Origin of the sequence: Mesorhizobium sp. B1-1-7 (genome assembly GCF_006442705.1) — a bacterium.
Taxonomy (GTDB): Bacteria; Pseudomonadota; Alphaproteobacteria; order Rhizobiales; family Rhizobiaceae; genus Mesorhizobium; species Mesorhizobium opportunistum.
In genome coordinates this window covers 55,376-110,560 of record NZ_VFWQ01000016.1, presented here as the reverse complement: position 1 = coordinate 110,560, position 55,185 = coordinate 55,376, and the positions used below count along the sequence as shown (strand labels likewise).

Here is a 55,185-nt window from a genome sequence, read left to right as displayed (position 1 = left end):
GCTCTTCAACGCGTTGACCAGAACGGCGGCGGCGCAGGCCGCCAACTATCCCTTCTGCACCATCGAACCGAACACCGGCGAGGTCGCGGTGCCCGATCCGCGGCTGGGCAAGATCGCCGCGATCGGCAAGTCGAAGGAGATCATCCCGACCCGCATCTCCTTCGTCGACATCGCTGGCCTGGTGCGCGGCGCCTCGAAGGGCGAAGGGCTGGGCAACCAGTTCCTCGCCAACATCCGCGAGGTCGACGCCATCGTGCACGTGCTGCGCTGCTTCGAGGATGACGACATCACCCATGTCGAGGGCCGCATCGACCCCGTCGCCGATGCCGAGACGGTCGAGACCGAGCTGATGCTCGCCGACCTCGACAGCCTCGAGCGCCGCATCGTGCAATTCCGCAAGCGCGCTTCGACCAAGGACAAGGAAGCGACGACCGTGCTGCCGATGATGGAGGCAGCGCTCGAACTGCTGCAGGCCGGCAAGCCGACCCGCATCCTGCTCAAGGGCATTTCGGCCGAGGACCTGCGCATCCTGCAGGGACTGAACCTGTTGACCTCGCATCCCGTGCTCTATGTCTGCAACGTCGCCGAGGCCGATGCCGCCACCGGCAACGAACACACCAAGGCCGTGGAAAAGATGGCGACCGCCCAGGGCGCCGGCACCGTGGTGATCTCGGCCGCGATCGAGGCCGAAGTCGCCCAGCTCTCGGACGAAGAGGAGATGGAATTCCTGTCCTCGCTCGGCCTCGACGAGCCCGGCCTCAACAAGGTGATCCGCGCCGGCTACGAGCTGCTGCACCTCATCACCTATTTCACCGTCGGGCCCAAGGAGACGCGGGCCTGGACCATCCACAAGGGCGACAAGGCCCCGCAGGCCGCCGGCGTCATCCACACCGATTTCGAACGCGGCTTCATCCGCGCCCAGACCATCGCCTACAACGACTTCGTCACGCTGGGCGGCGAAGTAGCGGCCAAGGAAGCCGGCAAGGCACGCGACGAAGGCAAGGAATACGTCGTCCAGGACGGCGACATCATGCTGTTCAAGTTCAACACTTGATGCTGGCACGCTAGGCATCCCAAGCATTGTCACCATCCGGCGGCGATGCATTGTCGGCATATGTTCCGAGCCCTGTGCCATCCCGTCCAATGGCCACTTGTCTTGATTTTGTCATGGCACGGGTCTAAGCGGCAGGCACACGCTCGGCGCATGCGACGAAGAGCCGTGCAATCCGACATCAATCCAAACGCCCTTTAATCCAACAGGGGAGATCCGGCGATGATCAAGGCCTTCGTCGTCGACAATGATCGCCTGCGCCTCACCGACGACCTCCAGGCCAATGGCGACAAGGTGGTCTGGGCCGATCTCGTCAATCCGACCAAGGAGGAAGAGGCCACCATCGAAAGCTGGCTCGGCATCGCCATCCCGACCCGCGAGGAGATGGAGGAGATCGAGATTTCCAGCCGCCTCTACATCGAGGACGGCGCCTACTTCATGACCGCCACTCTGCCCGCCCAGACCGAGGTCGACGATCCCCTGATGTCGCCGGTCACGTTCGCGCTTGCCGGCAACAGGCTGATCACCGTTCGCTACCACGAACCGAAGGCGTTCAAGACCTTTCCGCTGCGCGCGGAGAAGGCGGCGACCGGATGCACCAGCGGCGACACCATCCTGATCGGCCTGCTGGAAGCGATCGTCGATCGCCTTGCCGACATTCTCGAGCGCGCCGGCCGTGACGTGGAAGTGATCTCGCGTGACATCTTCCAGGCGACCTCGACCAAGGCGTCGAAGCGCAACCGCGACTTCCAGGAGCTGCTGAAAGCCATCGGCCGCAAGGAGGACATCGCCTCTTCCGTGCGCGACAGCCTGATCTCGCTGCAGCGCCTCGCCGGCTTCCTCGCCCATGTCGCCACCCAGACCAGGATGAGCAAGGATATCCGCGCCCGCATCAAGACCTTGTCGCGCGACGTGCTGTCGCTTGCCGACCACGCCACCTTCCTGTCGCAGAAGATCTCCTTCCTGCTCGACGCCACGCTCGGCATGATCTCGATCGAGCAGAACGCCATCATCAAGATCTTCTCGGTCGCCGCCGTCATCTTCCTGCCGCCAACGCTGGTCGCCTCCATCTACGGCATGAATTTCGACGTCATTCCCGAGCTGAAATGGCAGCTTGGCTATCCCTTCGCCATCGGCCTGATGATCCTGTCGGCGATCCTGCCCTTCTGGTATTTCCGCCGCCGCGGCTGGCTTTGATCGGTTCGCCACGGGCGGACTGCCTGTTGCTGGCGCACCAGAAATAACTTGACCAAACCGCGCCCGGCCTGCATCCGGGATGCCCGATCCTTGGGGATCGCGGATTCCTGAGCCGGATTTCAGACCATGACTGCAAAAACCTGGGCCTATGAGGACTTCGTCGAGGGCACCTCGCTCGACCTCGGCACCAAGCTGGTAAGTGCCGCCGAGATCATCGAATTCGCGCGGGAGTTCGACGCCCAGCCGATGCATCTCGACGAGGAGGCCGGCAAGGCCAGCATCCTTGGCGGGCTGGCGGCCTCGGGCTGGCATACCTGCGCCATGTTCATGCGCATGCTGTGCGATGCCTTCCTGCTGGACTCCACCTGCCAGGGCGCGCCCGGCGTCGACCAGGTCAAATGGAAGAAGCCGGTCCTGGCCGGCGACCAGCTCACCGGCAGCCTCGTGGTCGTCGCCAGGCGCCTGTCGAAATCGAAGCCGCAACTGGGCTTCGTCACCATGCGCAGCGAACTGTTCAACCAGCGCGGCGAAAGCGTTTTCGAGCTTGAGAATTCCGTCATGTTCCTCACGCGTGAGGCCGCGGGGAGCCTGGCATGACCCTGGACGAATTCTTCCGCATCGGCACCACCGTGACGCTGGGCTCGCACACATTCGAGCCCGAGGCGATCAAGGCCTTCGCCCGCAAATACGACCCGCAGATCTTCCATGTCGACGAGGAAGCCGCCAGGAAGAGCGTGCTCGGCGGCCTCTGCGCGTCCGGCTGGCATACCGCCGCCACCTGGATGAAACTCAATCTCGAAGCCGGCATGGACACCGGGGGCGCTGCCTGGAAAGGCCCCGGCCTGGTCCCCGAATTCGGCCCCTCGCCCGGCTTCAAGAACCTTAAATGGCTGAAGCCGGTCTACGCCGGCGAGACCGTCACCTTCACGCGCACCGCCCTTTCCCACCGCCCGATCGCCTCGCGCCCCGGCTGGCGCCTGCTGACGCTGCGCTGCGAGGCCTTCGCCTCGGCCGGCGACAAGGTGCTGGAGTTCGAGAGCGCCGTGCTGGTGAAGGTGGAGTAGCGGCGCTGGGCGCTCTTCCTTCTCCCCTTGCGGGAGAAGGGAAGAACTGCTCCCTCAATGGCCCTCGAACCCGATCAGCGTCCGCACCGGGACGCCGAGCGCTTCCAGCTTGGCGCGCCCGCCGAGGTCCGGCAGGTCGATGACGAAGCAGGCGGCGAGGATATCGGCGCCGATCTGGCGCAAGAGCTTGACCGCCGCCTCCGCCGTGCCGCCGGTGGCGATCAGGTCGTCGACGAGGATCACCTTCTCCCCAGGGGCAACGCCGTCCTTGTGCATCTCCATCTCGTCGAGCCCGTATTCCAGGCTGTAGGCGACGCGCACGGTCTCGTAGGGCAGCTTGCCCTTCTTGCGGATCGGCACGAAGCCGGCCGAGAGCTGGTGGGCGACGGCGCCGCCAAGGATGAAGCCGCGCGCCTCGATACCGGCGATCTTGTCGATCTTCTGGCCGGCATAGGGATGCACCAGCTCGTCGATGGCGCGGCGGAAGGCGCGCGCATTGCCAAGCAGCGTGGTGATGTCGCGAAACAGGATGCCGGGCTTGGGATAGTCCGGAATGGTGCGGATCGACGCCAGCAGCGTGTCTTCGAGCGAAGGTTTCATGAGACGGCTCTCCGGATGATCCAACTGACAGGCGTGAAAGGCGGCAGGGTCCGATCGTAACCCGGCGCGACCGACAACGGCTAGCGCGATGTGGCGGCCGAGACAAGCCGCATCAGGCAAGGGATCGATCTCGCCGGCGCAGCCATCTTCCGCATCCGCATGATCCGCGGTGGCCCGCCCGACTCCGACTATCTGAAACGGAGATTGGAGCGCGACAATTGTCCGATCGAACTGCAGCCCATCAGCTTCATGCCGCGTTCGACCTCGACCCGCATCTGCTCGAGCGCCCTTTCGACACCCGGTTGGCCGGCCGCCGCCAGAGGAAACATATAGTAACGGCCAATGCCGACGGCCTTGGCCCCGAGCGACAGTGCCTTCAGCACATGAGTGCCGCGCTGCACACCACCATCCATGATGACGTCGATCTTGTCGCCGACGGCATCGACGACCTCGGCAAGCTGGTCGAATGCCGCCCGCGAGCCATCCAACTGCCGCCCGCCATGGTTGGACAGTACGATGCCGCTGCAGCCGATATCGACGGCGCGTCTGGCATCCTCCACCGACATGATACCCTTGAGGCAGAACGGACCCGACCACTGCCTGACCATCTCGGCGACATCGTTCCAGGTCATCGACGGATCGAGCATCTCGGTGAAGTAGCGGCTGATCGACATCGTGCCGCCGCCCATGTCGACATGTTCGTCGAGCTGCGGCAACTTGAAGCCCTCATGGGTGAAATAGTTGATTGTCCAAGCCGGCTTCAGCGCGAACTGCGCCATGCCGGCAAGGTTGAGTTTGAAGGGAATGGCAAAGCCAGTGCGTTTGTCGCGTTCGCGATTGCCCCCGGTGATGCTGTCGACGGTCAGCATCATCACTTCTACGCCAACCTGCCTTGCCCGCTGCATCATCGCCCGGTTGAGGCCGCGATCTCGGTGGAAGTAGAACTGGTAGATCTGCGGGCTGCCGCTGATCCTGCGCACCTCCTCGAGGCTGACGGTGCCGAGCGTGGAAACACCGAACATCGTGCCGTATTTCGCCGCGGCTTTGGCGACCGCCCTCTCGCCCTGATGGTGGAAAAGCCGCTGCAGGGCAGTCGGCGAGCAATAGAACGGCATAGCCAATTTCTGGCCCATGACGGTCACCGACATGTCGATCTCGCTCACCCCGCGCAGGACGTTGGGGACCAGGTCACAGCTTTCGAAACTTGCGGTGTTGCGGCGATAAGTGACCTCGTCATCGGCCGCGCCATCGATGTAATTGAAGATCGGCCCCGGCAGCCTTTGCTGTGCCATCCGCCGGAAATCGGAAAAATTGTGACAGTCGCTGAGCCGCATCATCGATTTCCAAGGCCATGGCGGACGAAGCCTTTGCCACTGTTGAAATATCAACCAGATGCGGCCATGCCAACGGACTAATTGTTGAACTCTCGTAGAGCACGGCCGTGAACACGAAAAGGGGCGCCTGAAGCGCCCCTCTCTGCCGAGATTGCCGGCGAAGCCTTACATGCCGAGGTCGGAACGCAGCTCGGCCCTGGCCACCTCATATTCGGCCTTGAAATCGTCCCGGTTGAGCAGGACCGCGGCAATGACGCTGCCGGAAATCTTGCCCATCTCGACATCGGACGGATAATGGATGCCGCCGACAACGCGGTTGTGGGCGTATTCGGCCGCGCGCGCCATGATCTCGGCGCGCCTCTCCGGAACCATGTCGGCAAGGATGATGCCGATCATGGTGCCGACAGTGGCGTGGCCGGATGGCCAGGAGCCCGAGCTCGACAGCTTGACCGCCGGCTTGACGAGATCGCTGAGCTGGTGCGGGCGCGGACGCTTCCAGATATCCTTGGCCGGGTCGACGACAGCACCTTCGGTGGCCACGACGCGATCGAAGAAGGCGCTGAATTTCGGCAGCTTTTCCGCACTGAAATTCGGCCCCATCACATCGGCGAAGCGCCAGACATTCTCTTCGGCATCGGCGACGGCGCGGGCTTCCATTTCGGGCGTACGCGTCACCTGCAGCGTCAGCACCTCGCCGAGTTCGGCCTTGGTCTCGGCCGAATCGTTCGCCGGTGGAGGCGGCAGGATCATCGTCAGGTCGACGTCCTTGTTGGTGACGAAGGGTTTTGCGTCTTCCGCCTGCGCGGCCGAGCCGATGACCAGCAGCAGCAGACCAGCCGCGAGCGATGCGTATTTCTTCATGGAGCGATCCTTTGTTCGAGAATGCCGCAGGATCGCCAGATGCGGTGACGGCCATGTGACATGATCGTCACCGGACGCAAAAAGGGCGCCTCTCGGCGCCCCCTGCATTTCGCTATGTCCGCCCCACTCAGTGGGCGATGGCTTCCCACACCTTGCGCTTGGTCAGATAGACCAGCGCGCCGAACAGCAGTAGGAACACCAGCACGCGGAAACCCATCTTCTTGCGGTCTTCCATGTGCGGCTCGGCGGCCCATGTCAGGAAGGCGGCCACGTCGCGGGAATACTGGTCGACGGTCTGCGGCGAGCCGTCATCATAGGTCACCTGGCCGTCGGAGAGCGGCTTGGGCATCTTCAGCGACACGCCCGACATGAAATACGGGTTGTAGTGCGTACCCTCCGGGATGACCATTCCGGCCGGCGGCGTTTGATCGTAGCCGGTCAGCAGCGAATGGATATAGTCGGGGCCGCCCGCGTCATACTGGGTGAAGATGTCGAAGACGAACTGCGGAAAGCCGCGCTCGACGCCGCGCGCCTTGGCCAGCAGCGACATGTCCGGCGGCGCAGCGCCACCGTTGGAGGCAGCGGCAGCTTCTTCGTTGGCGAACGGCGCCGGGAAATGGTCTGACGGCTTGCCGGGACGGTCGAACATGTCGCCGGCATCGTTGGGGCCGTCATGGATGGTGTATTCGGCGGACAGCGTCTTGATCTGCGCGTCACTGTAGCCGAGGTCCGAAAGCGTGCGGAACGCCACCAAATTCATCGAGTGGCAGGCCGAGCAGACTTCCTTGTAGACCTTCAGGCCGCGTTGCAGCTGCGCCTTGTCATAGGTGCCGAACGGGCCGGTGAAGCTCCAGCTCATTTCCTTCGGCTCGTTGATCGGAAAATGCGTCGGTGCGGCCGCATTGTGCGCCTCTTCGGCGGCGAATGCCGAAGTGCCCGCAGCTCCAACGCCGGCGGCCACAAGGCCGATCAGCGCCAGCGAGGTGAGAATCTTTTTCATGCCAAATCCCCTTAGATTCTCTACCGCTCTGTCTTCCTGTTTGAGCATGATCTCTGGACAAACGGTTCCGTTTGTCCGGGAAAACCGGTTCCCACTTTTCGGGATCATGCTCTAGCCCTTGGTCTCTGGTGCGGCCGTGGCGCCCGCCGGATGCCCGCTGCCGCCCTTGTTCTTCTCGAGCACCGCCTCGGTGATCGAGTTCGGCACCCTGCGTGGCGTCTCGATCAGGCCCAGCACCGGCAGCGCGATCAGGAAGAAGGCGAAGTAGAACAGCGTCGCCATCTGCGCCATGAACACATAGCTGCCTTCCGCCGGCTGCGAGCCCAGCCAGCCGAGCAGGATGGCATCGGCCACGAACAGCCAGAAGAACAGCTTGTACCAGGGCCGGTAGACCGCCGAGCGCACCTTGGAGGTGTCGAGCCACGGCACCAGGAACAGCATGACGATGGCGCCGAACATGCACAGCACGCCGCCGAGCTTGGAGTTGATCGGCCCGATGTTGAAGGTGATGGCGCGCAGGATCGCGTAGAACGGCAGGAAGTACCATTCCGGCACGATATGGGCGGGGGTCTTCAGCGGGTTGGCGACCGTGTAATTGTCGGGATGGCCGAGATAGTTCGGCAGGTAGAAGACGAAATAGGCGAAGAAGAACAGGAACACGATCATGCCGAACGCGTCCTTGATGGTCGCGTAAGGGGTGAAGGCGACGGTGTCGGTCTTCGATTTGACCTCGATGCCGGTCGGGTTCGACTGGCCCACGACATGCAGCGCCCAGACGTGCAGCACGACGACACCGGCGATCATGAAGGGCAGCAGGTAATGCAGCGCGAAGAAGCGGTTGAGCGTCGGGTTGTCGACGGCGAAGCCGCCCAGCAGCAACTGCTGGATCCAGTCGCCGACCAGCGGAATGGCGCTGAAGAACCCGGTGATGACGGTGGCGCCCCAGAAGCTCATCTGTCCCCATGGCAGCACGTAGCCCATGAAGCCGGTCGCCATCATCAGGAGGTAGATGATGCAGCCGAGGATCCAGAGCAGTTCGCGCGGCGCCTTGTAGGAGCCGTAATAGAGGCCACGGAAGATGTGGATATAGACGGCGACGAAGAAGAACGAGGCGCCGTTGGCATGCATGTAGCGCAGCAGCCAGCCGGAATTGACATCGCGCATGATCTTCTCGACCGAGCCGAAGGCGAGATTGGTGTCGGCCGTGTAGTGCATGGCCAGCACGATGCCGGTCAGGATCTGCGCCACCAGCATGATCGACAGGATGCCGCCGAAGGTCCACGCATAGTTGAGGTTGCGCGGCACCGGATAGGCGACGAAGCTGTCATAGACCAGCCGCGGCAGCGGCATGCGGGCGTCGAACCAGCGTTCGATACCGGTCTTGGGCGTGTAGGTCGAGTGTCCCTCGCTCATCGAAATATCCCCTGCCTCAACCGATAAGGATCTTGGTATCGGAAATGAACTTGAATACCGGTACAGCCATGTTCTCGGGCGCCGGGCCTTTGCGGATGCGGCCGGCGGTATCGTATTGCGAGCCGTGGCACGGGCAGAACCAGCCGCCGAAATCGCCTTCCTGGCCGAGCGGAATGCAGCCCAGATGGGTGCAGACCTGAACCATCACCATCCAGGCTTCCTTGCCGGGCGTGGTGCGGTTGGCGTCGGTCGCCGGCGCGTCGGCCGGAAGGTTGGCATTGCGGGCGATCGGATCCTTGAGATCGGAGAGCTTGACGGCCTCGCCGTCCTTCATTTCCTGTTCGGTGCGGTTGCGCACCACGACCGGCTTGCCGCGCCACTTGACGATCAAGGACATGCCCGGTGTCAGCGAGGCAACATCGACCTCGACCGAGGCAAGCGCCAGCGTCGAGGCATCGGGGCGCATCTGGTCGATGAAGGGCCAGGCAACGGCGCCGGCGCCGACCACGGCTGCCATGCCGGTGGCGACGTAGAGAAAATCTCGACGGTTGGGATCGTGGGTATCGGTTGCGCTCACGGGTGCCTGATCCTTTCGCCTCTTCCGCGCCGGTGGCCGAGCCTGTTCCCCGCTCAATCACGCCAACCCGACAGCGCATGGCGAACAGGCTAGCGAATTCCTCCGGCATTTGGACTTCGGTTTATGCGTGAAGCCCGTTTTTGTCCAGACGGGTGAAGGCACAAGGGCAGATTGTCGCGGGGACAAAATCCGCCACTGCGCGGCAAGGCGGCGAATGGTCGCAAAAGGCGGCTAAACAACCGGGAAACAACCGCAAATCCAATGCCCCGGTTCGCCTCGACACGGGATGCCGGTGTGATCTATCCTTCCTTGCATGGCACACGTCATCGATCGCGAGGAATGGGCTGTTCGCCCCGACCGCTGGAAGGGTGAACTGCAGTGCGGCGCCTATGGCTCCAACTCCTGCCTGATCTTCAATCACCTGCCCGATGTCGGCGGCGGACCGCGGCTGCACTCCCATCCCTACGCGGAGATCTTCATCATCCGCCAGGGCACCGGCCTGTTCACGGTCGGCGACCAGGAAATCGAGGCCACCGCCGGCCAGATCCTGATCGTGCCGCCTCACACGCCGCATAAATTCACCAATCTCGGCCCGGGTCCGCTGGAAACGACGGACATCCACGAGAACGGTACGTTCATCACCGAATGGCTGGAGTGAATCCGGCATAGCCCTGTCGAGTTCCCGATTGCCGCCTAGATCTATGGCATGGGCGGCGGGCCAGGACGTGCAGGACATGCGAACCTCAAACATCGAAATCGAAGGGCTGAGCATCGCGATCCGCGAGGCAGGCCCGGCCGATGCGCCTGCCTTCCTCCTGCTGCATGGATGGCCGCAAAGCTCATATGCGTTCGAACCGGCGATCGGCCGGCTGGCTGCCGATTACCGGGTCGTCGCACCCGACCTGCCTTGCATCGGCGGCTCGCAAGGCATGCCCAAGGCAGGCGACAAGAAAACCCTGGCGAGGCTGATGAGGGGCGTTGCCGAGGCTTGCGGGCTGCGCCAACTCGTGGCCGCCGGCCATGATGTCGGCGGCCAGATCGTGTTCGCTCTGTTGCGTGACCATCCCGACAGGCTTTCTGGCGCGGCGATCATGGATGTCGTCGTTCCGGGTGTCGCGCCGTGGGAGGAGGTCATTCGCAATCCGATGATCTGGCATTTTGCATTCCATGCCGTCCCGGCATTGCCGGAAACGCTGGTGAGCGGCCATCAGAGCACCTATTTCGACTTCTTCTTCAATGCGCTTTCGAAGGATCGGGCATCGATCCCCGCGCAGGCCAGGGAAATCTATGCAAGAGCCTATTCCCGGCCGGAAAGCCTTCAGGCCGGCTTCGACTGGTACCGCGCCTTCCCCGAAGACGCCAAGGCCAACGCGCTTCCGCCCACCCAGCCGATCGCGATCCCGGTGCTGTATCTGAGGGGGTCGGCCGAGGCCGGCGACATCGACGACTATGTCGACGGGCTGCGGGCGGCCGGGCTGTCGAACGTCGAGGGCGACATCATCGCCGACAGCGGACACTTCGTCGCCGACGAGAACCCCGAAGCGCTCGCCGTCCGCCTGGCGAGATTTCACAGGGAAATCCGCGCTGCAGGCTCCGGCCCTACATGGCGCCAAGCCTGACCAGCACGGCCTTCGGGATGTTGTATTCGCGGATGACGGCATCATGCCTGCGCAGCCCGCACAGTTCGCGCTGGATGAAGTAGGCGTGCACTGCCTTGGCGGCATCCTTCAGGAGCATCGAGCGTATCTGTTCGTCGGCATTGTCACGCAGCCTTGCCAGCGTTTCCTCGACCTTCTGCCCGGCGCGGCCGAGCGCGGCCGCCTTCTCGGCTAGGATCTCGTGGCCAAGCGCATCGAAAGCGGCTTCGGCAGCGGCAGCGCTCGTCGAACCAGAAGGGGGGCGTAGAGACATCAGCGGGCCTCCAAGTCCTTAGCTTCGGGAAAAGATAAAATAGGGCCGAAATCATATCTCCAAAAATCGACCGCGGAAATAACGTGTCCATCCGAGAACGCGGACACTAAGACGCCCATACCGTCGACATCCGTGTAGGCAAAATCGGAGATCAGTCGCGCCTTAGTTGTCAAGGAATGGCCAACAGCTACAGCTTCGAAGCTTCCCATGTCCCCATCGTCCATTTTTGTAAAGGAGACTGCTGCCGGCACGGAAAGTCCAGAATGGTCGGAGAGGAACTTAAGCAATTCCAACCGGAGCTCATTGAGCACTTCAGTCTCTAGCGGCAAGACAATAGCCATCAAACCTACTCCGCCGGCCGTGTCTCTTCCAGCACGCTTTCCTCGTGATAGAGGAAGCCGCCGGACTGCCGTTTCCACAGCCGCGCATAAAGACCGTCGAGCGCCACCAGTTCGTCATGCGTGCCTTGCTCGACGATGCGGCCGCCATCGAGCACCACCAGGCGATCGAGGGCGGCGATCGTCGACAGCCGGTGGGCGATGGCGATCACGGTCTTGTCCTGCATCAGCCGCGTCAAATTTTCCTGGATCGCCGCCTCGATGTCGGAATCGAGCGCCGAGGTCGCCTCGTCGAGGATCAGGATTGGCGCATCCTTGAGGAAGACACGTGCGATTGCGACGCGCTGGCGCTGGCCTCCCGAAAGCTTGACGCCGCGCTCGCCGACAAAGGCCTCGTAGCCGGCCCGGTCCCTGTTGTCGCGCAGGCCAAGGATGAACTCGTGCGCCTCGGCCTTCTTCGCCGCCGCGATCACCTCCGCATCGGTCGCATCGGGCATGCCGAGCTTGATGTTGTCGCGCAACGAGCGATGGAACAGCGCCGTGTCCTGGCTGACGACGCCGATATTGGCGCGCAGTGAATTCTGCGTAACGTCCGAAACGTCCTGGCCGTCGATGGTGATCGAGCCGCTCTCCAAATCGTAGAGCCGCAGGATCAGATTGGCGAGCGTCGTCTTGCCGGCACCCGACGGTCCGACCAGCCCGACCTTCTCGCCCGGCTTGACGACAAGGTCGATGCCGTTCAGCACACCGAAGCCCTTGCCGTAGTGGAACTCGACGTTTTTCACGTCGATGCGGCCGCCGGCCACGACAAGCTCTTTCGCATCGGGCGCGTCGATGAGCCCGAGCGGCTGCGAGATCAGCGCCTTGGAGTTCTCCAGCACGCCGAGGTTCCGCAAGATGCTGTTGAGCTGCATCATCAGCCGGCCGAGCAGCATGTTGAGCCGCAGCACCAGCGACAGCGTGAAGGCGACCGCGCCGACGGTGATCGAGCCCTCGACCCAGAGATAGACGGCAAAACAGCCGATCGCCGTGATCATGATGCCCGACAGCGTCGTCAGCGCCATGCGCACGCCGGTCAGCCGGCGCGTGAAAGGGCGCAGCGCGTCGAGATAGATGTCGAAGCCGTTCCTGATGTAGCGGTCGTCGCCGTCGGCCGAAAACAGCTTCAGCGTCTGCACGTTGGAATAGGAATCGACGATGCGTCCGGTGATCATCGAGCCGGCCTCGGCGGTCGCCTCGGCATGCTTGCGGATCGCCGGCAGATAGAGTTTTGCCAGCCAGCCGAACGCGGTGATCCAGATCACCACCAGGACAGCGAGCCTGAGATCGAGCCCGGCGACCAGCGCCAGCGTCGTCACCGTGTAGACGACCATGAACCAGACGACCTCGATGAAGCTCTCCATCAGGTCGCCGGTCGCTTGCCCCGCCTGCCACACCTTGGTCGCGATGCGGCCGGCGAAATCATTCTGGAAGAAGGCGTAGGATTGGCGCGAAACGTGCCTGTGCGCCTGCCAGCGCACCAGATTGTAGAAGCCCGGCGTGATCGTCTGTTCGTCGACCAGCGCCGACAGGCCGACGACGATGGTGCGGACGACCAGCACCACCACGATCATGAACACCAGCTCCGGGCCGGCGGCGGTCCACAGCGCATGCCAGCTGCGCTCGGCGGGAAGCTGGTCGAGAATATCGACCAGCCGCCCGACGAAGTAGAACAGGCCCGCCTCGACCAGCGGTGCGATGCCGCCGATGACCAGCATGGCGAAGAAGGCGAACTTCGCCTGCCCGACATAGTGCCAGAGAAAGCCGGTGACGCTTGAAGGTGGCCGAAGGCTCGACGGCTCCCTGAACGGATAGACCCAGTTCTCGAACCAGCGATAGACGGCTGTCATCATGCGGCGGTCATCATTCTGCGGCTTGCCCCTTGGCACCGATGTCGTTGGCAACGAGGTCGTTGGCGGCGTCGACGGAGCTTTCCTCGAGCAGGAAGCCGCCCGACTGGCGTTGCCAGAGCTGCGCATAGAGCCCGCCCTTGGCGACCAGTTCGTCGTGCGAACCCTCCTCGATGACGCGGCCCTGGTCCATCACCACCAGCCTGTCCATCGCCGCGATGGTCGACAGCCGGTGCGCGATGGCGATGACGGTCTTGCCTTGCATGAGCTTGTAGAGATTCTCCTGGATGGCCGCTTCCGCCTCGGAATCCAGCGCCGATGTCGCCTCGTCAAGGATAAGTATAGGCGCATCCTTCAACATAACGCGAGCAATGGCGATGCGTTGCCGCTGGCCTCCGGACAATTTGACCCCACGATCGCCGACATGGGCGTCGAACCCTTTGCGGCCATTGTGGTCCGAAAGCCCGCCGATGAAATCCAGCGCCTCGGCCCGCCGCGCCGCCTCGACAAGCATCTCGTCCGACGCATCGGGCCGGCCATAGAGGATGTTGTCGCGCACCGAACGATGCAGCAGCGAGGTGTCCTGCGTGACCATGCCGATCTGGGCACGCAGCGAATCCTGCTTCACACCGGCGATCTCCTGGCCATCGATCAGGATCCGGCCGCTCTCCAGGTCGTAGAAGCGCAGGAGCAGATTGACCAGCGTCGACTTGCCGGCACCCGAGCGGCCGACGATGCCGACCTTCTCGCCCGGCTTCACCGCCAGCGACAGGCTCTCGATGACCCCCTTCTGCTTGCCGTAATGGAAACGGATGACCTCGAAGCGGATTTCACCACGGGAAACGGCGATCTCCTTCGCACCGGGCTTGTCCTCGACCAGGCGCGGCAGCGAGATCGAGGCAATGCCGTCCTGCACCGTGCCGATGTTCTCGAACAGGCCCGACATTTCCCACATAATCCACTGCGACATGCCCCACATCCTGAGCACCAGGCCGATGACCACGGCCACCGCGCCGATCGTCACCGCTTGCCCCATCCACAGCCACAGCGAGATGGCGGTGACCGAGAACAGCAGCAAAGCGTTCAGTATGTAGAGCGAACCGAAAAGCACCGTCACCAGCCGCATCGACCGGTAGACCGTGTCGAGGAAGCCCATCATGCCTTCCCTGGCGAAGGAGGCCTCGCGGCGCGAATGGCTGAACAGCTTGACCGTCTGGATGTTGGTGTAGCTGTCGACGACGCGGCCCGTCATGGTCGAGCGCGCATTGGCCTGCTCCTCGCCGACCTTGCCGAGGCGCGGGATGAAAAAGCGCAGCAACAGGATGTAACCGACCAGCCAGACGCCCAGCGGCGCCGCCAGCCGCCAGTCGGCCGAGCCGACGATGAACAGCATGCCGAGGAAATAGACGATGACGTAATTCAGCACGTCGATCACCTTGATGACGCATTCGCGCACGGCGAGTGCCGTCTGCATCAGCTTGGTGGCGATGCGGCCGGCGAACTCGTCCTGGTAGAAGCTCATCGATTGCTTGAGCAGGTAACGGTGCACCTGCCAGCGGATGCGCATCGGATAATTGCCCATCAGCGTCTGCTGGTTGAGCAGCGAATGCAGCCAGACGGTGCCCGGCAGCGCGAACAGCACGATGAAGGCCATGCCGGCGAGCTTCCACCCTTCCGTCTGCAGGAAGGTTTCGCGGTTCTGCCCCGACAGCCAGTCGACGATGCGGCCAAGGAAACCGAACATCCACACTTCCGCGATAGCGATGGCCGTCACCAGCACCGCATCGGTCAGGATATAGGGCCATGCCCCGCGCGTATAATGCAGGCAGAAGGCCACCAGCGTCTTGGGCGGCTCGACCGGTTCCGCTGCGGGGAATGGATCGAGCCTTCTTTCAAACCAGCTAAACAACAACATAGGTCATGCTCGTGAAATCTGTTTCCCGCTTACGCGGCGTGGCGACGTACGAAGTCCCCGGGCCGTGTGGCGCCGAGGGCCGACGGTCCGGAATCATCCGGACCGCCGGCCCTGCTTCGCGCTATATAGGGGCTCGCGGGCTTTTCGCCGACAGGCTCGTTTGTCGATCCTGACGGTGCGGTGTCGACGAGCCGGATTTTCGCGCCCGGCCGGATCAGCCGGATAATCCGGCGCACCAGCGAGGGCCGGCCCGGGTCGGGAACCGCACGCGAAAAATCGACATCCGGCAGCATGCCGCGATGCGGCCGGCGGCGGACTTCGGCGTGGACTGCCGACGAATAGGTTTCGCCGATCAGCAGAGCCCAGGTCGCCATCTTGCGCTCGTGCAGGCTTCTTGAACCGGGTATTCTGTAGGGATCGAACATTGGTCCGTCCTCCATGTGAAGATGTGATAAAAAAGGCGAAGCAAGTTCGACCACCGGCATTCGGCCGGAGGTGCGCATTGCCTCGGTCAGGGCATGACTGAACGAATCGGTCTGGACACGACTGAAGGAGTCGGTCCGGACAAGACAAGTGTCGGTCCGGACATGCTCAGCTTGGGCGTTCAGCCCTTTTGACTTTTTGAAAAACATCGCAGGATTCCTTCGAGTGCCGAAAAATCGTTTCGGCGGGAATCGGTGCGATCAAGTCTTAGAGAGTCAGGAGAATCGTCGTACCGAAACCGCCGTGGGGCGTACTGGCCCACAGGAGAGGCGCTGGATGTGCATGGTCATCATGAGTTACCCCTCCATCGGTTCGGGTTGACAATGCCGGCCGTATACCCGACTTCGCAGAAAATGGCCACCCGCAGGTCCAGGAATTTCCAAAACCGCGAGGTCGCTGTGGCCGATCTGCCACTTATTAGAAAGACGCGGAAATGAACTGTCGTCTCCGCATCGCGCTCTACCAGCCTGACATCGCCGGCAATACCGGGACAATCCTGCGCTTCGCCGCTTGCCTCGGCCTTGGCGTCGACATCATCGAACCGGCCGGCTTCCCGCTCTCCGACAAAGCGCTCAGACGCGCCGGCATGGACTACCTCGAAATGGCTGCCCTGACCCGGCATGTCGACTGGGACGCCTTCGAGGACTGGCGCAAGGTGCATGCGAAACGGCTGGTGCTTCTGTCGACCAAGGCCACGGCCCCTTACACCGAATTCGCCTTCGCCCGTGGCGACATCCTCCTGTTCGGCCGCGAATCCGCAGGCGTGCCGGATCCGATCCATCAGGCCGCGGACGCGCGGCTGACCATCCCCATGCAGGGTGGCGCGCGCAGCATCAACGTCGCGCTTTCCGTCGCCATGGTGGCTGGCGAAGCCGTCCGGCAGCTCGGATAGCGGTTCGCCGGCAACGCCGTTTCCAGTCATTTTCACCCAGACGCACATCGCCTTCTCCTGTCATTTGCTCCATCGGCCTTTCTTCGCTACAAGCTCAACTTAACTTGAGGTCAAGCGGAAAATGGGAAATGGCTCCAGCAGCGGAACTGACGGTCGGCCAGGTGGCCATGCGCAGCGGCGTGGCTGTATCGGCATTGCACTTCTACGAGGCGCGCGGGCTGATCCGCAGCCACCGCACATCAGGCAACCAGCGCCGCTACGGCCGCGACGTGCTGCGGCGGGTGGCGATCATCAAGGTCGCGCAGGAGGTCGGCATCTCGCTGGCCGAGATTGGCGAAGCACTTGAATCATTACCTGAAGGCCGCACGCCGACGCGCGAGGATTGGAATCTGCTTTCAACGGCTTGGCGCGATAGCCTCGACCAGAAGATCAGCCAGCTAAAGAAGCTGCGCGACGGCCTGACCGACTGTATCGGCTGCGGCTGCATGTCGATCGACAAATGTCCGCTCAGGAACAAGGGCGACAAGCTGGCAAGGGAAGGAACGGGCGCGAGGCGGCTGGTTCTTCCTTCTCCCCGTTCACGGGGAGAAGGTGCCTGAAAGGCGGATGAGGGGCAGCGCGAACATTGAAAGGTTCGCGCTGCCCCTCATCTGCCTGCCGGCCCTCTCCTCGTAAACGGGGCGGGGGAATCCTAATCAGCCGCCGGCAACCGCCTGATGGTGAATTCGATCAAATCCCCCGGCCGTTCGAACCAGCTTTCGATCTCGGTCCAGTAGGCCTGCTTGGGAAAACGCTCGAACCATTCCTTGGCCTTGAGCCGCGCATCGGAGCGCGGCAGCACGAAGGTCTCGCGCAGGAAACCGTCGCGCGGCATGCGCTCGCGTTCGGCTCGGCTTTGGTCGAGCCTTTTCTTCAGGCCATCCAGCGGCGGTCTTGCCGGGGTGCGCACGAAACCACTCCTTGCACCTGGCGCATGACCCCGAAAGCGGGTTCGGAAAGGATCATGCGCAAAACCAAAGTGACTTGACCCTGTCCCTTAAGAGATTAGGGATCGCGCCCGGAAAAGACGAGTCTTTTGTCGACTCGGCCGACCCGCAACCGGAGACAGCACTTGGAACGACCTGAAATGCCACTTGGCCTGCCCGCCGACATCGAAGAGAAGAAGATGAAGGCACGGCTGTGGTTCGAGGCCTTGCGCGAACGCATCTGCGGCGCCTTCGAGCAGATCGAGCAGGATCTCCAGGGCCCGCTGGCCTCATGGTCGCCGGGCCGCTTCGAAAAGACGCCCTGGGAGCGTGACCAGGGCAAGGGCGGCGGCGGCACCATGTCGATGATGCATGGCCGCGTCTTCGAGAAGGTCGGCGTCCACACCTCGACCGTTTATGGCGAGTTCTCGCCCGAATTCAGGAAGCAGATACCCGGCGCCGAGGAAGATCCGCGCTTCTGGGCGTCCGGCATTTCGCTGATCGCGCATCCTTGGAACCCCAACGTCCCGGCCGTGCACATGAACACGCGCATGGTCGTCACTTCCAGCCATTGGTTCGGCGGCGGTGCCGATCTGACCCCGGTGCTCGACCGCCGCCGCACACAGGACGATCCCGATAGCATCGCTTTCCACCGCGCCATGCAGTTCGCTTGCGAAAAGAACGCTGATGTCGCCGACTACCCGAAATTCAAGACCTGGTGCGACGAGTACTTCTATCTGCCGCACCGCAACGAGCCGCGCGGCACCGGCGGCATTTTCTTCGACTGGCTGCATTCGGCGCAGGACAAAGGCGGCTGGAATGCCGATTTCAACTTCGTCCAGGATGTCGGGCGATCTTTCCTGGTCGTCTACGGCCATCTCGTGCGCGCCAACTTCAACGAGAACTGGACCGACGGCGACCGCGACGAACAGCTCATCCGCCGTGGCCGCTATGTCGAATTCAACCTGCTTCACGATCGCGGCACCATCTTCGGCCTGAAAACCGGCGGCAATGTCGCGTCGATCCTGTCCAGCCTGCCGCCAGAGGTCCGCTGGCCGTAACAAGATGGTGAGCGTGATGTGAGCCGTATTGATGTCCCATTCCCGGCGAAATGGGCATGGAATGTGGCACGGGGTCCTGCGAAAATTTCTTTTTCGTCTAATAGGCACTTGAAAAGATTGGTCTAATTCTTGTGCCGGGTCGGGAAGCGCCGGTGGTTTGCTGAGCGCAATTCCGAGAAAGTGGGAAACGGGTTTTCCGTTCGGAATTGCGTCGAAACAAGCGGGCCGCGACTCGACGCAACCGGACGGCCCAAGACGATGCGGGACACCTCGTCAAAAGGATGCCCGCTCTTTCCAGGAGTACTTTGCGATGCGCAAGATCATTGTTTCGGCCGCCGCGGCGGCCTTGCTCGCTTCCGGTTCGGTAGCATTCGCCGCCGTCAAGCACACCACCGGCACGGTCAAGACCTTCGACGCGACAGCCATGAGCCTGGTTCTTGACAACGGATCATCTTTTACGCTTCCCAGCACCTTCAAGGATCCTGGCCTGAAGGTCGGTGAAAAAGTCAGAATCTCATGGGACACGAGCGGCAAGAACAAGATTGCCGAGTCGGTCAAGATCATGAAGTGACGACCAACCCGCCCGGGCTGGACGAGACGATGTCCGGCCCTGCCCTGGGCCAAGCGTAAGAGGGCGGAGCGGAACCGCTCCGCCTTTTTGTGGTTGACCGCAACCAATATCACCCCATCTGTGTTATGCTTTCCACCCGCTCAGGCTGCGAAAGTCCAAGCCCGGAATTCGGAACCTTGGCCAAGAAAGCACCGGAGCCTCGCCCAGGCTCCACGGAGGAAAAAGGGAGAAATCCGATGAAGGAATTCCACTGCGGGTCGCTCGTTCCCGGCTGTGACTGGCACACCCGTGCCGGCGAGGAAGCCGAGGTGATGCGCCGTGCCGTCGAGCATATGCGCGAGACACATGGCGAGACGATCATCCGCGAGACGATGATCGAGGCGATTCGTTCACGCATCGAGAAAGTCCGCGACGCCGCGTAAGCTGTGCGCCGACCTTGACGCCCGCCATTCGCTTTGGCGTTGTGGGCGCTTTGATACATGGCACCGCACCTGCTCCGTATTGCGACGACGAGATGTTGCAGGAAATCGCTTCGACGCGGTGCACGTCACCTTGTGAGTAAAAAAATATATTCCCTCCAGCTAAAATAAACCCCGCGGTAACCCAACCGGTGCCACTGTCGGCCGGACAATCCGGGTACTGTGGGCTGCCAGAGAAGCCCGTCGCCACCAGGCACTGATCCGGATCGGTGGGGTGGTGAGGTGGGTTCGCGCATGGGCGAAAAGTCCGGCAGTCGACTGAGCTCCTGCACAATGGCGCTCGTTTCGTGCGCGCTCATTGGCGCATCGCCGGTTGTTGCCCAGGAATTGACGACATCGTTGGTCGACGTCCATCAGGGCTCGCCGCTCAGCGATCGCGCGCGAGGCTTGGGCAATGGCGGTTACGAATTGCAGAGCGGAAACCGGGTATCGTTCAACCAATGGTACCGCGCAAGCTGGGTCGATATGCACGTGGACCTCATCACCCAGATCACCCAGGACACCGGCATCCTTTGGGGATTTGGGACCGGGGAACAGGGCGAGAAATACAGGATCGAGCCCAGCCTCAAGCTTGGTTTCCTCACCCAGGTGCATCCGAGCCCGAACAGCACCCTTTCCCTGTCGCTTACCACCGTGATCGGCGGCAAACTCACCGAAAAATCCTGCCAGGCCGACTATGGCGACCTCGGTACCTACAGCGTCAATTGCCGGCTTGCGGCCAGCCAGATGGCTCCTGAGGAAACGTTGAAATATCTGGTTAACGCTAAACCGGAGAGCCAGCATCTGTGGCTGAACTACCGTGTTACTTTCTGATCGCCGAAGGCCATGGATTGAAAAACCGCGGTTCGCGATCGCCCGTACCAGTTTCTTGTTTGATCGGAGTAGGAACATGCCAGCTAGACATTTGAAATTCGGTATCGCCATGGCCTTCGCCATGCTGTCGGCGCCGATCGCGTCGGCCCAGCAGGCCCCCGATGCCGACGAGATGGCCGCGCTGTGCCATGGCGGCCTGTCCATATGCGTAAGCGCAAAGATCCCGGCCGCGCGCACGCAAGCAGCAACAACACCAGGGTGGATGAGCCCCGACGTCGGTGCCGCGTGGGCCGCGGGTTACAAGGGCAAGGGCGTCACGATTACGATCGTTGACGATTTTTCCAGTACATCGCGGTTCTCCGGCAACTTTGGCATTGGGGTGCAGACCCAGCGGCACGGCGAATGGACACGCGAAGAAGCCTCCATGATTGCCCCCTTGGCAACCATAAGGTCGAAAGACTTCACAACCAGCTCGGCGGTGACGCTGGCGCCTGGCCTGAACGTGCTCAATCTGAGTTATGGCATGTACGCTACAGCGGGCTACAGCCCGAACCAGATTGGATGGAGCGCCGAGGAGGCTTCGATCATCTCTTATGCCACCAGAGGGTCAGCCGTTGTCTCCAAGGCAGCCGGCAACGACTCCGTTGCCGTGGGCGGTGTCACCAATGGCCAGCAGGACTATCTCGACCTCGCCCTGGTCGGCAAAGCGTCAGCGATCTTCGTCGGTGCGCTGTCAACGAACGGCACGACGTCAAACCCGGCCCAGCTCGCCTGGTACTCCAACTACGCCGGATCCAATCCGCTTGTGCAAAGCCATTTCCTTGTAGTCGGTGTCGACGGGAGCAAGACGGGCCTTTATGGCACGTCCTTCGCCGCGCCGATCATTTCAGGCTATGCGGCGATCATCGGCAGTAAATTCACCAAGGCCACGCCGACCCAGATCACCAACGATCTGCTCAACACGGCTCGTACCGACACGCTGGTCAACTATAGCGCCTCCACCTACGGCAAGGGCGAAGCAAGCCTTTCGCGTGCCTTGGCTCCCGTGGCCATCAGGTAGATGGGCCGCGCTTCGTGTACGATATTCGAGCCAGGCTCTAGGGTTCAAGGGCCTTCGCGGCGCGTTCGAGCAACGCGCCGCGATCAGGCGCAAATCCCGCTTCGATCCATTCCGCCTCGAGGTTCTTGAGGATTTCGCCGAGCTTCGGCCCAGGCTTGGCGCCAAGTGCGGTCAGATCGGCGCCTTTCAGCGGAAACGACGGCTTCTCCCATTTGAGCGCAAAGGCGAGCAGGCGCGAGAAACCGCCGGCTTCGAGCAGTGCGTCATTGTCGTCGACGGCACGCACCCGCGCCGAGGCGAGCGACAGCCGCAGGCGATCGACAAAGCCTTGCCGATCGCCACGATAGAGCCGCTTGGCCAGTTCGCCCTCGGTCGTCTTCGGCTCGACGGCAGCCGTCAGCCCCCAGTGGCGCAGGCGGTCAGCTTCCGCGGTCGACAGTTTCAGTCGCTCTGCCAGTATTTTCATGCGCGCCGCATCCGGCGGCACGATCGCCTCCAGCCGCAGCATCGCGTCGGCCGGCCAGCCCAGATCCTTCTCGGCCTTGGCCAGCCCGTGAATGGCGTCGATGCCCCATCTCTCGCTTTCCGGCAGCGCCGCGGTCAGGACACCGGCCTGCCGCATCCACAGCAGCGCCCGCGATGGGTCCGGCGCCGACAGAAGCCTCTTCAATTCTGACCAGACGCGCTCGGCGGACAGCTGTGCGAGCCCGTCCTTCAACCGCGCGCAGGCCTTCAGCCCTTCGGCGTCCGGCCGCCCTTCGCCATACCAGGCGAAAAAGCGGAAAAAGCGCAGGATACGCAGGTAATCCTCGCGGATACGTGCTTCCGGATCGCCGATGAAGCGCAGCCGCCGTGCCTCGATGTCGGCGATGCCGCCGACCAGGTCGACAACCTTGCCATTGGCCTCGGCATAGAGCGCGTTGATGGTGAAATCGCGCCGCTCGGCGTCGAGCTTCCAGTCGCGGCCGAACGAGACCTTGGCGCGGCGGCCATCGGTCTCGATATCGGCGCGCAAGGTGGTGATTTCATAGGGCTTGCCGCCTGCGACCACAGTAATGGTACCGTGCTCGATACCGGTTGGCACCGGCTTGAAACCTTGCGCCTGGGCGCGGCGGATGGTTTCCTCAGGCAAACAGGTTGTGGCGATGTCGGTGTCGGCGACCGGCTGGCCCATCAGCGTGTTGCGCACCGCGCCACCGGCAATACGCGCCTCTTCACCGCCCTCGGTGAGAGCGGCGAGCAGGCGCTGCAGATGCTTGTCGGCGAGCCAGTCGGCCCTGCCCGCGATCGAAACACTCACGCATAGAGCCTTTCATAGAGCGTACGGATGATGCCGGCGGTGACGCCCCAGATGCGCCGATCACCATAAGGCATGTCGTAGAAGAACCATTCGAGATCGTTCCACATGCGGCTGTCGCGCTTGTGGTTGGCCGGGTCCATCAGGAAGCGCAGCGGCACCTCGAAGGCGGCGTCGACTTCATCGGCGTTCAAGGCGAGCTGGAAACCGGGCCGCACGATGCCGAGCACCGGCGCGATGCGGTAGCCGCTGCCGGCGACATAATCGGGCATGCGTCCGAGGATCTCGATGCGATCCTGGCCAAGGCCGATCTCCTCGAAGGTCTCGCGCAGTGCCGCGGCTTCCGGGCTCGCGTCGGCGGCATCGATGGTGCCGCCGGGAAAAGCCACCTGCCCCGAATGGTTGCGCAGCTTTTCGGCCCGCTTGGTCAGGAGAACCGTCGCCTCGCCTTCGTGATCGACAACCGGGATCAGCACCGCCGCGTTGCGCAGCGCCTTGCCTTGGTTGAGGCGCGGATGGCCCGGATTGAAGCGGTGATCGCCATAATCGTCGCTGGCATGGGCCTGCGGCTGCGCGGCGAAGCGCGCGCGAAAATCCGCCGATGAAAACGGCATCGGTGACACCTGGTCCATCACGCGCTCAGCCGCTTCAGTTGATCCGCCGGCATGATCGCAAACACCGCTCCCCTGGAGCGCACGGCGAACATCATCCTGCCGTCGATCTCGATCTCCTCGGCATGCTCGACCAGTTCGTACATGACCGGCCGCGCCACCAGCGCCTCCAGCCTGCCGCGCACCAGCACATAGGGCTTCAATCCGCCGGTCTCATTCTCGTCGACGAAGCGCAGCGGCCGCTCCGGCCCGGCCTCGACGACATCTCCGACATTGGTGCGGAAGGTGATGACTTGCTGGTCGCCGCTGCCCGAAACGTCCATTTCGACGGCGATGAAGGGCGCATCGGCGACCCGGATGCCGACCTTTTCCACCGGCGTCACCAGATAGGTCCTGCCGTCGGCATCCTTGCGCAGCACGGAAGAGAAAAGCTGCACCAGCGGCATGCGCCCGATCGGCGTACCCAGATAGAACCAGGTGCCGTCGGCCTTGATCTCCATGTCGAGATCGCCGCAAAAGTCGGGATTCCAGCGCTCGACCGGCGCCGCCCCCTTGCCGGCACGTGCCGCACGCGAGATCAGCGCCTCCAGGCCGCGCGCCTCGGTGGCATCGGTAAGGCGCTGTTCGCGATGTTCGAAGTGTTCCGACATGGTCACGAAATAGTCACTGTTGTTCCGCTTGTCAGCCTAAGTCTGTGATTTAAGTTCCAACGTAGGCGCCACGCGAGGCCGAATCGCGGCAACTTATGCTATGCTGCAGTCGTTATTTCCAACCATCTATCTCCAATTTTAAGGGATTGAGCTGAATGAGCGTAATGGTCAAGGAAAGCCCAATCAGCGAAAAGGACATGATCGCCGAGGCCGAGAAGGCGCTTGCCGACATCTCCAGAATTCGCGACGGGGTCGGCCGTGTCATCTTCGGCCAGGAGAATGTCGTCGAGCGCACGCTGGTGGCCCTGCTGGCCGGCGGCCACGCGCTGCTGGTCGGCGTGCCCGGCCTCGCCAAGACCAAGCTGGTGGAGACACTGGGTGTCGTGCTCGGCCTCGATTCGCGCCGCATCCAGTTCACGCCCGATCTGATGCCCTCCGACATCCTCGGCTCCGAAGTGATGGAGCAGGACGAATTCGGCAAGCGCTCCTTCCGCTTCATTTCCGGACCGATCTTCGCCCAGCTTTTGATGGCCGACGAGATCAACCGCGCCTCGCCGCGCACCCAGTCGGCGCTGCTGCAGGCGATGCAGGAGTACCACGTCACCATTGCCGGCGCCCGCCACGACCTGCCGGCGCCCTTCCATGTGCTGGCGACGCAGAATCCGCTGGAGCAGGAAGGCACCTATCCGCTGCCGGAAGCCCAGCTCGACCGCTTCCTGATGCAGGTCGACATCCTCTATCCCGAAATCGAGGCCGAGCGCCGCATTCTTCTGGAAACCACCGGTGTCGAGGACGCCAAGGCGCAGAACGTGCTGCAGCCGGCGCGGCTGAAGGATATCCAGACGCTGATCCGCCGCATGCCGGTGCCCGAAAGCGTCGTCGAGGCGATCCTGACCCTGGTGCGCTCGGCGCGCCCGGGCCAGGGCAATGCCGAGACCGACAAGCTTGTCGCCTGGGGTCCAGGCCCGCGCGCCAGCCAGGCGCTGATGCTGTGCACGCGTGCGCGGGCGCTCTATGATGGGCGGCTGGCACCCTCGGTCGACGATGTGCGGGCGCTGGCCGAGCCGGTGCTGCAGCACCGCATGGCGCTGACTTTCGCCGCCCGCGCCGAAGGCACCAGCGTGCGCGATGTCGTGGCGAAGCTTGTGAAAGGGATTTGATGGCGCGCATCGGCGAGGTCCAGGCTCCGGCGGCGACGCGCGACGCGCTCGCCCGTGGCCGGTTGCGGGCTTCGCTTGTGCCCGACCTGCTGGTCGAGGCGCGGCGCATCGTCAACACCGTGATCGCCGGCTGGCACGGCCGCCGCAAACGTGGCATCGGCGAGAATTTCTGGCAGTTCCGGCCCTATGTCGAAGGCGATTCCTCACGCATCGACTGGCGCCGCTCGGCACGCGACGACCATACCTATGTGCGCGATCGCGAATGGGAGGCCGCCCATACGGTGTGGCTGTGGGCCGACCCTTCGCCATCCATGCTCTACAAGTCGACCGGCGCCAGCGTTTCCAAGCAATCGCGCGCCCTGGTGCTCACGCTCGCCATGGCCGAACTTTTGTCGCGCAGCGGCGAGCGCATCGCCTGGCCGGGGCTGACCGATCCGTTCACTGCCCGCAACGGCGCCGAGCGCATCGCCGCCCAGCTCATGCATGCCGGCGAGCTGCCGGCAAAACCCGACCTCACGGATATCAGGCGCTTCTGCGACATCGTCATCGCCAGCGATTTCCTCGATCCCGTGGAGGAAACGATGGCCTGGCTCGGCGTGCTGGCCCGCCATGGCGTGCGCGCCCACCTGATCGAGGTCGCCGACCCGGCCGAGGAGACCTTCCCCTATGCTGGTCGCACCGAGTTCACCGATCCCGAGACCGGCGAGAAACTGACAGCCGGGCGCGCCGAAATGCTCGCCGATGAATACCGCCTGCTCTACACTGCCCGCCGCCAGGAACTGGCCGGCTGGTGCAAGCGGCTCGGTTGGAGCTTCACCGTCAATCACACCGATCGGCTGGCGTCCGACGCGCTGGTGCGCCTGCACATGGCGATGACCGCCGAGGGCGGTCATGCGGTTAGCGGTCGTGCCGGAAAGGCGGTCGCATGAGCTGGCTGCCGCTCTCCTTCGGCGCTCCCATGGTGCTGTGGGGCCTGCTGGCGCTGCCGGTGATCTGGTGGCTGCTCAGGCTGACGCCGCCCAAGCCGCAGACCGAAGTGTTCCCGCCGCTGAAGATCCTGGCCCGTGTGCTGAAACGCGAGGAGACCCCGCAGCAGAGCCCATGGTGGCTGACGCTGCTCAGGCTCTTGATGGCGGCCCTCATCGTGGCCGCCTTGGCCGAACCGGTTTTCAACCCGCGCGAAAAACTGACGGCCGAGGGAGCAGCACTTGCACTGGTCATCGACAATGACTGGGCCAGCGCCGCCGACTGGAACAAACGCGTCGCCACCGCCGAGCGGCTGATCAACGATGCCGGTTCGAACGGCGTGCCGGTCATCATCGCCTTCACCGCCGAAAAGCCCAATGCCGAGATCGGCCCTTTCGATGCCGCTTCGGCGCTCAACCGGCTGCGCGCGGCCAAGCCGCGGCCGATCCCGACTGACCGGCCCGCCGTCTATGCCCGTGTCGCCGGCGTGCTGCAGACCGTGCGCGGTGCCAGCGTCGCCGTGCTTGCCGATGGCCTGGCGGCCAAGGGCGATGAAGCAGCCTTCAACACGCTGTTGTCGAAAAATGCCGCCCGCGTCGTTTGGGCAACCGCCGACCGGCTTTCGCTGACCGGCCTCACCGCCGCCGACAATCAGGTCGACGGCTTCGCACTGACCGCCATTCGCGCGCCGGGCGACCCTGCACCGGGCCGGGTCACCGCCGGCGCTTTCGATGACAAGGGCCGCCGCATAGCCGATGCGACGCTGACCTTCGCGCCGGGCGAGGCCACCGCCACCGGCACCATGACGGTGCCGTTCGAGCTGCGCAACGACTTCGCCTCGATCGCGCTCGACGGCGAGCGCCACGCCGGCGCCGTGCGCGTGCTCGACGAAAACTCCAAGCGTCGCCGTGTCGGGCTGTTGTCGCAGGCCGAGGCCGACCAGGCGCAGCCGCTGCTGTCGCCGCTCTACTACATCAGGCGCGCACTGCAGCCCTTCGCCGATCTGGTCGAACCCTCAAGCGCCGATCTTGCCGACGCCATCCCGCAGATCCTCGACCAGAAGCCGGCGATGATCATCATGGCCGATATCGGCACCATTCCCGAGCAGGTCCGGCCAAGGCTGGTCGATTGGGTCGAAAAAGGCGGCACACTGGTACGTTTCGCCGGCTCGCGGCTGGCCGCCGCCGGCAACGACGACGACCTGCTGCCCGTGCGCCTGCGCACCGGCGAACGTTCGCTCGGCGGCGCCTTGTCATGGACGTCGCCGCAGCCGGTCACTGAATTCCCCAAGGCCGGACCGTTCGCCGATCTGGCGCCACCCACCGAAGTCACCGTGAGCCGGCAGGTGCTGGCGGAGCCAACGCCCGATATCGTCGAGCGCACCTGGGCCGCACTTGCCGACGGCACGCCGCTGGTCACCGGGCTGAAGAAGGGCAAGGGCACGCTGGTCCTGTTCCATATCACGCCGGAGGCGACATGGTCGAACCTGCCGATCTCCGGCAGCTTCGTCGAGATGCTGCGCCGCATCGTCCAGCTGTCGCGCAACCAAGGCGCTGCGATCGCCAACGCCGAAGCCGCCGCCACCTCGCTCGCGCCCTATCGCATGATAGCGGCCGACGGCTCGCTGGTGCCGCCGACGCCGGATGCACGGCCGCTGGTGCCGGGGGCCGGTACACTGCCGGTGACCTTCGAGAACCCGCCCGGCCTCTACGGTTCCGAGACTGGCGTCTTCGCTCACAACCTGCTCGATGCCGCAAGCACGCTGACCCCGCTGGCGCGCCCGCAAATCACCGTGCCGGTCACCTCGATCCAGTATGCCTTCGACGAATCGCGCAACCTGAAGGGCGGGCTGGTTGCCGCTGCTTTGATACTGATGCTGCTCGACACGCTGGCGGTGTTGTGGATGGGCGGCCTGTTTTCGCGCCGGCCGCGCCGCGCCGGCGCGGTGGCGACCACCGCCGCGATCCTGATCGCGCTCGGCGCTTTGTTCGGTCATGCCGACCTTGCCCGCGCCGACGATGCCAAGCCCGGCGACGAGGTGGCCATCGAGGCGATTTCCAAGACCCGCATCGCTTATGTGCTGACCGGCGTGCCGGGTGTCGATTCGATCAGCCGCGCCGGCCTCGAGGGCCTGACTCGCTTCCTGATCGAAAAGACCGCGCTCGAACCTGGCGAGCCGGCCGGCGTCGACATTTCGAAAGACGAGCTGTCGTTCTATCCCCTGATCTACTGGCCGATCGACCCATCCGCGCCGATGCCGAGCCAGGCGGCGATCGCCCGCATCGACGCCTATATGCAGCAGGGCGGCACGGTGCTGTTCGACACGCGCGACCAGTTTGCCAACGGCATCGGCGCCGATTCCACCAGCCCGGCGACCGAACGGCTGCGCGACATTCTCGGCAGCCTCAACGTGCCGCCACTGGAGCCGGTGCCATCGGACCATGTGCTGACCAAATCCTTCTTCATCCTGCCCGAATTCCCGGGCCGCTTCGCCGGCAGCCCGCTCTGGGTCGAGACATCGCTCGATGCCAGCAACGCCGACAACCGGCCGGTGCGCACCGGCGACGGCGTCTCGCCAATCATGATCACCGCCAATGATTTCGCCGGCGCCTGGGCGGTCGACGAGAATGGCGACCCGCTGCTGCCGACCGTGCCGGCCGACCCGATGCAGCGGATCTACGCGCTGCGTGCCGGCGTCAACATCATGATGTACATGCTGACCGGAAACTACAAATCCGACCAGGTGCATGTCCCGATACTGCTCGAACGGCTGGGGCAGTAAGATGATGCTCCTTGTTGCACGACTCGAGTGGATCGACCCTCCCCACAAAGCGGAGGGTAAGGCATGAACTGGTCGATCTCCTTCGAGCCGCTGATCTCGTCCTGGCCCTTGCTGGCCTTGGTGCTGGTGCCATTGGCGCTGCTTGCGCTGGTCGGCCTGTGGTTTCGCCAGCGCGGCGGTGTCCTGCGCTTCGTCGCCCTGCTGGCGCTCGCCGCCGCCCTCTTCAACCCGGTGTTCCTCAACGAGGAGCGCGAGCCGCTGAAGAGCGTCGTCGCCCTGATCGTCGACCGCAGCCAGAGTCAGGACATCGGCGACCGCACCAGGCAGACCGACGAGGCGTTGGCCGGCCTGCAGCAGCGGCTTGGCCGCTTCAAGCAGTTCGACGTCCGCGTCGTCGAAGCCGGCAAGTCCGAAGCCGCCGACGAGCGCACCGAGACACGCCTGTTCGGTGCGCTGGAAGGCGCCTTCCGCGACGTGCCGCCATCGCGCATCGGCGGCGCCATCATGGTCACCGACGGCGAAGTGCATGACGCACCGCCCGGCGCGCCCGATTTCAACGCCCCGCTGCATGCCCTGATCACCGGCAACGATCACGAAAAGGACCGCCGTATCCGCTTCGAGAACGCGCCGCGTTTCGGCCTCGTCGGCAAGCCGCTCGATATGACCTATCGCGTCATCTCGACGGAAAACGAGACCGGTCCGGTCGATGTGCGCGTCTCGGTCAATGGCGAGCAGGTCGCTGTCGAGCATGCGACCGTCGGCCAGGCGATGCCGCTGCAGGTGACCATCCCGGGCGCCGGGCGCAACATCATCGAACTCGCCATCGACCGCGAGCCGGGCGAACTGACCGACACCAACAACCGCGCCATCGCGCTGGTCGACGGCATCCGCGAGAACCTGCGCGTACTGCTGGTTTCGGGCGAGCCGCACGCGGGCGAGCGTACCTGGCGCAACCTGTTGAAATCCGACGCCTCCGTCGATCTCGTCCATTTCACCATCCTGCGGCCGCCGGAAAAGCAGGACGGCACGCCGATCAACGAATTGTCGCTGATCGCCTTCCCGACGCGTGAGCTGTTCGTCGAGAAGATCAAGGATTTCGATCTCATCATCTTCGACCGCTACCAGCACCGCGACGTGCTGCCGATCCTCTATTACGACTACATCTCCGAATATGTCGAAAAGGGCGGCGCGCTGCTGATCGCCGCCGGCCCCGAATATGCCGGCGAAAGTTCGATCGCGCGTACGCCGCTGATGTCGGCCCTGCCGGCCATGCCGACCGGCGAAGTGGTCGACAAGGCCTTTTATCCGCGCCTCACCGATCTCGGCCAGCGCCATCCGGTGACCCGCGGCCTCGACGGTTCGGCCACCGAGCCGCCGCACTGGAGCCGCTGGTTCCGGACCATCGGTGTGCAGAACCCGCAGGGCGAAGTGGTGATGAAGGGCGCCGACAACCGGCCGCTGCTGCTGCTCGACCGCAAGGGCGAAGGCCGTGTCGGCATGCTTCTGTCGGACCAGGGCTGGCTGTGGGCGCGCGGCTTCGAGGGCGGCGGTCCGCATGTCCAGCTCTACCGGCGCATCGCCCACTGGCTGATGAAGGAGCCCGAGCTGGAGGAAGAGCGGCTGACCGCCGATGGACGCGGCATGGTGCTGGAGATCCGCCGCCAGACGATGGCCGACGACCCCGGCCCCGCGCAGATCATCACGCCCTCCGGCAAGACCTTGACCGTCAAGCTCGAGAAATCCGAACCCGGCGTCTTCCTCGGCAGCGTCGAGACCAACGAGATCGGCCTCTTCCAGGTTGCCAATGGCGACCTCACCGCGCTCGCCCATGTCGGACCGGTCAACGCACCGGAATTCTCGGATGTCATCTCCACCGAAAACCGGTTGAAAGCGCCGGCGGAAGCCACCGGCGGCAGCGTGCGCCGGCTGGCGTCATCCTCCGCCCTTGGCGGTGATGTGACGCTGCCCTCCATCGTGCCGGTGCGCTCGGCCGGCGAAGCCTCCGGCAGCGATTGGATCGGCCTGCGCACCACTGACGACAGCGTGCTCAAGGCCGTCTCGCGCGTGCCGCTGTTTGGCGGCTTCCTCGGCCTCGGCCTGTTGCTCCTGGCGATGGGCTCGATGTGGTACCGCGAGGGACGGTGAGCTTCCTTCTCCCCGTCACTATACGGGGAGAAGGTGCCGGCAGGCGGATGAGGGGCAGCGCCAGCCTTCGCGATCTTCACTACTTGCGTAAATGACCATTGTCGGCGCCGCCCCTCATTGTCCTGCCGGACATTTCTCCCCGTATAGTGACGGGGAGAAAAACGCTGTCGTGCCCTACTCCTCCGGCTCAGTCGTGAACAGCAGCGGGTAGCCCTTGGCCTTGCCGGCGTCGGTGGCCCGCGTCGCCTTGGTTTCGGCGACATCCCTGGTGAAGACGGCGACCACGCAGACGCCGCGCTGGTGGGCGGTGATCATGATCCGGTGCGCCTGGTCTTCGCTGAGCTTGAACTCGCCCTTCAGCACCGTCACCACGAATTCGCGCGGCGTGAAATCGTCGTTGATGAGGATGACCTTGTAAAGCTTCGGCCGCTCGGTTTGCGGCTTGACCTTGGTGCGCGGTTTTGTGGTGATTTCAGGCATTGGAACCGACAGTTTCGCGATCGGGCTTCGGTCCGCATTTTGCCACGGGCGCCAGCGATCGTCCATTTTGATCGGCGCGCAACCCGATAGAGCAATTCCAGGAAAAGTGTGAAACGCTTTTCCGTCCGGAATTGCGTCAAAACAAAGGGTTAGAGCAGTTTACCGTTTCCATGAAACGGTGAACTGCTGCTAACCGGCATGACGCGACCGTTCACAATCATGTGGGCAGTTGCCGGCCGCGCTTCAACGGTCCTGGCGGCCGAAGATGTGGCGGCCTGAAGCTGGCCGCAAGCTGCCGGCATCCGCCCGGCGTTCCATCCAGGCAGCGATCGGCCACGCCACGACGCAGATCAGTGTCACGCCGGTGAGCATGATCAGCAGCCACGTCTGCGCCGGCGTGATGTAGTCCCAGTTGCTGGAGATTGCCGGTGCAAACAGCGAAGGCTCGGTGCGTCCGCTCGCCGGATCCGGCACCGGGCTGGCGGAAAACAGAATCAGCACCCTGGCGACACCGGTGGCAACGAGGCCGCCAATTGCCATCGAACGAAAAATGGACGAAAGCCGCTTCTTCATGCGGATTGTCCTACACGGCCGGCGTTGAAAACGGGTTAAATGCGATCAGGATATCTGGCTGGAAACCGGTGTTCAGCCGTCGACCGTTTTCCTGGCAGAAGGCCGCCCCAGCCGGTCTGCGGCTGGAACGGCCTCGCCAGAACTGACCTCGAAACGGATCAGGGCTTCTTCGCAGCAGGCTTCGCAGCAGCAGGCGCAGCGGCAGCGGCAGCAGCCTTGGCCGGGGCCTTCTTGACCGGGCACTTGTGCTTCTTGGTCACCTTGCAAACGGCCTTCTTGGCGACCTTCTTCGGCGCAGCCTTCATCGGAGCAGTGGCAGCCGGAGCGGTGGTCGTGGTAGCCGGAGCGGTGGTCGTGGCAGCCGGAGCAGCGGTCGTGGCGGTTGCGGCATTGCCGAGAGCGGGCATCGCGAAAGCGAGAGCGACGGCGAGACCGGCGGCGGAAAGGATGGACTTTTTCATGGCTTCATTTTCCTTTTTTTGCGGGTCAAGTTCGAGTTTCACTGAACCGGGTCGTTCGGTGTCACTCCAAGCAGCTTCAAAGCGTTGGCGAGCATCCGGATGCCCTGCGCCTGTTTCTTGGCTGCGCAGTACCGGTTGCCCTTTCTCTGAAGTGCCTTTGCCGCGGTGACCTGCGTTGCCGTGGCATGTGTTTCGAGGGCTTCGTCAAATTGGTGGCTGAGATTGGCGCACCGTTCGCTCCGGGTGAGCGGCGCCTTTGCGTCCGATTGTCCGACAGCGGCAGTGACCAGGCCAAGGCCCAGCAACGCACCCAACAAACTGATCGACAACCTTGGCATTGGTTTTTCCGCGAACCCGGAGATTAGCGTCGCAGCCGATAACCTGACCGCCACGTCACCGTTATGCCGCCCTACCTTTTCAGGAGTTTTTCCCGATTGTAGAATTTTGTTTCTGGATTGTGTCTGGCTGGCCCGGCTGGTGCATATCGCCCAAAAGTGGTTCCGGTTTCGGGCTTTGACGCCCCATTGCATTCGGTGTGGAGAAGGCGGAATTCGTTCTTCCTTGAAATGCAAGGCACTGGCCAACATATGGCCCGAATTCTATCGTGTGGCTCACCGGCCAAGAATGACTTGGCCGGCAACCGGGACAGGCACCTGTGAAATCCGATGCGCACATACTGATCGTCGACGACGACAAGGGCATCCGTGACCTGCTTCAGGAATTCTTCCAGAAGCGGGGCCTGCACACCTCGGTCGCGGCCGACGGAATCGAGATGGAAACGATCCTGCGCCGCGCGCAGGTGGACCTCATCGTGCTTGACGTGATGCTGCCCGGCAAGAGCGGGCTTGAACTGTGCCGCGACCTTCGCGCCCAGTATTCGACGCCGATCATCATGCTGACCGCCGTCACCGAGACGACCGACCGCGTGGTCGGCCTGGAGATGGGCGCCGACGACTATGTTCCCAAACCCTTCGACCCGCGCGAACTCCTGGCCCGCATCCGCGCGGTGCTGCGGCGCAACGGTGCCGCCGCCGAACCCAAGCGCGCCACCTCCAAGCAGATCTACCGCTTCGCCGGTTGGACGATGGACTGTTCGCGGCGCCGGCTGACCGCGCCCGACGATGTCAGGGTCGAACTGACGATGGCCGAGTTCAACCTGCTGCAGACCTTCGTCAAGAGCGCCCAGCGCGTGCTGACCCGCGACCAGCTCATCGAGCTTTCCGGCGGCGACAGCGACTATTCCTTCGACCGCAGCATCGACATCCTGGTCAGCCGGCTGCGGCGCAAGATGGAAGACGACCCAAAGACGCCGAAACTGATCCTCACGGTGCGCAGCGGCGGCTATCAGTTCCTGCCCGAGACGATCTCCGAATGAGACGTTTCCTGCCGCAGACCTTGCCTGTCTGGGTGCTGCTGATCGTCATTGCCGGCCTGCTGATCAGCCAGGTCGCGACCCTCTACATCGTGTCGCGCGACCGTGCCGCCGCCAACGACGTGGTCGATCTCTACCGCCTCAACGACCGCGCCTTCTCGCTGGTCCAGCTGATGCATGACGCCACGCCGGAGGAGCGCAAGGCAACCGCGGCCGGCCTGTTCAATTCGACTTATGCGCTGACCGTCTCGGACACGCCCGCGGTCACCTCCTCGATCGCCGGCGACGACGAACTGGCCGAGCTCGAGGACATCCTCGTCGGCCGGCTGTCGAAGTTCGGCATCACCGACGCGCGCGTGCGGCGCGACCCGGCGACGCGCGAGGCCGACGACGCCGGCGGCACCGAGCCGGGGGCCGATATCGGCCAGGTCGAGCGCGACCTCTTGGTGCTGGCCGCCGATTTCGCCCAGAGCGACAAGCTGACGGCATCGCTGCGCTTCGCCGACGGCCAGTGGCTGAACTTCACCGAGCCGATCACGCCCGTCGGCCCGATCCTCAGCGTCGACAGCCTGCCGCTCTATTCGCTGATCGCCGGACTGGTGGTCATCATGTCGATCTGGTCGCTGCGCCGGCTGACGGCGCCCTACCGCATGATGGAAACCGCCGTGAACAGGATCGGCAAGGACCTGAAGAGCCCGCCCATCGCCGAATCGGGCAGCCGCGAGGTCCAGGCCGCCGCCAGGGCGATCAACGCCATGCAGGCCAGGCTGCGCGAATATGTCGAGGACCGCGAACATCTGGCCGCCGCACTCGCGCATGACCTGCGCACGCCGATGACGCGGATGCGGCTGCGCCTGGAGCTGTTGCGCAAATCGGCGGTGCGCGAGGCGCTGGCGCACGATCTCGCCGACGTCGAGAGCATCGCCAGTTCAGTGATCGACTTCGCCACCTTCGAGGTGACCGAGGAGAAGAGCGAACGCATCGACTTCTGGTCGCTCGTGGAATCGATCGCCGATGCCTACCCGGACGTCTCCTTCGACAATGACGATACTCGCTCACGCGGCTTGATCTGCATGGCGCGGCCGGTTGCGCTGAAGCGCTGCGTCACCAATCTGGTGCAGAACGCCGTAACCTACGGCAAGAAGGCGCATCTGAGCCTGCACCGCTCCGACCGCACGATCACGCTTGCCATCCGCGACGAAGGACCGGGCATACCGCAGGCCCAGATCGATGCCGTGTTCGGTTCTTTCGTTCGCCTCGAACAATCCCGCAACCGCCAGACCGGCGGCCTCGGTCTCGGCCTCACCATCGCCCGCAACATTGCCCGCGCCGCCGGCGGCGAGGTCCGCCTGTCCAACCATCCTGCCGGCGGCCTGCTGACGGAGCTACGCTTGCCGCTGGCGGCCTGACGCGGGTCGTCCAAAATGCCGGCCTCGCAAGAGGCGCGGCGATCAGGGATGGTCCCCGTTTGCCGATTTTCAACGGATGACGGCGATTTTCCATGCCAGCAGGGCAATTATTGCCATCACGCTGGACAACGTTGCCCAACCGTGCCGCCCGAATGCATGCAGGACAAGAACCGCCAGCGCGGCACTGACTGCCGCGAACGCCCCTTCGATATAAAAGAGCTGGTTTGCACTCAGCGGCGTACCGGTCGCCCCGCCGATCCTGAAGAATTCCAGGATCGATCGCATCGCGATCACAAGCAGCATGCCGAGCGCCGTTTGAGCGACCCGCGGTTTAGAAAGCCAATTCCGAATCCGCTTCAACGCGCCCTGTCCCTGCAAGACCGCGCTCGACTACCGCCGCAGCACTGCGCTCAGCACATCCCTGATGCCGATGGCGCCGACGAAGCGGGACTGGTCGTCGAACAGCGCCACCGGTGCGGTCTGCGAGCGGTGCATGGCCAGCATCACCGTTTTCAGCGATGTGCCGGGATTCGCCCAGAACACTTGCGCTGCTTCCTCCGACTGGGCTTCGACATCGGCGCAGGACATCCAGACCGCCGGCTTGCCGTCGCGTTCGGCTGCCGCCACCAGCCCGTGGTCGTCGATCTTGAAGCGCGTCGTCTTGCGCCGATCGAGCCATACCCAGCCATTGTCGCCATGCTCCAGGTCGCGGCGGTCGCGCATGACGTTCCAGGCGGTCAGCACCGACAGCGGGTTCACATTGGCGATGAAGTCGCGGACATAGTCGTTGGCGGGACGCAGCACGATGTCTTCGGGCGCGCCGGTCTGGACGATGCGGCCGCCCTCCATGATGGTGATATGGCTGCCGATCTTCAGCGCCTCCTCCAAATCGTGGCTGACGAAGATGATGGTCTTCTTCAGCTCGGCCTGCAGCTGCAGCAATTCGTCCTGCAGCTTGGTGCGGATCAGCGGGTCGAGCGCCGAGAACGGCTCGTCCATCAACAGGATCGGCGCTTCGGTGGCGAAGGCGCGCGCCAGGCCGACGCGTTGCTGCATGCCACCCGACAGTTCATGGGCGTATTTGTTCGACCACTGGTCGAGATTGACCAGCTTGAGCTGCCTGTGCACGCGCTCCTTGCGTTCGGCGTCCGGCACGCCGGCGAGTTCGAGGCCGAGCCCGACATTTTCTTCCACCGTACGCCACGGCAACAGGCCGAACTGCTGGAACACCATCGCCACCTGCTTCTGGCGTAGGCGCCGCAATGTGGCCTGGTCGCAAGTCACGACATCGACGATCTTGTCGCCGTCCTTGACCAGGACCTGGCCACGCGACACCACGTTAAGCCGGTTGACGGCCCGAAGCAGCGTCGACTTGCCGGAGCCCGACAGGCCCATCAGCACCGAAATCTCGCCTTCGTGCACGGTGAGGCTGGCGTCGGCGCAGCCCAGCACATTGCCGGTCTTCTCGAGGATTTCGGCGCGTGTCGCGCCCTTGTCGATCATCGCCAGCGAGCCCGCCTGGTCGGCGCCGAAGACGATGTCGACGTTCTTGAAATCGACGGCGACGGTCATTTCTTGCCTCCAACGCCAATGCGGGTCATCCGGTCGAGCACGATGGCAAGCACGACGATGGCGAGACCGGCCTCAAGCCCGAGATCGATGCGGCGCGAGCCGAGCGCGCGGTTGATTTCCGTGCCGAGGCCGCCGGCGCCGATCAGTGCGGCGAACACCACCATCGACAGCGACAGCATGATCGACTGGGTCAGCCCCGCCATGATGGTGGGCAATGCCGAGGGCAGTTCCACCTTCCACAAAAGCTGGCTCTTGGTGGCGCCGAACGCCTCGCCGGCTTCGATGATCGACTTCGGCACCGAGACGACGCCGAGGTGGGTGAGCCTGACCGCGGTCGGGATGACGAAGATGATGGTGACGATGAGGCCGGGCGCATTGCCGAGGCCAAACAGCGTCAGCACCGGGATCAGGTACACGAAGGTCGGCAGCGTCTGCATCAGGTCGAGCACCGGCAGCATGATGCGGTAGACCTTGGGCTTGTGCGCCGCCCAGATGCCGAGCGGCACGCCGATGGCCATCGCCATGGCGGCGGCCGCCACGACCAGCACCAGCGTCTGCACCGTCTGCTTCCACAGGTTCTGGTTGATGATGAAGATCAGGCCGAGGAATACGCCGATGGCGAGCGGTCGAGACCGCTGCAGCAGCCAGGCAATGACAGCGATGACGAGCGCCAGCAGCACCGGCGGCACCATCAGCAGGATGTTGACCAGCCCGTCGAGCAGGAAATTCAGCCCATTCGAAAAAGCCCTGAACACGGTGTCGAAATTGTCTGTGAGGAAACCGAAGAACGCCTTTCCCCAGGCGCCGATCGGAATCTTGTGATCGACCATGAATTTCGAAATCGGATCCATATCGCCCCTCTCATGCGCGAAGCCGCCGGCCCCAACTCTCGCAACGTCATCTTGTCACAGCATATGAAAAAGGGCAGCCTTTTCCAGTGGCTGCCCTCTTCTTCCCACAGCGCCGCGCGTCTTTTCAGACGCGCAAAGGACGCTGCGGCACGTTTCTTTGCGCATGATCCCTTTCCGAAAATCAAAGCCGATTTTCGGGGTCATGCGTCTAGGCCGAAACAAAAGCCGGCTCAGCCTCCGAGCGCGGTCTTGATCGCGGCCGCGGCGTCGCCGCCGTCGAAGGTGGTCACGCCGGCGATCCATGGCTTGACGGCATCCGGATTTTTCTTCAGCCAGTCGGTCGCAACCGTGTTGGCGTCGCCGCCTTTCAGGATGGCTTCCATCATCTGGCCTTCCATATCCAGGTTGAACTTCAGATTGGCGATGAACTTGCCGGCATTCGGGCATTCGGTGGTGTAGCCCTTGCGCGCGACGGTGTAGACGGTGGCGGCGCCGAAACCGCTGTCGCCCATGCCATCGAGATAGGTGATCTTCATGGCGCCCATCACCGGGTGCGGCGTCCAGCCGAGGAAGGCGATCCACTCATTGTTCTTCATCGACTGCTCGGCCTGCGTCAGCATGCCGGCCTCCGACGACTCGACCAGTTCGAAGCCCTCGAGATTGTCCTTCGGGTTCTTGATCATGTCGAGGATGATACGGTTGCCGTCATTGCCGGCCTCGATGCCATAGATCTTGCCGTTGAATTTGTCCTTGAACTTGCCGATGTCGGTCAGCGACTTCACGCCGGCGTCCGCGACGTAGGTCGGCACGACGATGCCGTAGCCGGCGCCGGTCAGGTTGGTGCTGATGGTCTCGACCGAACCATCGGCGGTGTAATCCTTGATGTCGTTGGTCATCGACGGCATCCAATTGCCGAGAAAGACATCCAGATCCGTGTTCTTCAGCGACGCCATGGTCACCGGCACCGACAGCTGGATCGTTTGCGGCTCGTAGCCGAGCGCGGTGAGCAGCACCGAGGCGACGCCGGTCGTCGCCTGGATGTCGGTCCAGCCGACATCGGAGAGACGCACGGCCTTGCAGCTTGCCGGATCGCCGGCAAAGGCAGCACTCGTGGACAGGAAAGCCGCCAGGCCGAGGCCGGCGACGAAGGAATTCATACGCGACATAGACAAGTCTCCCATTGTGATTCTTTGGCGAAGCGTAGTTACGGTTTCTCTGCCCGCCTTGTTTCGTCAGCCAAACACCATTCTGGTGTGGATTCAAGCGCTAAGGCAATCACGATCAACGGCGCGGAATGGCCCATCAGCGACACGGTTGGCGCTTTTGCGGGTACGATCGGCCTGATCTGGCTGCCGTGATGGCGGCTTTTTCAGGGGAATGCGCTGACGGCCCCTCCCCGCGCCTCGCCAACTCGGCTTAAGGTCTGTTCAGATTCAGGTCAGGCCGCGCCGAAAATGGTGGGTTCCGAGAACCGAAGCGGAGCGTACTTTTCGTACGTGAGCATCGGAAGCGCAGGGAGCCGCCATTTGCAGGCCGGCCTCACCTGAATATCAACAGACCTTACAGGGCAGCATGGCCAAGCTTTACTTCCACTACGCGACGATGAATGCCGGCAAGACGACGATGCTGCTGCAGGCTTCATATAACTATCGCGAGCGCGGCATGACGACGATGCTGTTCGTCGCCGGCCACTACCGCAAGGGCGACAGCGGCCTGATCTCGTCGCGCATCGGGCTGGAGACCGAGGCCGAGATGTTCCGCGACGGCGACGATCTGTTCGCCCGTGTTGCCGAGCATCATCAGCGCAGCGCCGTGCATTGCGTCTTCGTCGACGAGGCGCAGTTCCTGGAGGAGGAGCAGGTCTGGCAGCTCGCCCGCATCGCCGACCGGCTGAACATCCCCGTCATGTGCTATGGCCTGCGCACCGATTTCCAGGGCAAGCTGTTTTCCGGCTCTTGCGCGCTGCTGGCCATCGCCGACGATCTGCGCGAAGTCCGCACCATCTGCCGCTGCGGCCGCAAGGCGACAATGGTCGTGCGCCTCGGCCCCGACGGCAAGGTCGCCCGGCAAGGCGAACAGGTGGCGATCGGCAAGGACGTCTACGTCTCGCTCTGCCGCCGCCACTGGGAAGAAGAAATGGGCCGCGCCGCACCCGACGACTTTATCGGCTTCGTGAGGAACTGATCGGGGGCGGCGCCGGCCCAGGCTTTGTGCAGCCGGGTCGGGCATCCATCCGCCACGATGCAGCGTTTGTTAAGGCGCCGGCCCTATAAGACCGTCAGCCGGAACCCCTGGAGGTCAGCCATGCTTCGAGCCGTTTCGTCAGCCAGCATCCTTCTGCTGGCCACCTCCATTGCCGCTCACGCCGACGGTGACCCCGTGCAGGGCAAGCACGTCTTCAACCGCTGCATCGCCTGCCATGAAGCGGCCACCGACCGCGACAAGGTCGGCCCGCATCTGATGGGTGTCGTCGGCCGCACCGCGGGCAGCGCCGAAAGCTTCCTTGGCCACTATTCGGAAGCCATGAAAAACGCCGGCGCCGCCGGTCTCGTCTGGGACGAGGCAAACCTTGCCGAATACCTCAAGGCGCCCAGGCTGAAGGTGCCTGGCAACAAGATGGCTTTCGGCGGCCTCAGCAGCGACGACGACATCGCCAACGTCATCGCCTATCTGAAGGCCGATCCCAAGCCCTGAGCAGCATGATGGCGCCGGCTGACGCCCGGCATGGAGCGGCTGCTGCAACTGGTCAGTTGTTGTCCGGCTTCAGGACCATCCTAATCGATGGAGACTGACTGCTTTGCCGGCGTGGAAGTTCAAAATCAGCTGAACTATGCTCGGCTCACCAGCTAATCACGCCATGACCACCGCTCCACTGCCTTTCAAGGGCACAGCGTGATATTTTGTTTTCGCACCGTCCCTGTCTTCACGTCTTTCAATCCCCTGATACCCCACATATATTCGCCGCTGTTCGCAACCAGCGACCTGATGCCGAAGCGGGAGGCCCCTATGGCGACATTGCAGAATTTCGATGCCGAAATTGCCAAGACCAAGCAGGTCGTCCAGGATATGCGCACCAAGATCGAGCAGTCCGGCACCGTGCTCGACACGCTTGCCACCGCCGACAAGAAGATCGGCGACGCCAATTTCGACATCGAGAACGCCCGCATCGAGGATGTGCTGAAGCAGCAGAAGGTGATGGAAGGCAACATCGCCGACCTTATCATCGGACTGGAGGATGCCACCAACGTCTTTGGCGCCGAGTTCGAAAGCATGAAGAACTACACCGGCTGGGAAAACTTCATCGGCATCTTCTCCAGCCAGAGCAAGCAACGCATGCGCACCGACCGTGTCCGCAACATGTCGCTGGCCGGCAATCTGCAGGAGCTGCTGGCCAAGTCCGACACCATCGTCGGCATCCTGAAGGCGCAGAAGGAGGTCCTCGACCAGCGCTACAAGACCTCCGAAACCAGCCTGTCGCAGGTGATCGAGCGCCGCAAGACAACCATGTCCAACCTCGAAGCCGTGCAGAAGCGCATCGAAGAGCTCAACCCGATGCTGCTCGACATCGAGAACAAGATCGCCGCCTCGACCAGCCAGAAGGACCGCACGCAGCTCGAAGGCGAGCGCTCCAAGCTCGCCACCGAGTACAACGAGAAGCAGGCCAAGGAACAGGAACTGCTGGCCGAGAGCCAGACGCTGGAGCGCTACACCTCGATGTTCCAGACCTTCGTGGATTCGCTCAACAACCAGATCGCGGCGCAGTCGACGTTGATCAACAAGCTGACCATCGATACCGAGCAGCGCATCGTGCTCTACAAGGCGCTGGAAGATTCGCTGAAGACCGCCGCCCAGCAGGACGTCGCCCACAAGATCAACACGCTGGGCAGCCAGGTCGACAACACCGCCGAGGAAACCATGGCCGGCATCGGCGCCGCCTCGCAAAAGCACATCGGCGACCTGCTCGAAATGCACGAGAAGAACATGGTCGCCAGCGCCGACATCCAACGCCGCAAGAAGCTTGCCGACGACGCCTTCGCCCGCCGCTTCGACGAGGTGCTGAAGAAGCACAATTCGGCCAACTACGTACAGTCTTAATTGCTGCACTCGCCAGTGTCGCGTTCCGACTTGAGGCCAGTAGCATGACCCCCGAAAACGACGCGGCGGCGCGGTATTTCTCGGCAATCACGGCCGCGCTGAGCGGCCTGGAAGTGTTCATGCGCGACGACCGCTCGCCGCTCTACCGGCACGGCATCGTCGCCAAGATCGTCGCCGAATACATCGCCCGGCTCGACAAATCCTTCTCCTGCTGGCGCAACCGGCTGGGCTTCGTGGACACGTTCCGCATTTCGCGCGCCGAAAGCGGCTTTCCAGTGTTCCAGAACCTGCTCGAACTGGAGAACGACCGCCGCCAGGCGGACAGCCGGCTCGCCAACATCCCGCTGGCCGGCGAATTGCGCGAGGAGATGGCCGATTTCATCCTGCGCCACAAGGAATTCCCCGAGGCGCTGCAGAAGTCGATGGCCGAGCGGCTCTATCTCGAGGACGTCAAGAGCGAGCAGACCTTCGGGCCTTTCACCCTGGCGCAGACCGCCAAGGTCTCGGTCAACCCGAAGACGGCGCGGCCCTACTATCTCGTCCATTGGGCGACATTCGACGGCAGCGCCAACCTGCCCCTGGTTTACATGGTGACGGTGGAAGATTCCTCGGAAACCATGGTCAGCCAGCTCGTCGACAGGAACGGCAAGCTCAACGACAAGGTCGACATTCCGCTGCCGGTCGACGGCCTGCTCAATCCGGAGCTCGCCCACCGCTTCGATGATTTCACCGAGAAGAATTCCGCCTACACCCTGTCGCCGGCGACGATCGCCGTCAACCTCGACAAAGATTTCGAGCCGCTGCACCCCAAGCAATTGCGCCGCGTCGTGCTCGGTCCCTTCTATTCGGCTGGTATCACCGACAACAATTCGACGGTGACCGAGGTGCTGGCCAAGGTGCGCAAGCCCGAGAATGCCTGGCTTTTGACCTGGACCATCCAGGAAGTCTATTCCAAGGCCGAGAAACCTGGCCGCAGGGGGCTGTTTTCAAGCGAGAAGACGACCCAGGAATTCTTCATCAACACTGACGATCTGGAGGCCGCGCGCCAGGGCGTGTCGAGCTACGAGAACCACGCACTGATCCCGCACGAGGCCTACCAGGCGCTCTACGCCGCCGGCGAGGCGCAGAAGATCTTTTCCGGCTACAAGGTCCACATCCTGTCCAACGGACAGGTCATCTCGGACGTCTGACCGTCACACCACGGAGCAACCTTCATGGATACCGGCCTGACCACCATCCCGGAAGCGGCAATCGAGAAGCACCGCGCCACCGCGCAGAGCTTCATCACCCGCATCGTCGTGCTGGAGGATCCCTCGCGAGAATCCGGCACGGCGCTGGCCGGCACCAACCGCCGCTTCGTCCCCACTGTATCGGTGGGTTCGGTGCGCCGCACGCGCGAGGTCGAGCTGTCGAAGACAGTCGGCGCCGTCCATCCCGACGACCAGTTGCTCACCATCCCGCAGCACACGCTTCTGTTTCGCGCCCGGCGCGGCACGGCCATTGCCCTGGCCATATCGGATGTTTTCGCCGAAGGCTCCGACCTCGAAAGCCTGCAGGCGAAGAACACCCGCGCCCCGCTCGAAGGCGACGAGGCATCGGCCTTCAAGAAGCTGCTGTCGGCCTCCGCCTATATCTCCGCCTTCAGCCTGGCATCCTATCTGTTCCAGCTGATCGACAGCGACGGCGAGGCGCCCAACGACATCCCGGAGCCGGATTTCCTGTTCGATACGCCGCAGGACGCGGTGAAGTCGATCCTGGCCGGCCTCGACAAGGCGATATCGGGCGCATCCGACGACGCCGACCTGATGACGCGCGCGCGCGCCTTTGCCCGTGTCGCCATCGATGGGCTGTTGGCGCGAAAAGGCCGCTTCGACGGCATAGGGCCATTCGAGAACGCCCATATCCGCATCGACGCCGACGATTTCACTCTCGACGGCTTCGACGTCGCCCCCGGCAAGCGCTCCAAGCCGCTGGTGATGACCTTCAAGACGCCCGAAGAGGTCGTCGGCAACCACATCGCCAAATACCAATCGGTCAAGCTCGCCAAGATGCTGATGGCCTACGATTTCGAGCGCGAGCTGAACCCGTTCGTCGAACTCGGCGGCTTCCTGTTCACCTTCATCGGCGACGGCGCGCCCGGCACCGGCAAGACGACGCTGATCCAGATGATCGCCGGTCTGGTCAACGGCTACTGCCAGGTCGCGGGCTATCCCTTCGCCTACGAGAATTTCGGCGTCGACCAGATCTCGTCCTATCAGGGCAAGTCGGGCCAGAACTGCCGCCAGTTCATCAACAATGTGCTGAACCCGCGCGTCATTGGCTTCGGCACCATCGACGACATCGACCAGGTGGCCGCCAAACGCTCCGACGACCGCGCCTCCGCCGGCCAGCAGGAGATCACCGGCGTCTTGATGGACGCGTTCGCCGGTGCCGCCACCGTGGTGCGCGGCAACTGCTCGTTCGGCATGTTTTCCAACTATCCCGAAAATGTCGACGATGCGCTGCGCCAGCGCGCCGGCGCCCGCTGGCTGGTCGACGGGCCGCAGAGCCGCGACGACTACATCGACATCTTCGTGCTGCTCGCCGGCAAGAACCACAAGATCCCGCTCGGTGACCACGAACTCTACGCCGCGCAGGAAATCCAGCGCGCCGTGACCGAGGCCTACGAGGAGCACGAGAAGCCGCAGGAGGACGGCCTGATGAAGGTCTACGAGCGCTACATGAAGGAGAATGGCGCGCCCAAGACCATGGCCGACATCGGCACCTACCTGCACCTGATCAAGGATGCCGAGCCGCGCTTCACCGGCCGCGCGATCAAGAACGTCACCGACGCCATCAAGATGCGCGCCATGGACATCGAGCTTCCCGACGACTGGTTCGAGAAGCCGGAAGCCTTCATGCACAAGGCCTACGACGACAAGAAAGCCATGATCGAGGAACTGCGCGGGCCGTTCTCGATGGACATGGTCATGCAGGAGATCAACCGCTACGCCGACTCGGAATTCCGCTATTCCGACAAGTCCGATGATGCCGCCGTGGAGAAGCTGCTGCGCGACGCTAGGCTGCGCGAGAGGGCGGGGCGTGAGATGGAGGAGATGAAGAAGAAGGGACTGTGGAATGCGTGACGTGCGCCGGCATTCCCTTCTCCCCTTGTGGGAGAAGGTGTCGCCGAAGGCGACGGATGAGGGGTGTTCCAGCTTGGCAAGGACGGCGATCCGTCACCCACCCCTCAACCGTCTCGGCGCTGCGCGCCGATCCACCTTCTCCCACAAGGGGAGAAGGAAGGCTCGCGCCCCTCATCCGCCCTTCGGGCACCTTCTCCCCGTGAACGGGGAGAAGGCAAAATGAGCGCCAAAAAACCCGACCTTCTGCGCGACAACGAACTCATCTACGGCCGACTGCTCACCGTCGACGAGCCGCATCTCATCCAGCGCTACAACAAGGCGCTGGCCGCATTCGGCCTCAAGCCGACCAAGCTTGCGAGCTTCCAGATCGACCGCACCGGCTTCTCGCCCGAGATCGCCGATGAATGCGGCGACCCTGATTATCTCGATCCCAACGAGGTCAACCGCCGCTTCATCATCCTGACGCCGTCGCAGATCGACTTGCCGGTGGTGCACACCGCCTTCTCCAACACCTCGCAGCTGATGTTCGAGTTCATGTCCAAGAACCAGCGCGCCATCGACGCGCTGACCATCAAGGATGTCATCTACGGCGAGATCGAGGATACCGTTCCCAAGGTCAACGACATCGAGGACCTGCTGTCGATCAGCCAGGTCGAGTTCAAGGTGCTTTCCGCCGAGGACGTGCTGGGCAAGGCGGCCGAACTCGGCAAGCTCGTCGACAGGCTGAAGCAGGAGCCGGACGCCTGGCGCGACAATGCCATGCTGACCCGCATGGTGGAGCTGGCGAAAATCTGCGGCGACATCCGTGAGAACGCGCTGGTGCCCGACCAGGTGATCTTCCGCCACAACGCCTACTGGACCAGCCATTTCGGCGGGCTCTACGTGTTCGTCGACCCCGACATGACGACGGTGATCAGCGATCCGGCCGCCCCCGGCTTCCGCCGCTCGCGGCCCTGGCAGGTCAGCTATCTCTCGATCAACGACGCCGACAAGGTGTTCAAGTTCCTGGCCAGCACCGGCCGCATCGAACTGCCGCGCGCCTCATGGATCGAGTCGTCCGGCTATCTCGAGCACCGGGCCGAGATGGTGGTGCGTGCGCTGATCCGCGACGCCGAACCCGACCGCAACCTGACCGATGTCGACAAGGTCTGGCTGCAGACCTGGATCCAGAGCCATGCCGACCTGATCGCCAAGGACGGCAATTTCCCCTTCCTCAATGCCGCCAAGCGCGAGATCGCCCAGCTTGGCCACCTCAAGATCGAAGATGTGTTTCCCCAGCAGCGCTTCCTGGTGACCCGTGCCAAGCCGGACCATCCGGACGCATGGCTGACCAACCGTCTGATCTCGGATTTCGTGCCGTCGGACTTCGTCTCGCGCTACATCTTCAACAAGCAGGGCTTCTACAAGGACTATGACGGCTTCAGCGACGGCTGGCGATCGCATGTTGTGGACGTTCTGAAAACCACATATTTGAAGGACAAGGTGGCGTTTCGCACGCGCCTCTACGGTCTGACCGACTAGAATGAAATGACCCGTCATTTCGTTCTAACTTGTTGTTTTGGTGCATGTTATTTAAAAAAGTCCGCAACTTTTTTGACATCATGCTTTGAGGGGGTGACGTGAGCCATGCTTGATCCGATCGTGAATTTCTTCACCCGCATTTTCCAGTGGATCGGCCGCGGCATCGGCCTCGTCATCGGCGTGATCCTGTGGCCTTTCCTGTGGGCGGGGCGCTGGTATACGCAGCGCGGCTGGATCCTCAAGGCTGTGGTCGGCCTGGCTTTGCTGGTGCTGGTCGGCCTCTACGCCAATTTCTTCTACGCCACCCAAGGGTGGAGCAATTTCAACCCGACCTATCCCGACACTTACACCTTCGAGAAGCGCAATGTCTCCGCCGGCGAGCAGGTCGCCGCCGGCAGCGGCACCGACACGGCCAAGACTTGCGGCAACTCCGCCATCGCCCAGGTGGCGGCCGATCTGATCGACTTCAACGTCAATCAGAATGCCTGGGTCTCGTCGATGGTCCTCTACAAGCTCGGCTTGTTCGGCATCGACTGGGACGACACGCCCTGGATGGACAACAAGGCTTCGTTCCAGCGTGGCATCAACCAGGCGGTGCGGCGCACCGCCACCGAGCTTGCCGACAATCTTGGCCGCGTGCGCACCACCTCGCAGATCGATACCAACCTCCAGGATGCCCGCGGTCAGCTGCAGTATGACGAGTCCATCTGGTACATCAGCCGCAACGGCATGACCGCGACCACGCCCAGCATGTATCGCCGTGCGATGGGCAATCTGCGCTCTTTCAACGCTCGCCTCGCCACCTGCCAGGCGACCTTCGATGCCCGCGCCGACAATCTGAAGCAGTATATCGACCGCATTGCTTCGGACATCGGTTCAACCTCGGCCATCCTCAAGGAGCGTGCCGAAAACCACAACAATGGCTGGTTCGACACCCGCGCCGACGACCGCTACTGGTTCGCCTATGGCCAGCTCTATGCCTATTACGGGCTGATGAAAGGCGCTCAGGCCGATTTCGAGGATGTCCTCAAGGAAAAGCACCTGCAGAGCCTGTGGGACACGATGGATGCCCAGTTCGTCTCGGCTCTCAGGATCCAGCCCTTCATCATCGCCAATGGCCGCGAGGATGGCTGGCTGTTGCCGACACACCTGACGACGATGGGCTTCTACATCCTGCGTGTGCGCTCCAACATGGTCGAGATCAGCAATGTTCTGACCCAGTAGCGCTGAGCCGCAATGCATGTCGTCCAAAGTGGTCCCGGTTTTGGGAGAACGACATGCATAAAGCAAAGGGCAAGCCGATGGCGGATTTGCGCCGTCGCCTCTGTCGCATTCGGTGCATTGTGCGGCTGTTTTGAGACGGCGGAAGCCTCCCTGCTCTGGCTTCTATACGGCGCGGCAAGCGGAGCCAGGAAGAACCGAGGACAGGTCGGCCGGCCGCAGAGGAATTTTCTCTAGAGGAAACATAGTTGCATGCAAGTTGACGCCACGGCAGCGAGAGGGTTAGAACATGCCCGCGCGCCCGGTTCCAACCTGTTTGCGATAGAGATCAACCCCGTCCCCTCCACCGTCCAATCCAGAGGAAAGCCGTTATGGCCGAAGTGAAGTCCGACATCGAGATCGCGCGCGGCGCCAGGAAAAAGCAGATCCAGGAGATCGGCCAGAAGATCGGCATCCCGACCGAACACCTGCTGCCCTATGGCCACGACAAGGCCAAGATATCAGCCGAATTCATCAAGTCGGTGAAAGGCAACAAGGACGGCAAGCTGATCCTGGTCACCGCCATCAACCCGACCCCGGCCGGCGAAGGCAAGACCACCACCACGGTCGGCCTCGGCGACGGCCTGAACCGCATCGGCAAGAAGGCGATCGTCTGCATCCGCGAGGCCTCGCTCGGCCCGAATTTCGGCGTCAAGGGCGGTGCCGCCGGCGGCGGTTACGCACAGGTCGTGCCGATGGAGGACATGAACCTCCACTTCACCGGCGACTTCCACGCCATCACCACCGCGCACAACCTTTTGTCGGCGCTGATCGACAACCACATCTACTGGGGGAACGAGCTCGGCATCGACACCCGCCGTGTGGTGTGGCGCCGCGTCATGGACATGAACGACCGGGCGCTGCGCGAGATCATCTGCTCGCTCGGCGGCGTCGCCAACGGTTTCCCGCGCGAGGCCGGCTTCGATATCACCGTCGCCTCGGAAGTCATGGCGATCCTGTGCCTGTCGACCGACCTGAAGGATCTGGAAAAGCGCCTTGGCGACATCATCGTCGCCTATCGCCGCGACAAGTCGCCGGTCTATGCCCGCGACCTCAAGGCCGACGGCGCCATGGCCGTGCTCTTGAAGGATGCCATGCAGCCCAATCTGGTGCAGACGCTGGAGAACAACCCGGCCTTCGTGCATGGCGGCCCGTTCGCCAACATCGCGCATGGCTGCAACTCGGTCGTCGCCACCACCACGGCGCTGAAACTCGCCGACTACGTCGTCACCGAGGCCGGCTTCGGCGCCGATCTCGGCGCCGAGAAATTCTTCGACATCAAGTGCCGCAAGGCGGGCTTGAAGCCGGCAGCTGCCGTCATCGTCGCCACTGTGCGCGCCATGAAGATGAATGGCGGCGTCAAGAAGGAAGACCTCGGCAAGGAAAACGTCGAAGCGGTGAAGAAGGGCTGCGCCAACCTTGGCCGTCACATCGAGAACATCCGCCAGTTCGGCGTGCCGGCGGTGGTTGCCATCAACCATTTCTATTCCGACACCGACGCCGAGATCCAGGCGATGAAGGACTATGTCGCCTCGATGGGCGAAGAGGCGATCCTGTGCAAGCACTGGGCCAACGGCTCGGCTGGCATCGAGGATCTTGCCAACAAGGTGGTGGCGCTGGCCGAATCCGGCGCCTCGCAGTTCGCGCCGCTCTATCCCGATGCCATGCCGCTGTTCGAGAAGATCAACACCATCGTCCAACGCATCTATCGCGGCTCGGAGGCGATCGCCGACAAGTCGGTGCGCGACCAGCTCAAGGCCTGGGAAGACGCCGGCTACGGCAACCTGCCGGTCTGCATGGCCAAGACCCAGTACTCGTTCTCGACCGACCCGAACCTGCGCGGCGCCCCGACCGGACACACCGTGCCGGTGCGCGAAGTCAGGCTTTCGGCCGGTGCCGGCTTCGTCGTCATCATCTGCGGCGAGGTCATGACCATGCCCGGCCTGCCCAAGGCGCCCTCTTCGGAGAAGATCTTCCTCAACGAGGCCGGCCAGATCGAAGGGTTGTTCTAAGCAATTCCAGGAAAAGTGTGAAACGGTTTTCCGTCCGGAATTGCGTCAAAACAAAGAGTTAGACCCGTCTCCACAATCAAAGAAGGGCGCCGCAGCGATGCGGCGCCCTTTCTGTTTGCGGACATTGCTAGGCCGCGTTGCGAGCCAGCGCCCGCTGGTTGGAGGCGTAGATCGTATCGCGCTCCGGCAAGGCGCCGGTCTTCAGGCACTCCAACCACTCGGCGGTCTTGAGCACCGCCGCGAAGCGCGACTGCAGGATGATCGTGACCACGCGGTGAATCTCCTCCGCCGAGGCATAGCCGGCGCTGTTGGCATAGGGTAGCGAGCCGGTGGCGTCGGACAGGAATTCGACCGCAAAGCCCATATGCACGGCGTGGATGATGGTCGACAGATCGCAATTGTGCGTCATGTAGCCGACCACCGTGAGCGTATCGATGGCGTTGGCGCGCAGCCAATCCTCGAGGTCGGTGCCGGTGAAGGCGGAGGGCAGGTTCTTTTCGATATAGTGGTCGCGGCCGCGCCTGGCGATCTCGGGATGCAGTTCTGCGCCATGGCTGCCCTTGGCGAAAACTGGCGATGTCTCGGGTGCCATCTGCTTGATGACCACTACCTTGACGCCGGCAGCAGTGGCCGCATCCATCGCCCGCGCCACGTTGACGACGCTGTCGCGGAACGGCGGATGCTGGATGGCGAGATTGCCGCCATCATAGTCGTTCTGGACGTCGATGACGATGAGAGCGCGGCGCGGTGCGGTTTTGACTGGGTCAGACATGGTGTTTTCCTTTCGGCTTGAATGCGATGGGGCCGAAAATAGCCATATCGCCGAGCGACCAAAAGTGTCCCGATTGACATCATTCGAAAGAATTGGGACAATCCGAGATCACTTGCTGGAACCCCCATGACCGACCCGATCATTGCCGTCCTAGCCTTCGACGGCATCAGCCCATTCCATCTCTCCGTGCCATGCCTGGTGTTCGGCGAGGACAGGACGGCGCTTGGGCTGCCGCGCTTCGACTTCCGCATCTGCGCGGTCAAGGCCGGCCCGGTCCACACCGAAGCCGGACTGACGGTTGCCGCACCGCATGGGCTCGAAGGGCTCGACGGCGCCGATATCGTCATCATCCCAAGCTGGCATCATCTCGGCGAGCCGCCAGCGCCAGTGTTGATGGAGGCGATGCGCAGGGCGCACGAGCATGGCGCATTGATTGTCGGACTGTGTCTCGGAACCTTTGCCATTGCCGCGGCTGGACTGCTTTCAGGCCGCCGCGCCGCGACGCACTGGGCCTACTCCGAGCGGCTGCAGGAACTCCATCCAGACATCGCGGTCGATGCCACGGTGCTCTATGTCGACAATGGAGACGTCGTGACCTCGGCCGGGGTCGCGGCCGGCCTCGACTGCTGTCTCCACATCGTGCGCGCCCGCTACGGCGCGGAAGCCGCACTGCGGCTCGCCCGCCAGATCGTCCTTTCCCCGCACCGCCAGGGCGGGCAGGCGCAATTCATCGAGCGCCCCGTGGCAAAAAGCGCTGACGCCGACCGCTTCACCAGGACGCTTGACGCGGTGCGCGCCACGCTCGGCGAGGCGCACAGCCTCGACAGCGTCGCCGAAGCCGCCGGCCTGACCCGGCGTACCTTCACCCGCCGCTTCCAGAAGTCGATCGGTACCAGTTTTGGCGATTGGCTGACCAGCCAGCGGATCGAGCTGGCGCAGCGGCTGCTGGAAGCGACGGAGAAATCGATGGATATCGTCGCCTTCGAAGCCGGCTTCGGCAGCGCCACCTCGTTGCGCCAGCATTTTGCTGTAAGGCTCAGGACGTCGCCGGCACAATACCGGCGGGAGTTTTCCAGGCGAGGCGATCGGCGGGAGGACATGGTGCACGCAGCGTCCTGAGGCATAACGGCAAAGGGCGCGCGTCGCCGCAGCGCCCTTTGCATTCCGGTCCCCGTGATCAGGGCGATGTGGTCAGGCGACGTCCTCCGGCGATGGCGCACGTTTACGGCCGGTGACCATGGCACGAACAAGGTTTTCGCCATGGCGCAGGCTGGCCAGCAACACGCCACCAACATGCAGCCCGATCAGCACCAGGATGCCATTGCCCAGGATCTTGTGCGTGTCCTCGACCCAACCCACCCCCCACCAAGTGTCGGTGGTCTGCATCCAGCCGGTAAGTGCAATTCCTGCCACGCAGGCCAGAAGTGCCAGCACCATGGCGCCGCCGGCAGGGTTATGGCCGAGATAGCGCTTTTCATCGCCCTTCGCCACATCGGAGAGATACAAGCCGACCGCGCGCGGTCGGCGCACGAACTGATGGAAGCGCGTGTATCCGGATCCGGCCAAGCCGGCGATCAGCCGAGATGTGATCAGCACGCCCGCGCTGTAGCCGGCCAGCTCATGCACCTTCATGATTTCGCCAGAAGACAGCCACGCCACCGCAACGCACAGGACCAGCGACCAGTGAAAGAGGCGGACGTAGGGGCTCCAGACCTGGACCAAAGTCCCTCGTGTCGAAGCGGTGACGTTCATGGCGATCAACCGTCGTCGGAATCGGCGCCAACCGACTCGAGCGTCTTGGGATTAAAGACGGCTTCCAGCTTCTTGCCGTTGGCATCGAGCGCCTTGGCTTCATAGCAGCCGTTTTCCGTCTTGATGCTGCGGACCTTCCAGCCCTCGCTTTCAAGCTTCTTTTGCAGCGCTTCACGCGGCTGCCACTGGTCGGTGGGCACATCGCATCTGTCGGCAGCGAAGGCCGGCCCGGCAAAAACCATCACCAGCGCGGTCAGGATCAGGGGTTTCATCTTGTTTTCTCCATCGGCCAATTCCGATGTCGCGGACCCTGCCCCTGAAACCTGACAGCAGCCTGAACGCACCTCGCCGTGAAAGCACCTTGCCCTGAACGCACTTCGCATTGTCCAAAAGCCGCGATTGGCTTTCGTTCAGCTTGCTGTCAGCCTTGTGCCGCATGAAGGCGGCGTGTTGCCGTGGACACGGAGGCAAGGTGCGCGTTCTGCTGATCGAAGACGACCCCGTGCTGGGCGAGGCGGTGCGCGATCACATCGCCGCCGACGGCCATGCCGTGGACTGGAGCACGACGCTTGGCGGTGCCGGCGATCACCTGCGGGTCGTCTCTTATGAACTCGTCCTGCTCGACCTGCATCTGCCTGATGGCAAGGGCCTCGAATTCCTGAAAACGCTGCGTCGTAAGGGCGCTGATACGCCAGTCATCATCCTGACCGCGCGCGACCAGCTCTCGGACCGCATAGCGGGCCTGAATTCCGGCGCCGACGACTATCTGGTCAAGCCCTTCCATCTCGGCGAGTTGTCCGCACGCCTTGCCGCGGTCGCGCGCCGCTATGCCGGAAACCCGAACCCTTTGGTCCGGCTCGGACTCCTCGAGATCGATCAAGCGGCCCGCCGCGTCGTGGTTAACGGCGCTGAGGCCATGCTGACGTCCCGCGAATGGGCAGTGCTGGAGCAGTTCTTGCGCCGGCCCGGCATGACGATAGGCAAGAACCAGATCGAGGATGCACTCTATGCCTTTGGCGCAGAGATCGAAAGCAACACCGTCGAAGTCTATGTTAGCCGCCTGCGCAAGAAGATCGGGCGCGGAGCGTTGACGACCGTAAGGGGGCTAGGCTACCGGCTGGCATCTCCATGAGGATCCTCGACAGCCTTGCGGGTCGCGTCGTTGTCTCGCTGATCCTGCTGACGGTCGCCTTCGGCCTCGTCGCCGCGGGCACTGGAAGTATCACGCTGCATCGTGAAATCAACGAAGCCATGGACAGTTCCATGCAGGAATCAGCGCGTCGGCTGCTGCCGCTGGTCATCGACGATCTTTTCGGACGCGAGCCGTCGCAATCGCCGCGCCGGCTTGCGGAGGCTGTTTCGGACGACGACGGTGGCCGCCTGATTTTCCAAGTGCGGGACGCCGGCGGTCGCGTTCTCATACACTCCTATGATGCTCCCGCGGAGCCGCTCACGGCTGAACTCGTGCAGGGATTTTCCGAGGCTTCTGGATGGCGCATCTACACCGAGCCGGCGGTCAGCGGCACGGTCTTCATTCAGGTCGCCGAGCTCGATGCACGGCGCAATGAGGAAACGCTGGAAGCCGCCACCGGCTTTCTGATACCGATGGTCATCCTCATTCCGTTGAGCGCGCTGGTCGCGTGGCTGACCCTGGCGCGCTTCCTGAGGCCGATCGCGACGCTGCGCGGCGAGATTAGCGCCCGTCACGGTGACAATCTCGCTCCGATCCGCACCGACGACCTACCCTCCGAACTCGCGGCCATCGCCAAGTCTGTCAACAGCCTGATGCGGCGTCTCAACATGGCACTCGACGCCGAAAAGGAATTCACGGCGAATGCCGCGCATGAACTGCGCACACCGATCGCCGGCGCGCTGGCCCAGACGGAGCGACTGATCGCGGAAGCTTCGGACGAGGCAGAAAAAAAGCGCCCACGCCAGATAAGGGCGGCCCTGTCCGATCTCGCCGACCTGTCCGAAAAGCTGATGCAGCTAGCGCGTGCCGATGCTGGAGTAGCAGTTGCCGGCAAACCAGCCGATCTTGCCGCGGTCGCAGCATTGGTGGTCGAAGACTTCGAGCAGCGCGGCCAGAACAATGGCCGCCTTCGCCTTAAGACGCCTGACAATGGCAAGGCGCTGGTCGCGATCGACACAGATGCACTGGCAATAATCCTGCGCAACCTGATCGAGAACGCATTGCGGCATGGCACCGAAGGCGGCGAAGTTGTCATTCGCATCACTGATGATGCCCGGCTCAGCGTGGTCAACCAAGGTCCGGTGGTTCCGGCCCCGGATGGCCTTGTCAAACGGTTCGAACGCGGTGAAACACGTGCCGAAGGATCAGGCCTCGGACTGGCGATCGTCAATAGAATACTACAACAGATCGGTGCGACCCTGACCCTGGATTCACCGGCTTCCGGCCAGCAGGACGGCTTTGAAGCAACGATCCGCTTTCCCGCCGCATAACGTCAATCGAGTTTAACCGCCCGCGCCGGATTGCCGACCACCGTGGTGTCGGCTGGCACGTCGCGCGTCACCACCGCGCCGGCGCCGACGATGGCACCCTCGCCGATGCTGACGCCGCCAAGGATGACCGCGCTACCGCCGATCCAGGCATTTGCGCCGATCTCGACCGGCCTGGCGATCTCCAGTCCCGCCTGCCGTCCCGCCGCTTGCCTGTGGTGCTCGGCGCAGTAGATCTGGACATTGGGGCCGAGCAGCGTTCCGATGCCGATGCGCACCGGCGCCGTGTCCAGGATAGTGCAGCCGGCATTGAGAAAAACATTGTCGCCGAGAAAGATGTTGAAGCCGTAGGCGCAGTGGAACGGCGCCTCGATGCGGGAGCCAG

The 55,185-nt window shown here is 63.2% G+C and carries 57 protein-coding genes (2 of these 57 only partly in view); 30 read left to right on the top strand and 27 right to left on the bottom strand.

Going from position 1 to position 55,185, the window contains the following annotated elements:
* The 4 genes from ychF to FJ978_RS25405 all read left to right on the top strand — a co-directional run.
* Window positions 1–1,054, top strand: the 3' portion of a protein-coding gene (gene ychF, locus FJ978_RS25420) for a redox-regulated ATPase YchF (RefSeq protein WP_140574855.1). 50 nt of this gene lie to the left of the window's left edge; the window shows 1,054 of its 1,104 coding nt (coding positions 51–1,104); its start codon lies off the left edge, out of view; its stop codon occupies window positions 1,052–1,054.
* 219 nt (window positions 1,055–1,273) lie between these two features.
* On the top strand, window positions 1,274–2,248 hold the full coding sequence (corA, locus tag FJ978_RS25415) for a magnesium/cobalt transporter CorA (RefSeq protein WP_013893477.1): 975 nt from the start codon (window positions 1,274–1,276) through the stop codon (window positions 2,246–2,248).
* A 126-nt stretch (window positions 2,249–2,374) separates the two neighbouring features.
* Window positions 2,375–2,845 (top strand): MaoC family dehydratase, encoded by a 471-nt coding sequence (locus FJ978_RS25410; protein WP_140574853.1) that lies wholly within the window; start codon window positions 2,375–2,377, stop codon window positions 2,843–2,845.
* A complete protein-coding gene (locus FJ978_RS25405; RefSeq protein WP_140574851.1) occupies window positions 2,842–3,312 on the top strand; it encodes a MaoC family dehydratase in 471 nt (156 codons plus the stop codon). Before FJ978_RS25410 ends, FJ978_RS25405 begins: the two co-directional genes overlap by 4 nt.
* A 54-nt stretch (window positions 3,313–3,366) precedes the next feature.
* Here FJ978_RS25405 and FJ978_RS25400 read toward each other — a convergent pair whose 3' ends face one another.
* The 6 genes from FJ978_RS25400 to petA form a co-directional block, all read right to left on the bottom strand.
* A complete protein-coding gene (locus tag FJ978_RS25400; protein ID WP_013893474.1) occupies window positions 3,367–3,912 on the bottom strand; it encodes an adenine phosphoribosyltransferase in 546 nt (181 codons plus the stop codon).
* A 188-nt stretch (window positions 3,913–4,100) separates the two neighbouring features.
* Window positions 4,101–5,246 carry an alpha-hydroxy acid oxidase gene (locus tag FJ978_RS25395; RefSeq protein ID WP_181176768.1) on the bottom strand — a complete coding sequence of 382 codons (1,146 nt, stop codon included), beginning with the start codon at window positions 5,244–5,246 and terminating at the stop codon, window positions 4,101–4,103.
* A 165-nt stretch (window positions 5,247–5,411) separates the two neighbouring features.
* Window positions 5,412–6,107, bottom strand: a complete 696-nt coding sequence (locus FJ978_RS25390) for a phosphatase PAP2 family protein (protein WP_140574847.1) — start codon at window positions 6,105–6,107, stop codon at window positions 5,412–5,414.
* 127 nt (window positions 6,108–6,234) lie between these two features.
* Window positions 6,235–7,107, bottom strand: a complete 873-nt coding sequence (locus FJ978_RS25385; protein WP_140574845.1) for a cytochrome c1 — start codon at window positions 7,105–7,107, stop codon at window positions 6,235–6,237.
* A gap of 111 nt (window positions 7,108–7,218) precedes the next feature.
* The gene (locus FJ978_RS25380) at window positions 7,219–8,520 is read right to left on the bottom strand and encodes a cytochrome b N-terminal domain-containing protein (protein WP_013893470.1); all 1,302 of its coding nucleotides are present in this window, start codon (window positions 8,518–8,520) and stop codon (window positions 7,219–7,221) included.
* 16 nt (window positions 8,521–8,536) lie between these two features.
* On the bottom strand, window positions 8,537–9,097 hold the full coding sequence (petA, locus tag FJ978_RS25375; RefSeq protein ID WP_013893469.1) for a ubiquinol-cytochrome c reductase iron-sulfur subunit: 561 nt from the start codon (window positions 9,095–9,097) through the stop codon (window positions 8,537–8,539).
* Between the two features lie 313 nt (window positions 9,098–9,410).
* On the opposite strand from petA, the gene FJ978_RS25370 reads away from it, so the two are divergent.
* Together FJ978_RS25370 and FJ978_RS25365 are read left to right on the top strand one after the other, a co-directional pair.
* Window positions 9,411–9,755, top strand: coding sequence for a cupin domain-containing protein (locus tag FJ978_RS25370; protein WP_023768030.1), 345 nt, complete (start codon window positions 9,411–9,413; stop codon window positions 9,753–9,755).
* Between the two features lie 76 nt (window positions 9,756–9,831).
* Complete coding sequence (locus FJ978_RS25365; protein WP_140574843.1) at window positions 9,832–10,716, top strand: alpha/beta hydrolase; 885 nt, start codon at window positions 9,832–9,834, stop codon at window positions 10,714–10,716.
* Here FJ978_RS25365 and FJ978_RS25360 read toward each other — a convergent pair.
* The 5 genes from FJ978_RS25360 to FJ978_RS25340 are packed head-to-tail and all read right to left on the bottom strand — an operon-like array spanning window position 10,697 to window position 15,575.
* The gene (locus tag FJ978_RS25360) at window positions 10,697–11,008 is read right to left on the bottom strand and encodes a DUF6665 family protein (protein ID WP_140574842.1); all 312 of its coding nucleotides are present in this window, start codon (window positions 11,006–11,008) and stop codon (window positions 10,697–10,699) included. The two genes, FJ978_RS25365 and FJ978_RS25360, sit on opposite strands and share 20 nt — an antisense overlap.
* Window positions 11,008–11,349 carry a hypothetical protein gene (locus FJ978_RS25355; RefSeq protein WP_013893465.1) on the bottom strand — a complete coding sequence of 114 codons (342 nt, stop codon included), beginning with the start codon at window positions 11,347–11,349 and terminating at the stop codon, window positions 11,008–11,010. Before FJ978_RS25355 ends, FJ978_RS25360 begins: the two co-directional genes overlap by 1 nt.
* Window positions 11,350–11,354: 5 nt before the next feature.
* Window positions 11,355–13,238 carry an ABC transporter ATP-binding protein gene (locus tag FJ978_RS25350; protein ID WP_140574841.1) on the bottom strand — a complete coding sequence of 628 codons (1,884 nt, stop codon included), beginning with the start codon at window positions 13,236–13,238 and terminating at the stop codon, window positions 11,355–11,357.
* A gap of 10 nt (window positions 13,239–13,248) precedes the next feature.
* Window positions 13,249–15,150, bottom strand: a complete 1,902-nt coding sequence (locus FJ978_RS25345) for an ABC transporter ATP-binding protein (protein WP_140574840.1) — start codon at window positions 15,148–15,150, stop codon at window positions 13,249–13,251.
* 29 nt (window positions 15,151–15,179) lie between these two features.
* Complete coding sequence (locus FJ978_RS25340; RefSeq protein ID WP_013893462.1) at window positions 15,180–15,575, bottom strand: hypothetical protein; 396 nt, start codon at window positions 15,573–15,575, stop codon at window positions 15,180–15,182.
* 491 nt (window positions 15,576–16,066) lie between these two features.
* Between FJ978_RS25340 and FJ978_RS25335 the strand changes: the two genes are divergently transcribed.
* Both FJ978_RS25335 and soxR read left to right on the top strand, forming a co-directional pair.
* Window positions 16,067–16,525: a tRNA (cytidine(34)-2'-O)-methyltransferase gene (locus tag FJ978_RS25335; RefSeq protein ID WP_013893461.1), complete on the top strand. Its 459-nt coding sequence runs from the start codon at window positions 16,067–16,069 to the stop codon at window positions 16,523–16,525.
* Between the two features lie 128 nt (window positions 16,526–16,653).
* On the top strand, window positions 16,654–17,124 hold the full coding sequence (gene soxR / locus FJ978_RS25330; RefSeq protein ID WP_140574839.1) for a redox-sensitive transcriptional activator SoxR: 471 nt from the start codon (window positions 16,654–16,656) through the stop codon (window positions 17,122–17,124).
* A gap of 92 nt (window positions 17,125–17,216) precedes the next feature.
* Here soxR and FJ978_RS25325 read toward each other — a convergent pair whose 3' ends face one another.
* The gene (locus FJ978_RS25325; protein ID WP_013893458.1) at window positions 17,217–17,474 is read right to left on the bottom strand and encodes a hypothetical protein; all 258 of its coding nucleotides are present in this window, start codon (window positions 17,472–17,474) and stop codon (window positions 17,217–17,219) included.
* Window positions 17,475–17,636: 162 nt separating this feature from the next.
* On the opposite strand from FJ978_RS25325, the gene hemF reads away from it, so the two are divergent.
* The 5 genes from hemF to FJ978_RS25300 all read left to right on the top strand — a co-directional run bounded on the left by hemF (window position 17,637) and on the right by FJ978_RS25300 (window position 21,474).
* A complete protein-coding gene (hemF, locus tag FJ978_RS25320; RefSeq protein ID WP_140574838.1) occupies window positions 17,637–18,551 on the top strand; it encodes an oxygen-dependent coproporphyrinogen oxidase in 915 nt (304 codons plus the stop codon).
* 310 nt (window positions 18,552–18,861) lie between these two features.
* Complete coding sequence (locus FJ978_RS25315; RefSeq protein WP_013893456.1) at window positions 18,862–19,122, top strand: DUF1344 domain-containing protein; 261 nt, start codon at window positions 18,862–18,864, stop codon at window positions 19,120–19,122.
* A gap of 236 nt (window positions 19,123–19,358) precedes the next feature.
* Window positions 19,359–19,544: a DUF1059 domain-containing protein gene (locus FJ978_RS25310; RefSeq protein ID WP_013893455.1), complete on the top strand. Its 186-nt coding sequence runs from the start codon at window positions 19,359–19,361 to the stop codon at window positions 19,542–19,544.
* Window positions 19,545–19,835: 291 nt separating this feature from the next.
* Window positions 19,836–20,414 (top strand): hypothetical protein, encoded by a 579-nt coding sequence (locus FJ978_RS25305; protein WP_013893454.1) that lies wholly within the window; start codon window positions 19,836–19,838, stop codon window positions 20,412–20,414.
* 109 nt (window positions 20,415–20,523) lie between these two features.
* The gene (locus tag FJ978_RS25300; RefSeq protein WP_224731126.1) at window positions 20,524–21,474 is read left to right on the top strand and encodes a S8 family serine peptidase; all 951 of its coding nucleotides are present in this window, start codon (window positions 20,524–20,526) and stop codon (window positions 21,472–21,474) included.
* A gap of 37 nt (window positions 21,475–21,511) precedes the next feature.
* Here the strand turns inward: FJ978_RS25300 and FJ978_RS25295 are convergent, their stop codons facing one another.
* From FJ978_RS25295 to FJ978_RS25285, 3 genes are read right to left on the bottom strand one after another with little or no spacing between them, the layout of a single operon-like run.
* Window positions 21,512–22,774: a CCA tRNA nucleotidyltransferase gene (locus FJ978_RS25295; RefSeq protein ID WP_140574837.1), complete on the bottom strand. Its 1,263-nt coding sequence runs from the start codon at window positions 22,772–22,774 to the stop codon at window positions 21,512–21,514.
* Entirely contained in the window at window positions 22,771–23,403 is a 633-nt protein-coding gene (locus FJ978_RS25290) for a CoA pyrophosphatase (RefSeq protein WP_140574836.1), read from the bottom strand. The genes FJ978_RS25295 and FJ978_RS25290 overlap by 4 nt, the downstream gene beginning before the upstream one ends.
* Window positions 23,403–24,032 carry a DUF1285 domain-containing protein gene (locus FJ978_RS25285; protein WP_140574890.1) on the bottom strand — a complete coding sequence of 210 codons (630 nt, stop codon included), beginning with the start codon at window positions 24,030–24,032 and terminating at the stop codon, window positions 23,403–23,405. The genes FJ978_RS25290 and FJ978_RS25285 overlap by 1 nt, the downstream gene beginning before the upstream one ends.
* Window positions 24,033–24,187: 155 nt before the next feature.
* On the opposite strand from FJ978_RS25285, the gene FJ978_RS25280 reads away from it, so the two are divergent.
* The 4 genes from FJ978_RS25280 (at window position 24,188) to FJ978_RS25265 (ending at window position 31,085) form a co-directional block, all read left to right on the top strand.
* The gene (locus FJ978_RS25280; protein WP_140574835.1) at window positions 24,188–25,192 is read left to right on the top strand and encodes a MoxR family ATPase; all 1,005 of its coding nucleotides are present in this window, start codon (window positions 24,188–24,190) and stop codon (window positions 25,190–25,192) included.
* Window positions 25,192–26,121: a DUF58 domain-containing protein gene (locus tag FJ978_RS25275; RefSeq protein ID WP_013893448.1), complete on the top strand. Its 930-nt coding sequence runs from the start codon at window positions 25,192–25,194 to the stop codon at window positions 26,119–26,121. Before FJ978_RS25280 ends, FJ978_RS25275 begins: the two co-directional genes overlap by 1 nt.
* Window positions 26,118–28,940, top strand: coding sequence for a DUF4159 domain-containing protein (locus FJ978_RS25270; RefSeq protein ID WP_140574834.1), 2,823 nt, complete (start codon window positions 26,118–26,120; stop codon window positions 28,938–28,940). Before FJ978_RS25275 ends, FJ978_RS25270 begins: the two co-directional genes overlap by 4 nt.
* Window positions 28,941–29,003: 63 nt before the next feature.
* Entirely contained in the window at window positions 29,004–31,085 is a 2,082-nt protein-coding gene (locus FJ978_RS25265; protein ID WP_140574833.1) for a hypothetical protein, read from the top strand.
* Window positions 31,086–31,259: 174 nt separating this feature from the next.
* Here the strand turns inward: FJ978_RS25265 and clpS are convergent, their stop codons facing one another.
* The 4 genes from clpS to FJ978_RS25245 all read right to left on the bottom strand — a co-directional run bounded on the left by clpS (window position 31,260) and on the right by FJ978_RS25245 (window position 32,937).
* Entirely contained in the window at window positions 31,260–31,565 is a 306-nt protein-coding gene (clpS, locus tag FJ978_RS25260) for an ATP-dependent Clp protease adapter ClpS (protein WP_013893445.1), read from the bottom strand.
* Between the two features lie 243 nt (window positions 31,566–31,808).
* Complete coding sequence (locus FJ978_RS25255; RefSeq protein WP_140574832.1) at window positions 31,809–32,138, bottom strand: hypothetical protein; 330 nt, start codon at window positions 32,136–32,138, stop codon at window positions 31,809–31,811.
* 158 nt (window positions 32,139–32,296) lie between these two features.
* Window positions 32,297–32,599 carry a hypothetical protein gene (locus tag FJ978_RS25250; RefSeq protein WP_013893443.1) on the bottom strand — a complete coding sequence of 101 codons (303 nt, stop codon included), beginning with the start codon at window positions 32,597–32,599 and terminating at the stop codon, window positions 32,297–32,299.
* 38 nt (window positions 32,600–32,637) lie between these two features.
* Complete coding sequence (locus FJ978_RS25245) at window positions 32,638–32,937, bottom strand: hypothetical protein (protein ID WP_013893442.1); 300 nt, start codon at window positions 32,935–32,937, stop codon at window positions 32,638–32,640.
* A 317-nt stretch (window positions 32,938–33,254) separates the two neighbouring features.
* Between FJ978_RS25245 and FJ978_RS25240 the strand changes: the two genes are divergently transcribed.
* The gene (locus FJ978_RS25240; RefSeq protein WP_013893441.1) at window positions 33,255–33,974 is read left to right on the top strand and encodes a response regulator transcription factor; all 720 of its coding nucleotides are present in this window, start codon (window positions 33,255–33,257) and stop codon (window positions 33,972–33,974) included.
* Window positions 33,971–35,380, top strand: a complete 1,410-nt coding sequence (locus tag FJ978_RS25235; protein ID WP_013893440.1) for an ATP-binding protein — start codon at window positions 33,971–33,973, stop codon at window positions 35,378–35,380. The genes FJ978_RS25240 and FJ978_RS25235 overlap by 4 nt, the downstream gene beginning before the upstream one ends.
* A gap of 69 nt (window positions 35,381–35,449) precedes the next feature.
* On the opposite strand, the gene FJ978_RS25230 is transcribed toward FJ978_RS25235, so the two are convergent.
* From FJ978_RS25230 to FJ978_RS25215, 4 genes are all read right to left on the bottom strand, one after another.
* Window positions 35,450–35,683, bottom strand: coding sequence for a hypothetical protein (locus tag FJ978_RS25230; RefSeq protein WP_013893439.1), 234 nt, complete (start codon window positions 35,681–35,683; stop codon window positions 35,450–35,452).
* A gap of 87 nt (window positions 35,684–35,770) precedes the next feature.
* A complete protein-coding gene (gene choV / locus FJ978_RS25225) occupies window positions 35,771–36,952 on the bottom strand; it encodes a choline ABC transporter ATP-binding protein (RefSeq protein ID WP_013893438.1) in 1,182 nt (393 codons plus the stop codon).
* A complete protein-coding gene (gene choW, locus FJ978_RS25220) occupies window positions 36,949–37,803 on the bottom strand; it encodes a choline ABC transporter permease subunit (protein ID WP_013893437.1) in 855 nt (284 codons plus the stop codon). Before choW ends, choV begins: the two co-directional genes overlap by 4 nt.
* Window positions 37,804–38,033: 230 nt before the next feature.
* Window positions 38,034–38,969 (bottom strand): choline ABC transporter substrate-binding protein, encoded by a 936-nt coding sequence (locus FJ978_RS25215; protein WP_140574831.1) that lies wholly within the window; start codon window positions 38,967–38,969, stop codon window positions 38,034–38,036.
* Window positions 38,970–39,375: 406 nt separating this feature from the next.
* On the opposite strand from FJ978_RS25215, the gene FJ978_RS25210 reads away from it, so the two are divergent.
* The 8 genes from FJ978_RS25210 (at window position 39,376) to FJ978_RS25175 (ending at window position 49,816) form a co-directional block, all read left to right on the top strand.
* On the top strand, window positions 39,376–39,987 hold the full coding sequence (locus tag FJ978_RS25210) for a thymidine kinase (protein ID WP_140574829.1): 612 nt from the start codon (window positions 39,376–39,378) through the stop codon (window positions 39,985–39,987).
* Window positions 39,988–40,107: 120 nt separating this feature from the next.
* Window positions 40,108–40,497, top strand: a complete 390-nt coding sequence (locus FJ978_RS25205) for a cytochrome c family protein (protein WP_140574827.1) — start codon at window positions 40,108–40,110, stop codon at window positions 40,495–40,497.
* Between the two features lie 312 nt (window positions 40,498–40,809).
* Window positions 40,810–41,898, top strand: a complete 1,089-nt coding sequence (locus FJ978_RS25200) for a hypothetical protein (protein WP_013893433.1) — start codon at window positions 40,810–40,812, stop codon at window positions 41,896–41,898.
* 44 nt (window positions 41,899–41,942) lie between these two features.
* The gene (locus tag FJ978_RS25195) at window positions 41,943–43,088 is read left to right on the top strand and encodes a hypothetical protein (RefSeq protein ID WP_013893432.1); all 1,146 of its coding nucleotides are present in this window, start codon (window positions 41,943–41,945) and stop codon (window positions 43,086–43,088) included.
* A gap of 24 nt (window positions 43,089–43,112) precedes the next feature.
* The gene (locus FJ978_RS25190) at window positions 43,113–45,023 is read left to right on the top strand and encodes an ATP-binding protein (protein WP_140574825.1); all 1,911 of its coding nucleotides are present in this window, start codon (window positions 43,113–43,115) and stop codon (window positions 45,021–45,023) included.
* Between the two features lie 219 nt (window positions 45,024–45,242).
* Window positions 45,243–46,544: a DUF6638 family protein gene (locus FJ978_RS25185; protein ID WP_140574823.1), complete on the top strand. Its 1,302-nt coding sequence runs from the start codon at window positions 45,243–45,245 to the stop codon at window positions 46,542–46,544.
* Window positions 46,545–46,649: 105 nt separating this feature from the next.
* Window positions 46,650–47,768 carry a DUF2333 family protein gene (locus FJ978_RS25180; RefSeq protein WP_140574821.1) on the top strand — a complete coding sequence of 373 codons (1,119 nt, stop codon included), beginning with the start codon at window positions 46,650–46,652 and terminating at the stop codon, window positions 47,766–47,768.
* A 368-nt stretch (window positions 47,769–48,136) separates the two neighbouring features.
* Window positions 48,137–49,816 carry a formate--tetrahydrofolate ligase gene (locus FJ978_RS25175; protein WP_140574819.1) on the top strand — a complete coding sequence of 560 codons (1,680 nt, stop codon included), beginning with the start codon at window positions 48,137–48,139 and terminating at the stop codon, window positions 49,814–49,816.
* 127 nt (window positions 49,817–49,943) lie between these two features.
* Here the strand turns inward: FJ978_RS25175 and FJ978_RS25170 are convergent, their stop codons facing one another.
* Window positions 49,944–50,588, bottom strand: coding sequence for a cysteine hydrolase family protein (locus FJ978_RS25170; protein ID WP_140574817.1), 645 nt, complete (start codon window positions 50,586–50,588; stop codon window positions 49,944–49,946).
* A 126-nt stretch (window positions 50,589–50,714) separates the two neighbouring features.
* Between FJ978_RS25170 and FJ978_RS25165 the strand changes: the two genes are divergently transcribed.
* Window positions 50,715–51,707 carry a helix-turn-helix domain-containing protein gene (locus FJ978_RS25165; RefSeq protein ID WP_140574815.1) on the top strand — a complete coding sequence of 331 codons (993 nt, stop codon included), beginning with the start codon at window positions 50,715–50,717 and terminating at the stop codon, window positions 51,705–51,707.
* Window positions 51,708–51,779: 72 nt separating this feature from the next.
* On the opposite strand, the gene FJ978_RS25160 is transcribed toward FJ978_RS25165, so the two are convergent.
* A complete protein-coding gene (locus FJ978_RS25160; RefSeq protein ID WP_140574813.1) occupies window positions 51,780–52,340 on the bottom strand; it encodes a cytochrome b/b6 domain-containing protein in 561 nt (186 codons plus the stop codon).
* A 5-nt stretch (window positions 52,341–52,345) separates the two neighbouring features.
* On the bottom strand, window positions 52,346–52,612 hold the full coding sequence (locus FJ978_RS25155) for a PepSY domain-containing protein (RefSeq protein ID WP_013893424.1): 267 nt from the start codon (window positions 52,610–52,612) through the stop codon (window positions 52,346–52,348).
* Window positions 52,613–52,812: 200 nt separating this feature from the next.
* Between FJ978_RS25155 and FJ978_RS25150 the strand changes: the two genes are divergently transcribed.
* Both FJ978_RS25150 and FJ978_RS25145 read left to right on the top strand, forming a co-directional pair.
* A complete protein-coding gene (locus tag FJ978_RS25150; protein ID WP_013893423.1) occupies window positions 52,813–53,472 on the top strand; it encodes a response regulator transcription factor in 660 nt (219 codons plus the stop codon).
* A complete protein-coding gene (locus tag FJ978_RS25145) occupies window positions 53,469–54,803 on the top strand; it encodes an ATP-binding protein (protein WP_140574811.1) in 1,335 nt (444 codons plus the stop codon). Before FJ978_RS25150 ends, FJ978_RS25145 begins: the two co-directional genes overlap by 4 nt.
* A gap of 2 nt (window positions 54,804–54,805) precedes the next feature.
* Here the strand turns inward: FJ978_RS25145 and FJ978_RS25140 are convergent, their stop codons facing one another.
* Window positions 54,806–55,185 carry the 3' portion of a sugar O-acetyltransferase gene (locus FJ978_RS25140; RefSeq protein WP_140574809.1) on the bottom strand. The gene runs 178 nt beyond the window's last position, so only the last 380 of its 558 coding nucleotides appear in the window; the start codon falls outside the window, past its right edge; the stop codon is at window positions 54,806–54,808.

Bases quoted from the DNA above. Each gene is read 5' to 3' on its own strand.
- corA (WP_013893477.1), top strand. From the start codon at position 1,274: ATGATCAAGGCCTTCGTCGTCGACAATGATCGCCTGCGCCTCACCGAC.
- FJ978_RS25410 (WP_140574853.1), top strand. From the start codon at position 2,375: ATGACTGCAAAAACCTGGGCCTATGAGGACTTCGTCGAGGGCACCTCG.
- FJ978_RS25405 (WP_140574851.1), top strand. From the start codon at position 2,842: ATGACCCTGGACGAATTCTTCCGCATCGGCACCACCGTGACGCTGGGC.
- FJ978_RS25400 (WP_013893474.1), bottom strand. From the start codon at position 3,912: ATGAAACCTTCGCTCGAAGACACGCTGCTGGCGTCGATCCGCACCATT.
- FJ978_RS25395 (WP_181176768.1), bottom strand. From the start codon at position 5,246: ATGCGGCTCAGCGACTGTCACAATTTTTCCGATTTCCGGCGGATGGCA.
- FJ978_RS25390 (WP_140574847.1), bottom strand. From the start codon at position 6,107: ATGAAGAAATACGCATCGCTCGCGGCTGGTCTGCTGCTGCTGGTCATC.
- FJ978_RS25385 (WP_140574845.1), bottom strand. From the start codon at position 7,107: ATGAAAAAGATTCTCACCTCGCTGGCGCTGATCGGCCTTGTGGCCGCC.
- FJ978_RS25380 (WP_013893470.1), bottom strand. From the start codon at position 8,520: ATGAGCGAGGGACACTCGACCTACACGCCCAAGACCGGTATCGAACGC.
- FJ978_RS25370 (WP_023768030.1), top strand. From the start codon at position 9,411: ATGGCACACGTCATCGATCGCGAGGAATGGGCTGTTCGCCCCGACCGC.
- FJ978_RS25365 (WP_140574843.1), top strand. From the start codon at position 9,832: ATGCGAACCTCAAACATCGAAATCGAAGGGCTGAGCATCGCGATCCGC.
- FJ978_RS25360 (WP_140574842.1), bottom strand. From the start codon at position 11,008: ATGTCTCTACGCCCCCCTTCTGGTTCGACGAGCGCTGCCGCTGCCGAA.
- FJ978_RS25355 (WP_013893465.1), bottom strand. From the start codon at position 11,349: ATGGCTATTGTCTTGCCGCTAGAGACTGAAGTGCTCAATGAGCTCCGG.
- FJ978_RS25350 (WP_140574841.1), bottom strand. From the start codon at position 13,238: ATGATGACAGCCGTCTATCGCTGGTTCGAGAACTGGGTCTATCCGTTC.
- FJ978_RS25345 (WP_140574840.1), bottom strand. From the start codon at position 15,150: ATGTTGTTGTTTAGCTGGTTTGAAAGAAGGCTCGATCCATTCCCCGCA.
- FJ978_RS25340 (WP_013893462.1), bottom strand. From the start codon at position 15,575: ATGTTCGATCCCTACAGAATACCCGGTTCAAGAAGCCTGCACGAGCGC.
- FJ978_RS25335 (WP_013893461.1), top strand. From the start codon at position 16,067: ATGAACTGTCGTCTCCGCATCGCGCTCTACCAGCCTGACATCGCCGGC.
- soxR (WP_140574839.1), top strand. From the start codon at position 16,654: ATGGCTCCAGCAGCGGAACTGACGGTCGGCCAGGTGGCCATGCGCAGC.
- FJ978_RS25315 (WP_013893456.1), top strand. From the start codon at position 18,862: ATGCGCAAGATCATTGTTTCGGCCGCCGCGGCGGCCTTGCTCGCTTCC.
- FJ978_RS25310 (WP_013893455.1), top strand. From the start codon at position 19,359: ATGAAGGAATTCCACTGCGGGTCGCTCGTTCCCGGCTGTGACTGGCAC.
- FJ978_RS25305 (WP_013893454.1), top strand. From the start codon at position 19,836: ATGGGCGAAAAGTCCGGCAGTCGACTGAGCTCCTGCACAATGGCGCTC.
- FJ978_RS25300 (WP_224731126.1), top strand. From the start codon at position 20,524: ATGGCCTTCGCCATGCTGTCGGCGCCGATCGCGTCGGCCCAGCAGGCC.
- FJ978_RS25290 (WP_140574836.1), bottom strand. From the start codon at position 23,403: ATGGACCAGGTGTCACCGATGCCGTTTTCATCGGCGGATTTTCGCGCG.
- FJ978_RS25285 (WP_140574890.1), bottom strand. From the start codon at position 24,032: ATGTCGGAACACTTCGAACATCGCGAACAGCGCCTTACCGATGCCACC.
- FJ978_RS25280 (WP_140574835.1), top strand. From the start codon at position 24,188: ATGAGCGTAATGGTCAAGGAAAGCCCAATCAGCGAAAAGGACATGATC.
- FJ978_RS25275 (WP_013893448.1), top strand. From the start codon at position 25,192: ATGGCGCGCATCGGCGAGGTCCAGGCTCCGGCGGCGACGCGCGACGCG.
- FJ978_RS25270 (WP_140574834.1), top strand. From the start codon at position 26,118: ATGAGCTGGCTGCCGCTCTCCTTCGGCGCTCCCATGGTGCTGTGGGGC.
- FJ978_RS25265 (WP_140574833.1), top strand. From the start codon at position 29,004: ATGAACTGGTCGATCTCCTTCGAGCCGCTGATCTCGTCCTGGCCCTTG.
- clpS (WP_013893445.1), bottom strand. From the start codon at position 31,565: ATGCCTGAAATCACCACAAAACCGCGCACCAAGGTCAAGCCGCAAACC.
- FJ978_RS25255 (WP_140574832.1), bottom strand. From the start codon at position 32,138: ATGAAGAAGCGGCTTTCGTCCATTTTTCGTTCGATGGCAATTGGCGGC.
- FJ978_RS25250 (WP_013893443.1), bottom strand. From the start codon at position 32,599: ATGAAAAAGTCCATCCTTTCCGCCGCCGGTCTCGCCGTCGCTCTCGCT.
- FJ978_RS25245 (WP_013893442.1), bottom strand. From the start codon at position 32,937: ATGCCAAGGTTGTCGATCAGTTTGTTGGGTGCGTTGCTGGGCCTTGGC.
- FJ978_RS25235 (WP_013893440.1), top strand. From the start codon at position 33,971: ATGAGACGTTTCCTGCCGCAGACCTTGCCTGTCTGGGTGCTGCTGATC.
- FJ978_RS25230 (WP_013893439.1), bottom strand. From the start codon at position 35,683: ATGCTGCTTGTGATCGCGATGCGATCGATCCTGGAATTCTTCAGGATC.
- choV (WP_013893438.1), bottom strand. From the start codon at position 36,952: ATGACCGTCGCCGTCGATTTCAAGAACGTCGACATCGTCTTCGGCGCC.
- choW (WP_013893437.1), bottom strand. From the start codon at position 37,803: ATGGATCCGATTTCGAAATTCATGGTCGATCACAAGATTCCGATCGGC.
- FJ978_RS25215 (WP_140574831.1), bottom strand. From the start codon at position 38,969: ATGTCGCGTATGAATTCCTTCGTCGCCGGCCTCGGCCTGGCGGCTTTC.
- FJ978_RS25210 (WP_140574829.1), top strand. From the start codon at position 39,376: ATGGCCAAGCTTTACTTCCACTACGCGACGATGAATGCCGGCAAGACG.
- FJ978_RS25205 (WP_140574827.1), top strand. From the start codon at position 40,108: ATGCTTCGAGCCGTTTCGTCAGCCAGCATCCTTCTGCTGGCCACCTCC.
- FJ978_RS25200 (WP_013893433.1), top strand. From the start codon at position 40,810: ATGGCGACATTGCAGAATTTCGATGCCGAAATTGCCAAGACCAAGCAG.
- FJ978_RS25195 (WP_013893432.1), top strand. From the start codon at position 41,943: ATGACCCCCGAAAACGACGCGGCGGCGCGGTATTTCTCGGCAATCACG.
- FJ978_RS25190 (WP_140574825.1), top strand. From the start codon at position 43,113: ATGGATACCGGCCTGACCACCATCCCGGAAGCGGCAATCGAGAAGCAC.
- FJ978_RS25185 (WP_140574823.1), top strand. From the start codon at position 45,243: ATGAGCGCCAAAAAACCCGACCTTCTGCGCGACAACGAACTCATCTAC.
- FJ978_RS25180 (WP_140574821.1), top strand. From the start codon at position 46,650: ATGCTTGATCCGATCGTGAATTTCTTCACCCGCATTTTCCAGTGGATC.
- FJ978_RS25175 (WP_140574819.1), top strand. From the start codon at position 48,137: ATGGCCGAAGTGAAGTCCGACATCGAGATCGCGCGCGGCGCCAGGAAA.
- FJ978_RS25170 (WP_140574817.1), bottom strand. From the start codon at position 50,588: ATGTCTGACCCAGTCAAAACCGCACCGCGCCGCGCTCTCATCGTCATC.
- FJ978_RS25165 (WP_140574815.1), top strand. From the start codon at position 50,715: ATGACCGACCCGATCATTGCCGTCCTAGCCTTCGACGGCATCAGCCCA.
- FJ978_RS25160 (WP_140574813.1), bottom strand. From the start codon at position 52,340: ATGAACGTCACCGCTTCGACACGAGGGACTTTGGTCCAGGTCTGGAGC.
- FJ978_RS25155 (WP_013893424.1), bottom strand. From the start codon at position 52,612: ATGAAACCCCTGATCCTGACCGCGCTGGTGATGGTTTTTGCCGGGCCG.
- FJ978_RS25145 (WP_140574811.1), top strand. From the start codon at position 53,469: ATGAGGATCCTCGACAGCCTTGCGGGTCGCGTCGTTGTCTCGCTGATC.